Origin of the sequence: Faecalibacterium hattorii (genome assembly GCF_003287455.1) — a bacterium.
In the GTDB taxonomy this organism is placed as follows: Bacteria; Bacillota; Clostridia; order Oscillospirales; family Ruminococcaceae; genus Faecalibacterium; species Faecalibacterium hattorii.
In genome coordinates this window covers 57672-112749 of record NZ_PRLC01000007.1, presented here as the reverse complement: position 1 = coordinate 112749, position 55078 = coordinate 57672, and the positions used below count along the sequence as shown (strand labels likewise).

The 55078-nt window shown below is 59.8% G+C and carries 56 protein-coding genes and 1 tRNA gene (1 of these 57 running past the window's edge); 23 read left to right on the top strand and 34 right to left on the bottom strand.

The window, feature by feature from the left end; translation table 11 throughout:
- Positions 1–89 precede the first annotated feature (89 nt).
- Entirely contained in the window at positions 90–1529 is a 1440-nt protein-coding gene (pdxR, locus tag C4N23_RS06530; protein WP_112144916.1) for a MocR-like pyridoxine biosynthesis transcription factor PdxR, read from the top strand.
- Here the strand turns inward: pdxR and C4N23_RS06525 are convergent.
- Positions 1436–2353: a hypothetical protein gene (locus tag C4N23_RS06525; RefSeq protein ID WP_112144914.1), complete on the bottom strand. Its 918-nt coding sequence runs from the start codon at positions 2351–2353 to the stop codon at positions 1436–1438. The two genes, pdxR and C4N23_RS06525, sit on opposite strands and share 94 nt — an antisense overlap.
- A gap of 126 nt (positions 2354–2479) precedes the next feature.
- On the opposite strand from C4N23_RS06525, the gene C4N23_RS06520 reads away from it, so the two are divergent.
- Positions 2480–3943 (top strand): alanine/glycine:cation symporter family protein, encoded by a 1464-nt coding sequence (locus tag C4N23_RS06520; protein WP_112144912.1) that lies wholly within the window; start codon positions 2480–2482, stop codon positions 3941–3943.
- On the opposite strand, the gene C4N23_RS06515 is transcribed toward C4N23_RS06520, so the two are convergent.
- Positions 3858–5153, bottom strand: coding sequence for a BaiN/RdsA family NAD(P)/FAD-dependent oxidoreductase (locus C4N23_RS06515; RefSeq protein WP_112144910.1), 1296 nt, complete (start codon positions 5151–5153; stop codon positions 3858–3860). The two genes, C4N23_RS06520 and C4N23_RS06515, sit on opposite strands and share 86 nt — an antisense overlap.
- A gap of 224 nt (positions 5154–5377) precedes the next feature.
- Here C4N23_RS06515 and C4N23_RS06510 point away from each other — a divergent pair, with 224 nt between their 5' ends.
- The 6 genes from C4N23_RS06510 (at position 5378) to dnaJ (ending at position 12648) form a co-directional block, all read left to right on the top strand.
- On the top strand, positions 5378–6871 hold the full coding sequence (locus tag C4N23_RS06510) for a sensor domain-containing diguanylate cyclase (protein ID WP_112144908.1): 1494 nt from the start codon (positions 5378–5380) through the stop codon (positions 6869–6871).
- Positions 6872–6966: 95 nt separating this feature from the next.
- Positions 6967–7509 (top strand): stage V sporulation T C-terminal domain-containing protein, encoded by a 543-nt coding sequence (locus C4N23_RS06505; RefSeq protein WP_055191750.1) that lies wholly within the window; start codon positions 6967–6969, stop codon positions 7507–7509.
- 234 nt (positions 7510–7743) lie between these two features.
- Positions 7744–8817: a heat-inducible transcriptional repressor HrcA gene (gene hrcA / locus C4N23_RS06500; protein WP_112144907.1), complete on the top strand. Its 1074-nt coding sequence runs from the start codon at positions 7744–7746 to the stop codon at positions 8815–8817.
- Positions 8814–9431 (top strand): nucleotide exchange factor GrpE, encoded by a 618-nt coding sequence (locus C4N23_RS06495; protein WP_112144906.1) that lies wholly within the window; start codon positions 8814–8816, stop codon positions 9429–9431. The genes hrcA and C4N23_RS06495 overlap by 4 nt, the downstream gene beginning before the upstream one ends.
- A 95-nt stretch (positions 9432–9526) precedes the next feature.
- Positions 9527–11359: a molecular chaperone DnaK gene (dnaK, locus tag C4N23_RS06490; protein WP_055191745.1), complete on the top strand. Its 1833-nt coding sequence runs from the start codon at positions 9527–9529 to the stop codon at positions 11357–11359.
- A 116-nt stretch (positions 11360–11475) separates the two neighbouring features.
- Positions 11476–12648 carry a molecular chaperone DnaJ gene (dnaJ, locus tag C4N23_RS06485; RefSeq protein WP_112144904.1) on the top strand — a complete coding sequence of 391 codons (1173 nt, stop codon included), beginning with the start codon at positions 11476–11478 and terminating at the stop codon, positions 12646–12648.
- A gap of 66 nt (positions 12649–12714) precedes the next feature.
- Here dnaJ and C4N23_RS06480 read toward each other — a convergent pair whose 3' ends face one another.
- A complete protein-coding gene (locus C4N23_RS06480; protein WP_112144902.1) occupies positions 12715–14262 on the bottom strand; it encodes a GH25 family lysozyme in 1548 nt (515 codons plus the stop codon).
- A gap of 357 nt (positions 14263–14619) precedes the next feature.
- On the opposite strand from C4N23_RS06480, the gene C4N23_RS06475 reads away from it, so the two are divergent.
- On the top strand, positions 14620–15678 hold the full coding sequence (locus C4N23_RS06475) for a PTS sugar transporter subunit IIC (RefSeq protein ID WP_112144900.1): 1059 nt from the start codon (positions 14620–14622) through the stop codon (positions 15676–15678).
- A 52-nt stretch (positions 15679–15730) separates the two neighbouring features.
- Here C4N23_RS06475 and C4N23_RS06470 read toward each other — a convergent pair whose 3' ends face one another.
- From C4N23_RS06470 to C4N23_RS14000, 4 genes are all read right to left on the bottom strand, one after another.
- A complete protein-coding gene (locus C4N23_RS06470; RefSeq protein WP_112144898.1) occupies positions 15731–16261 on the bottom strand; it encodes an NUDIX hydrolase in 531 nt (176 codons plus the stop codon).
- Between the two features lie 75 nt (positions 16262–16336).
- Positions 16337–16924 (bottom strand): RICIN domain-containing protein, encoded by a 588-nt coding sequence (locus tag C4N23_RS06465; protein ID WP_112144896.1) that lies wholly within the window; start codon positions 16922–16924, stop codon positions 16337–16339.
- Positions 16925–17007: 83 nt separating this feature from the next.
- Positions 17008–17979 (bottom strand): hypothetical protein, encoded by a 972-nt coding sequence (locus tag C4N23_RS06460; RefSeq protein WP_112144894.1) that lies wholly within the window; start codon positions 17977–17979, stop codon positions 17008–17010.
- 48 nt (positions 17980–18027) lie between these two features.
- Positions 18028–18291: a hypothetical protein gene (locus C4N23_RS14000; protein ID WP_181567081.1), complete on the bottom strand. Its 264-nt coding sequence runs from the start codon at positions 18289–18291 to the stop codon at positions 18028–18030.
- 122 nt (positions 18292–18413) lie between these two features.
- Here C4N23_RS14000 and C4N23_RS06455 point away from each other — a divergent pair, with 122 nt between their 5' ends.
- From C4N23_RS06455 to C4N23_RS06415, 9 genes are all read left to right on the top strand, one after another.
- Positions 18414–18596: a hypothetical protein gene (locus C4N23_RS06455; protein ID WP_112144892.1), complete on the top strand. Its 183-nt coding sequence runs from the start codon at positions 18414–18416 to the stop codon at positions 18594–18596.
- A gap of 148 nt (positions 18597–18744) precedes the next feature.
- Positions 18745–19236: a GNAT family N-acetyltransferase gene (locus C4N23_RS06450; RefSeq protein WP_112144890.1), complete on the top strand. Its 492-nt coding sequence runs from the start codon at positions 18745–18747 to the stop codon at positions 19234–19236.
- Between the two features lie 105 nt (positions 19237–19341).
- Positions 19342–19641 carry a YerC/YecD family TrpR-related protein gene (locus C4N23_RS06445; protein WP_055191727.1) on the top strand — a complete coding sequence of 100 codons (300 nt, stop codon included), beginning with the start codon at positions 19342–19344 and terminating at the stop codon, positions 19639–19641.
- A gap of 80 nt (positions 19642–19721) precedes the next feature.
- Positions 19722–20273 (top strand): DJ-1 family glyoxalase III, encoded by a 552-nt coding sequence (locus C4N23_RS06440; protein ID WP_112144888.1) that lies wholly within the window; start codon positions 19722–19724, stop codon positions 20271–20273.
- Between the two features lie 14 nt (positions 20274–20287).
- Positions 20288–21172, top strand: a complete 885-nt coding sequence (locus tag C4N23_RS06435; protein ID WP_112144886.1) for a fumarylacetoacetate hydrolase family protein — start codon at positions 20288–20290, stop codon at positions 21170–21172.
- Positions 21173–21418: 246 nt separating this feature from the next.
- On the top strand, positions 21419–21952 hold the full coding sequence (gene tatB / locus C4N23_RS06430; protein WP_097839128.1) for a Sec-independent protein translocase protein TatB: 534 nt from the start codon (positions 21419–21421) through the stop codon (positions 21950–21952).
- Positions 21953–22042: 90 nt separating this feature from the next.
- Positions 22043–22249 (top strand): twin-arginine translocase TatA/TatE family subunit, encoded by a 207-nt coding sequence (gene tatA / locus C4N23_RS06425; RefSeq protein ID WP_112144884.1) that lies wholly within the window; start codon positions 22043–22045, stop codon positions 22247–22249.
- A 3-nt stretch (positions 22250–22252) separates the two neighbouring features.
- Positions 22253–23059: a twin-arginine translocase subunit TatC gene (tatC, locus tag C4N23_RS06420; RefSeq protein ID WP_055191715.1), complete on the top strand. Its 807-nt coding sequence runs from the start codon at positions 22253–22255 to the stop codon at positions 23057–23059.
- A gap of 162 nt (positions 23060–23221) precedes the next feature.
- On the top strand, positions 23222–24172 hold the full coding sequence (locus C4N23_RS06415) for an ROK family glucokinase (RefSeq protein ID WP_112144882.1): 951 nt from the start codon (positions 23222–23224) through the stop codon (positions 24170–24172).
- Positions 24173–24250: 78 nt separating this feature from the next.
- Here C4N23_RS06415 and C4N23_RS06410 read toward each other — a convergent pair whose 3' ends face one another.
- From C4N23_RS06410 to C4N23_RS06395, 4 genes are read right to left on the bottom strand one after another with little or no spacing between them, the layout of a single operon-like run.
- Positions 24251–26050 carry an ABC transporter ATP-binding protein gene (locus C4N23_RS06410; RefSeq protein WP_112144880.1) on the bottom strand — a complete coding sequence of 600 codons (1800 nt, stop codon included), beginning with the start codon at positions 26048–26050 and terminating at the stop codon, positions 24251–24253.
- A gap of 41 nt (positions 26051–26091) precedes the next feature.
- Positions 26092–26811: a YggS family pyridoxal phosphate-dependent enzyme gene (locus C4N23_RS06405; protein WP_055191709.1), complete on the bottom strand. Its 720-nt coding sequence runs from the start codon at positions 26809–26811 to the stop codon at positions 26092–26094.
- A 6-nt stretch (positions 26812–26817) separates the two neighbouring features.
- Positions 26818–27378, bottom strand: coding sequence for a TIGR01440 family protein (locus tag C4N23_RS06400; RefSeq protein WP_055191707.1), 561 nt, complete (start codon positions 27376–27378; stop codon positions 26818–26820).
- Between the two features lie 12 nt (positions 27379–27390).
- Positions 27391–28686 carry an SMP-30/gluconolactonase/LRE family protein gene (locus C4N23_RS06395; protein WP_112144878.1) on the bottom strand — a complete coding sequence of 432 codons (1296 nt, stop codon included), beginning with the start codon at positions 28684–28686 and terminating at the stop codon, positions 27391–27393.
- A 233-nt stretch (positions 28687–28919) separates the two neighbouring features.
- Between C4N23_RS06395 and C4N23_RS06390 the strand changes: the two genes are divergently transcribed.
- Both C4N23_RS06390 and C4N23_RS06385 read left to right on the top strand, forming a co-directional pair.
- A complete protein-coding gene (locus C4N23_RS06390) occupies positions 28920–29606 on the top strand; it encodes a response regulator transcription factor (RefSeq protein WP_055191703.1) in 687 nt (228 codons plus the stop codon).
- Between the two features lie 18 nt (positions 29607–29624).
- Positions 29625–31133: a sensor histidine kinase gene (locus C4N23_RS06385; protein WP_112144876.1), complete on the top strand. Its 1509-nt coding sequence runs from the start codon at positions 29625–29627 to the stop codon at positions 31131–31133.
- An 84-nt stretch (positions 31134–31217) separates the two neighbouring features.
- Here the strand turns inward: C4N23_RS06385 and C4N23_RS13995 are convergent, their stop codons facing one another.
- The 8 genes from C4N23_RS13995 to C4N23_RS06350 all read right to left on the bottom strand — a co-directional run bounded on the left by C4N23_RS13995 (position 31218) and on the right by C4N23_RS06350 (position 38945).
- A complete protein-coding gene (locus C4N23_RS13995) occupies positions 31218–31373 on the bottom strand; it encodes a hypothetical protein (RefSeq protein WP_172678652.1) in 156 nt (51 codons plus the stop codon).
- Positions 31374–31391: 18 nt separating this feature from the next.
- Positions 31392–32339 (bottom strand): pectinesterase family protein, encoded by a 948-nt coding sequence (locus tag C4N23_RS06380; protein WP_112144874.1) that lies wholly within the window; start codon positions 32337–32339, stop codon positions 31392–31394.
- A 262-nt stretch (positions 32340–32601) separates the two neighbouring features.
- Positions 32602–34887: a SpoIIE family protein phosphatase gene (locus C4N23_RS06375; RefSeq protein WP_242983743.1), complete on the bottom strand. Its 2286-nt coding sequence runs from the start codon at positions 34885–34887 to the stop codon at positions 32602–32604.
- A 119-nt stretch (positions 34888–35006) separates the two neighbouring features.
- Positions 35007–35285 carry a DUF4160 domain-containing protein gene (locus C4N23_RS06370; RefSeq protein WP_112144870.1) on the bottom strand — a complete coding sequence of 93 codons (279 nt, stop codon included), beginning with the start codon at positions 35283–35285 and terminating at the stop codon, positions 35007–35009.
- Complete coding sequence (locus C4N23_RS06365) at positions 35269–35541, bottom strand: hypothetical protein (RefSeq protein WP_112144868.1); 273 nt, start codon at positions 35539–35541, stop codon at positions 35269–35271. The genes C4N23_RS06370 and C4N23_RS06365 overlap by 17 nt, the downstream gene beginning before the upstream one ends.
- A gap of 51 nt (positions 35542–35592) precedes the next feature.
- Positions 35593–37062, bottom strand: a complete 1470-nt coding sequence (gene gltX, locus C4N23_RS06360; RefSeq protein WP_112144866.1) for a glutamate--tRNA ligase — start codon at positions 37060–37062, stop codon at positions 35593–35595.
- A 108-nt stretch (positions 37063–37170) separates the two neighbouring features.
- Positions 37171–38454 carry a glycoside hydrolase family 10-like protein gene (locus C4N23_RS06355; RefSeq protein WP_112144864.1) on the bottom strand — a complete coding sequence of 428 codons (1284 nt, stop codon included), beginning with the start codon at positions 38452–38454 and terminating at the stop codon, positions 37171–37173.
- Positions 38451–38945 (bottom strand): conjugal transfer protein TraD, encoded by a 495-nt coding sequence (locus C4N23_RS06350; protein WP_112144862.1) that lies wholly within the window; start codon positions 38943–38945, stop codon positions 38451–38453. The genes C4N23_RS06355 and C4N23_RS06350 overlap by 4 nt, the downstream gene beginning before the upstream one ends.
- Before the next feature lie 130 nt (positions 38946–39075).
- Between C4N23_RS06350 and C4N23_RS06345 the strand changes: the two genes are divergently transcribed.
- The gene (locus C4N23_RS06345; RefSeq protein ID WP_097839116.1) at positions 39076–39495 is read left to right on the top strand and encodes a hypothetical protein; all 420 of its coding nucleotides are present in this window, start codon (positions 39076–39078) and stop codon (positions 39493–39495) included.
- An 82-nt stretch (positions 39496–39577) separates the two neighbouring features.
- Positions 39578–39654: transfer RNA gene (locus C4N23_RS06340), tRNA-Ile, on the top strand.
- A gap of 40 nt (positions 39655–39694) precedes the next feature.
- Here C4N23_RS06340 and C4N23_RS06335 read toward each other — a convergent pair.
- From C4N23_RS06335 to C4N23_RS06295, 9 genes are all read right to left on the bottom strand, one after another.
- Entirely contained in the window at positions 39695–40267 is a 573-nt protein-coding gene (locus C4N23_RS06335) for a tyrosine-type recombinase/integrase (RefSeq protein WP_242983742.1), read from the bottom strand.
- 89 nt (positions 40268–40356) lie between these two features.
- Positions 40357–40524, bottom strand: coding sequence for a helix-turn-helix domain-containing protein (locus tag C4N23_RS14440; protein WP_172678651.1), 168 nt, complete (start codon positions 40522–40524; stop codon positions 40357–40359).
- A gap of 591 nt (positions 40525–41115) precedes the next feature.
- A complete protein-coding gene (gene cas6, locus C4N23_RS06325) occupies positions 41116–41871 on the bottom strand; it encodes a CRISPR system precrRNA processing endoribonuclease RAMP protein Cas6 (protein WP_112144860.1) in 756 nt (251 codons plus the stop codon).
- Positions 41868–42956: a type III-A CRISPR-associated RAMP protein Csm5 gene (gene csm5, locus C4N23_RS06320; protein WP_055191687.1), complete on the bottom strand. Its 1089-nt coding sequence runs from the start codon at positions 42954–42956 to the stop codon at positions 41868–41870. The genes cas6 and csm5 overlap by 4 nt, the downstream gene beginning before the upstream one ends.
- Entirely contained in the window at positions 42953–43918 is a 966-nt protein-coding gene (csm4, locus tag C4N23_RS06315) for a type III-A CRISPR-associated RAMP protein Csm4 (protein WP_181567080.1), read from the bottom strand. Before csm4 ends, csm5 begins: the two co-directional genes overlap by 4 nt.
- A complete protein-coding gene (gene csm3 / locus C4N23_RS06310; protein ID WP_097839112.1) occupies positions 43899–44564 on the bottom strand; it encodes a type III-A CRISPR-associated RAMP protein Csm3 in 666 nt (221 codons plus the stop codon). The genes csm4 and csm3 overlap by 20 nt, the downstream gene beginning before the upstream one ends.
- Before the next feature lie 2 nt (positions 44565–44566).
- Positions 44567–45034 (bottom strand): type III-A CRISPR-associated protein Csm2, encoded by a 468-nt coding sequence (csm2, locus tag C4N23_RS06305; RefSeq protein ID WP_181567079.1) that lies wholly within the window; start codon positions 45032–45034, stop codon positions 44567–44569.
- On the bottom strand, positions 45018–47402 hold the full coding sequence (gene cas10 / locus C4N23_RS06300; RefSeq protein WP_181567078.1) for a type III-A CRISPR-associated protein Cas10/Csm1: 2385 nt from the start codon (positions 47400–47402) through the stop codon (positions 45018–45020). The genes csm2 and cas10 overlap by 17 nt, the downstream gene beginning before the upstream one ends.
- 1002 nt (positions 47403–48404) lie before the next feature.
- The gene (locus C4N23_RS06295; protein ID WP_112144852.1) at positions 48405–48776 is read right to left on the bottom strand and encodes a CRISPR-associated protein; all 372 of its coding nucleotides are present in this window, start codon (positions 48774–48776) and stop codon (positions 48405–48407) included.
- A gap of 414 nt (positions 48777–49190) precedes the next feature.
- Between C4N23_RS06295 and C4N23_RS06290 the strand changes: the two genes are divergently transcribed.
- Positions 49191–50654 carry a TM1812 family CRISPR-associated protein gene (locus tag C4N23_RS06290; RefSeq protein ID WP_181567077.1) on the top strand — a complete coding sequence of 488 codons (1464 nt, stop codon included), beginning with the start codon at positions 49191–49193 and terminating at the stop codon, positions 50652–50654.
- 667 nt (positions 50655–51321) lie between these two features.
- On the opposite strand, the gene C4N23_RS06285 is transcribed toward C4N23_RS06290, so the two are convergent.
- The 6 genes from C4N23_RS06285 to C4N23_RS06265 form a co-directional block, all read right to left on the bottom strand.
- Complete coding sequence (locus C4N23_RS06285; protein WP_146746472.1) at positions 51322–52368, bottom strand: hypothetical protein; 1047 nt, start codon at positions 52366–52368, stop codon at positions 51322–51324.
- Positions 52369–52394: 26 nt separating this feature from the next.
- A complete protein-coding gene (locus C4N23_RS13990) occupies positions 52395–52565 on the bottom strand; it encodes a hypothetical protein (protein ID WP_155515299.1) in 171 nt (56 codons plus the stop codon).
- On the bottom strand, positions 52562–53842 hold the full coding sequence (locus C4N23_RS06280; RefSeq protein ID WP_112144846.1) for a type IV secretory system conjugative DNA transfer family protein: 1281 nt from the start codon (positions 53840–53842) through the stop codon (positions 52562–52564). Before C4N23_RS06280 ends, C4N23_RS13990 begins: the two co-directional genes overlap by 4 nt.
- Positions 53843–53853: 11 nt before the next feature.
- The gene (locus tag C4N23_RS06275; RefSeq protein ID WP_097839106.1) at positions 53854–54438 is read right to left on the bottom strand and encodes a ClpP family protease; all 585 of its coding nucleotides are present in this window, start codon (positions 54436–54438) and stop codon (positions 53854–53856) included.
- A gap of 72 nt (positions 54439–54510) precedes the next feature.
- Positions 54511–54912 carry a hypothetical protein gene (locus C4N23_RS06270; RefSeq protein WP_097839105.1) on the bottom strand — a complete coding sequence of 134 codons (402 nt, stop codon included), beginning with the start codon at positions 54910–54912 and terminating at the stop codon, positions 54511–54513.
- A protein-coding gene (locus tag C4N23_RS06265; protein ID WP_143406030.1) for a hypothetical protein crosses the window boundary here: on the bottom strand, positions 54912–55078 show its final stretch. Its footprint extends 223 nt past the window's final position; 167 of the gene's 390 nt are visible here — the last part of the coding sequence; its start codon lies beyond the right edge, outside the window; the stop codon is at positions 54912–54914. Before C4N23_RS06265 ends, C4N23_RS06270 begins: the two co-directional genes overlap by 1 nt.

Below are 55078 nucleotides of genomic sequence, written 5' to 3'. Positions count from 1 at the left end.
ATACGCAGAACTGAACCCGTGAAAATACCCAGAATAGAGTTTTTTTATGGGGTCAGTTTGGAAGACTGCCCAAAAAGAGGAGGGGTTTTGTGTTCCACTTGACAACAGCGCTGGATGCGGCCTCGGCGGTGCCGCTGTACGAACAGCTCTACGATAGCCTTGCGGAGGAAATGCGCACCGGGGCCATCCCGGCGGGCACTCGGATGCCCGGCAAGCGGCGGCTGGCGGCGGAATTGTCGGTGTCGGTCAACACGGTGGACGCCGCGTATCAGCTTCTGGCGGCGGAAGGGTATCTGGAATCGCGGGAGCGCAGCGGTTTTTATGTACAGGAGTATCTGGCCCTGCCCGTCCGGCCGGAGACCCTGCCCGCCGCCCCGGCCCCGCTGCCCCCGGCGGCCCAGCCGGAGCGGCCCGTCCGCTATGATCTCTCCACGCGGGGGGTGGACCCGGCGCTCTTCCCGTTCCGGACATGGGCGCGGCTCCAAAAGGAGCTGCTCTATTCCTCGCCGGAGCTGCTGACCCACGGCGACGCGCAGGGCGATCTCGAACTGCGGCGGGCGCTGGCCGGCTACCTCGAAGAGTACCGGGGCGTGCGGTGCAGCGCGGAACAGATCGTGGTGGGAGCCGGATTGGAATACCTGCTGGGGCTGCTGGCCCCGCTGCTGCCCGGTGCGGCGGCGGTGGAAAACCCCGGCTACCCCCGCGCCAAGCGGGTGCTGGAAAACAACGGCGTGCCCTGCTGCTGCCTTCCTGTGGACGAGGACGGCCTGTCCATCGAGGCACTGACCCGGTCGGGCGCGGCGGTCTGCTACGTCACCCCAAGCCACCAGTTCCCCACGGGGGTCACCATGCCCGCCGGGCGGCGGGCGGAGCTGCTCCATTGGGCGTCCCGCAAGCCGGGGGAGCGGTACATCATCGAGGACGACTACGACTCCGAGTTCCGGTTCGACACCCGCCCACTGCCCAGCTTGCAGGGGATGGCCGGGGCCGATGGCCCGGTGATCTATCTCTCCACCTGCTCCCGGAGCCTTGCCCCCAGCATCCGCATCGCCTATATGGTGCTGCCGGTGCAGCTCCTCCCGGCGTGGCGGGCGGCTTACCGGCTTTATTCCAGCACGGTCAGCCGGTTCGAGCAGCAGACGCTGGCCCGGTTCATCACCGAGGGGTACTTTACCCGGCATCTGGCGCGGGAGCGGGTGGCCTACAAGGCCCGGCGGGACGCGCTGACCAAGGCGCTGAACGGGGCTTTTGCCCCCGGTGAGCTGACCTTAGCCGGGCTGCACACGGGGCTGCACCTGCTGGCTGAGGTGAAACAGGCCCCGCCGGACCCGGCCCTTCGGGTGGCGGCGGCACAGCAGGGGGTGCGGCTGAGTCTGTTGAGCGATTTTGACCTGACCGGCGAAACGCCCGGCCTTGCGGGAACGTTCGTGCTGGGTTACGGCTCGCTGGCGGACGATGCCTGTTCGTCGGTGGGCGAAACGTTGAGGAAGGTCTGCACCGCCGCGCGGGAGGCTTCCGTGACCGAATAAGTGCCGCTGGCCCGGTCCCATGCGCCGGGCAAAGCGTCGGCCCGGATGGAGGCTGCGCGGTTGGCGAGGAACTCCAGAATCTCGCCGAGGCGGGCGTAGTCCTGCGCGGTGAAGTCCGTCAGCAGGGCGGAACTCTGGGCCCGGAGGGCGTCCGGCAGGGAGGCGGGGAGCAGTTCGAGATCCTGCCGGAAAAAGGCGTCCCACACTGCGGCCCGTGCCGCGGCCCGGTGGGCAGGCGGGATGCGCCCGGCTTCGTCGAGGCCGGTCAGAAAGGCGGAGGCTTCCCCCGCGCTGAGGGTCTGGACATTGCCGGTCTGGCCGAGGGCGGCCAGCTCTTCGGTGGTGAATGCCCCGGAGAACCCCACCCGCACGGCCCCGTAGCGGGACGCCAGCTTTTCCAGCACGGCGGGGGAAAGAGCCAGATAAAAGGTATCCTCCGGCAGGGCCAGCGTTTCCAGCAGGGCTTGGCGGCACCGCGCCGGACCCGCCGCCGCGTAGCAGCGGGTGAGGGACGCTTCCCCATCCCCGAAGGGAACAGTCAGCTCCCCCGGCACGGCCAAGAGGCCGCAGACGTTCTGCGGGGCGTTCAGGTAGAGGAGCAGAAAGCCCGGCTGCTCCCCGGCAGTGCAGAGCAGCACCGTCATCCGGTCGTCCTCCTTGGGCAGTGTGATGGGCACGCCCTGCTGAGGTTCGGCGGTCTGGGCAAGGAGCTGGGTGTGCAGCATCCGGCGGGTGAGCAGCACCGTGCCGCCCACAAGGGGCAGCAGCACCAGCAACGCCGCCCCCAGCGCAGCCCAGAACGGCCTCCAACCTCCCTTGTGCATCCTGCGCCCTCCTTTTTGCAAATGATACCGAAAGGATGGCCCGGCAAAGGGCGGATTATACAAAAAACGATCCCGGCGCATACAACGATCCCCTCTGCCATACAGTGTGGCAGGGGGGATCTTGCGATGTTGGAGACCATTACTGCCGTCAACGGCGCGGTCAATGGGGTCGTGTGGGGGCCGCTGGGGCTGGCACTGCTCTTCGGGGCGGGGGCGATGCTCTCGGTGCGGACGGGCTTTTTCCAGCTCGTGCACTTCCGGTACTGGATGCGGCAGACCATCGGGGCCATCTTCACCGACCGGAGCGTGACCGCCCACACGGGCACCGACGATCAGGCTATCAGCCAGTTCCAGAGCCTGTGCACCGCGCTGGCGGCCACCATCGGCACCGGCAACATCGTGGGGGTGGCAACGGCCATCCTCAGCGGCGGGCCGGGGGCGGTGTTCTGGATGTGGGTCATGGCCCTCCTCGGCATGATGACCAGCTTTTCCGAAAACGTGCTGGGCATCTTTTACCGGCACAAGAATGAGGAGGGCGCGTGGCAGGGTGGCGCGATGTACTACCTCGCCGACGGGCTGGGGCGCAAAAAAGGCTGCAAACAGCTGGGCCGGGTGCTGGCCGTGCTGTTTGCAGCCTCCTGTGTGCTGGCGTCGTTCGGCATGGGGAACATGAGCCAGATCAATTCCATCGCGGGGAACCTGCGCGCCGCCTTCGGGGTGCCGGAACTGGCCACCGGGGTGGTGCTGGCCGGATGTTCGGCGGCGGTGATCTTCGGCGGGCTCAAGCGGGTGGCGGCGGTGGCGGAGCGGGTCGTGCCGCTGATGGCCCTGTTCTACCTCGGCGGGGCGCTGGTGGTGGTGCTGGTCCACGCTTCTGCCGTCCCGGCGGCCTTCGCGGCCATCTTCCGGGGGGCCTTCGGGCTGGCCCCGGCGGGCGGTGGGGTGCTGGGCTGCGGCGTGGCCCGCGCCGTGACGTGGGGGTTCAAGCGGGGGGCCTTTTCCAACGAAGCGGGTCTCGGCGCGTCGGTCATGGTGCATTCGTCCTCCAACGTCACCGAGCCGGTGCAGCAGGGGATGTGGGGGCTGTTCGAGGTCTTTGCGGATACCCTTGTGGTCTGCACCCTGACAGCCCTTGTCATCCTGACGTCGGGTCTGGTGGATCTGGAAACAGGCCGCGCCGCCGCCGGGGTCGTGGGTTCCGCGCTGGTGGGCAAAGCCTTTTCCACCGTCTTCGGCAGCTTCGGGCCCAAGTTCATCGCGGTGTCGATCTTACTGTTCGCCTACTCCACAGTGTTGGGATGGAGCCAGTACGGCACCAAGGCGGTCAGCTACCTGTTGGGGCCGCGGGCCGGCGGGGCGTATCAGGCCGTGTTCGTGGGGATCATGGTGGTGGGCGCGGTGATGAAGCTCGACCTCGCGTGGGACCTGTCCGACACGTTCAATGGGCTGATGATGCTGCCCAACCTCGTGGGCGTGGCGGGGCTTTCCGGCACGGTGGCACGGATCACCCGGAATTACGCTGCCCGCGTTTTTTATGGGCGAGATGTCGCGCCGCTGACAGCGAGCGCACCGCGTCCCGCCCGGCGGTGATGCCGCTGCCGAAGGCCCAGTGGAGATTGAAGCCGCCGCACATTCCGGCGCAGTCCAGCGTTTCGCCCACAAAGTAGAGGCCGGGGCAGCCCTTGAATTGAAAACTGGGTTCCAGCTCTGTCAGGCTCAGACCGCCGCCGGTGGTCTGGGCCTGTTTCCATCCGCAGGGGGTCAGCCCCTCGAAGAGCCAGTGCTTTGCGGTGTTGGCCAGCACCTGCCACGCGGCATCGGGCAGGGTGTTCAGGGGCTTGTCCGGCAGATGGGCTGCGGCCCAGAGCGCCTTGCCCAGCTTCGGGTTCAGCAGACCCGTCCAGAGATCGGCGGGGGTCTTGCCGGGCAGCAGGGACACCCGCCCCGCGAACAGGGCCGTCAGGGCCGCTTCGTCCAGCGCGGGGAAGAGGTCCAGCTCCACGGCCGGGCGCTTGGGCCCGCGCTTGGGGGCCAGCAGACCGGAAAGCTGCATGATGCAGATGCCGGACAGGCCATATTCGGTGAACTGTACCTCGCCCGTCTCGGCGGCGAGGGTGGTGTGCCGGTCGAGGTCCAGCAGGGAGGCTGCGGCCTTGGCCCGGATGCCCGCAAGGGATCGGTTCGGTTTTGCCACCTGCAAGGCGGTCAGGCAGGGGTAGAGCGGCTCCAGCTTCCCGCCGCACTGGGCGGCGAACTTGGTGCCGAAGCCGTCGGTGCCGAACTGAGGGCCTGCGTTGCCGCCCAGCGCACAGATGACGGCATCGGCGTGGAGGGTCTCGTTACTGTGCTCGGCGCTGTCGAAGAGGACGGTGTAACCGTTCCGGTTCTGGCTGATGGTATTTACGGTGCAGCCGGTCCGCACCTCTACGCCGAGGCGGGCCATCTGCCCTTCCAGCAGGGCCAGCACATCGGCGGCTTGATTCGAGTAAGGGTAGACCCGCCCGGCCTCGTCGGTGCGGGTGTAAAGGCCCAGCGCCCGGAACCACTCCAGCGGGGCGCTCCGCTCCACCGCCGCCAGCAGCGGGGCCAGCGCCTTGGGGTCGGCGGTGAAATAGCACTCCGGCGCGATGCCGGTGTTGTCGAGGTTGCAGCGGCCGTTGCCGGTTGCCAGCAGCTTTTTGCCGCAGCGGGGGTTGCGGTCCAGCAGGGTGATGCGGGCCGAGCCGCCCGCCGCCTGTGCCGCTGCCAGCGCGGCCGCCATACCTGCAGCACCGCCGCCTAAAATTACGATCTGTTGCATGAAACGCTCCTTGGTTCGGGGATGTCCCGGATTCGATCCCAGTATAGCATAAACCGAAAAAAACGACCAGTCCCTTCGGGAAAACAGGAAAAATGCCATTGACAAAAATCACTGGTTTTGGTAAATTTTTATTGAAAAAACGGTAAAGAAATCTTAGCTGCCCTTCGAGAAAAAGTTGAGGCAGTAAAAAAATAAACGAAACATCGCAAAAGAAAGCGTAGAATATGAAGAGGAGCAAAGAGAAGATCACGCTGTCGATCCTGCTGGCTGCCGTGCTTGTGGTGGGCATCGTGGGGTATATGATCTATGTCCAGCACCAGTTTTACACCGAGAGCACCAAAAACCTTCTGGAGACCTATGAGCAGGTGGACAAGACCTTCACCATGTTCGCCCAGCGGAACTGGAATGTGCTGAGCGAGTGGGGCAGCAACCTGCAGGATGACGCCGACGGGGAGGCGGTCCGGGCCAGTCTGTGCCTGTTCAACCAACAGAAGCCTACATGGAAATACAGCGGCCTGTACTTGTTCAACGAAGACTGCACCTATCTGGATGCCGAGGGCGGCTATGGCTCGGCTAAGCACATCTGGGGCGCATTTTCCGAAATGTACGCCACCGGACATCCCTGTGTGGGCAGCTATACCATGAAAAACGGGGAGCGCCGGGTCGTGTTCACGGTACCCATTGAGCCGGTGGAAGTGGACGGCGAGACCTACACCTGCATCGCTGTCAGCTACGACAACGAGACGCTGGAAGAAATGATCGGCGGGCACGCCTACAACGGCCAGAGCGATTGCTACATCATCTATCCGTCGGGTGATATCATGCTCTCCGAAGAGCCGAAGAGTGAGATCGAGCCCCGGATGGAAAACCTGTTTGATTTTCTGGAGCAGAACGCACAGATCAACACCAATGCCTTGGCCAAGATGCGCGAAGACGTGCAGAACAGCGGCCGGGGCAGTGTGGCGTACCGTTATGGGGGCAAGAGCTATTATCTGGTCTATCAGCCGGTGGGTTTTCAGAGCCTGAGCATCGTCGGCATCGTGGACCGGAGCGTGGTGGACGCCGGGATGCGGAAGATCCAGACGGCGACCATCCTGCTGCTGATCGCATTGATGGCGGGCATTGTGTTCACGCTGGTGCGGTTTGTCCGGATCAACGCCCGGCAGGAAGTGGAGGAAAAGGAACACGCCCTGCGTGCGGAGGCCAGCGAGCGCAAAAAGATGGAGGGCCTTGCCAACAGCGACGGCCTGACCGGCCTGCTCAACGAGCGGTGCTTCAACAAGACCCTGAAAGAGAAGGAACAGCAGGGCGAGCCTTTTGTGCTGTTCTACCTCGACCTTGACCGGTTCAAGCCGGTGAATGATACTTACGGCCATGACGTCGGCGACCAGCTGCTCAAAGCGGTGGCGGGCCGGCTGCGGAGCTGTGTGCGGAACACGGACTACGCCTTCCGAATCGGCGGCGACGAGTTCGCCCTTATCGTCAACGGCGAAGTGGACGCAGAACGGTGTGCGCAGCGGATGGAAACCATCAAATCGATTATCCGCCAGACCTATGTGCTGGAGGGGCAGACCATCGACATCAGCACCAGCTGCGGCGTGGTCTGTTACCCGGCGGACAGCGCCGACGTGCGGGAGCTGCGCATCCTTGCCGATCAGCGGATGTATGAAGACAAACAAAAAACTGGGAGCAGCCGGAGCATCAAGCAGAAAATCTGAGATTGAATAATTCTCTTTCTCTTACCACAAAATAACCACAGAAAACGAAATCTGGGAACAAAGGAAACGCCGAACAGAGAAAGGGAGAATGTGCTATGAAAGCGACAGGCATCGTGCGCCGCATCGACGAGCTGGGGCGGGTGGTCATCCCGAAGGAGATCCGCCGCACCCAGCGCATCCGCCGGGGCGACCCGCTGGAAATTTTCACGACCGGCGAGGGAGAGGTCATCTTCAAAAAGTATTCGCCGGTGGGGGAGCTGAGCGGCGTGACGACCCAGTACGTCGATGCGCTGAGCAAGAGTTTCGCACTGACGGCCTTCGTCTGCGACCGGGACCGCATCCTCACGGCGTCCGGTGCCGGGCGGCGGGACCTCATCGACCGCAGCGTCAGTCAGCCGCTGGAAAGGCTGATGGACGGCCGCAAGCCCTACGCCAGCGAGGGCGAGGCGGAGAAGACCCTGCTGCCCTGCGAGGGGGCCCAGCGGGTGCTGCTCTGCGTCAGTCCCATCATCGCGGCGGGGGATGTGACCGGCGCGGTGGGGCTTTTGACCGAGGACAAGAGCGCCCAGCCAGACGCTGCCCAGCAAAAGGCGATAGCCGTTGCGGCGGCGTTTCTGGCCAAACAAATGGAAGAATAACATTATAAAGGAAGAAGGCCAAGCCGGAAAATCGGGTGGTGCGCCAGTTGGCGCAAACGCTGATCCGATTTTCCGGCTTGGCCGATTTTGATTTGAGAGAGATGTATAATTTGTGAATCTTTCAAAACTTTTCTGCGAACCTATTGACAGCGCCGGAAAATTGAATATAATGGTCTTAGCACTCAGGAAGATGGAGTGCTAAAGAACAAAAAGCAAACAAAGGAGGCAGGCGCTATGACGATGGATGCACGCAAGCAGCGAGTCTTGCAGGCAATCGTGGCGCTGTATGGTCTCGAAGGTGAGCCCGTGGGCAGCAGTGTGCTGGCAAACTACTTTGACATGGCGGTTTCCAGCGCGACGCTGCGCAATGAGATGGCGGCGCTGACAAAGCTGGGTCTGCTGGAGCAGCCCCACACCAGCGCGGGCCGCGTGCCCAGCGCCAAGGGCTACCGTTATTATCTGGATAATCTGCTGACCGACGATCAGCCGCTGGACCGTGTGACCGGTGCACGGGTGGATGCCGTGTTCGCCAGCCTTGACCATGAGCCTGAAAAGCTCGCGCAGGGCGCGGCGAAGGCGCTGGCCGCCATCAGCGGCTACACGGCCGCCATCAGCACCCCCTGTGCCGAGGATCTGTGCATCGCGCATTACGAAGTCGTGCAGGTGGGCCGCAGCGCGGCGGCAGTTCTGGCCGTCACCACAGCCGGTTACGTCCGCACCCGTGTGGCGCGGGTCCGCACCGGCCTCTCCCGCGAGAACGCGGCGGCGCTGGCCGCTCTGCTCAACCGGAACCTGACCTTCGTGGCTCCCGTAGATCTTTCGCCCCGGCTCCTTGCGGAGCTGTGCAGCCAGATCGGCCCGGAGCTGGTGCCGGTGGTCTCGGCGGCGGCGGCGATCTTGCAGGATTCCACCACGCCCCATGTCTATCTGGGCGGTGAGCAGTACCTGCTCGACTGGCCCCAGCTGGAAGGCAAGGTCGGCTCCATCCTCTCGCTGCTGAACGACGAGGAAGAGGCCGCCCGGCTCATCGCACCGCCTGCAGAGCGCAGGGAAAGCGTGCTGCTGGGTGAGGATATTGAGCCGCAGATCCCCGGCCTGTGCATCGTCAGCGACCGGTATCTGGTCGGCGGCGGGCTGTGGGGTTCGGTGGCACTGATCGGACCCACCCGGATGCCGTTCCAGAAGCTGATGCCGCTGCTCCACGCCTTTGCCGATCATCTGGGCGAGGGAATGAGCGGCCGACAAAAAGATACCCCGCAGGCAGCCGCACCCCGGCGGACTGTGATCTATAAGGAGGATCTCGAATGAGCGAAGAAACCAAGAAGACCCCGCAGCAGGAACAGCCCGCTGCGGAGCCCAAGACCGCAGAACAGGCCGCGCCGGAAGCGGCTGCGGAACAGACTGCTCCCGCCGCCGAGGAAAAGGACGGCAAGAAGGACGGCTGGTTCAACAAAAAGACCCATGAGCTAGAGGCCGTAAAGGCGAAGCTCGAAGCCGCCCAGCAGGAGGCGGGCCAGACGAAAGACAAGCTGCTGCGGATGGCTGCCGAGTACGACAACTACCGCAAGCGCACGGCCCGCGAGGCTGACCAGAAGTTCAACGACGGCATTTCCTTCGCGGTCAACCAGATCATCCCGATCCTCGATACGCTGGAGATGGCGGCCAACGCCCCCACCACCGACGAGAATTACAAAAAGGGCGTGACCATGACGCTGGACAAAGCCGCCAAGGCGCTGGATGCCCTCCATGTGGAGGAGATCGAAGCACTGGGCAAGGCCTTTGATCCCAACATCATGAACGCCGTGCAGCAGGTCCCCGCAGAAGAGGGCCAAGAGAGCGGTACGGTGGTCACCGTTTACCAGAAGGGCTACAAGCTGGGCGACAAGATCGTCCGCCATGCGACCGTTGTGGTGGCTGAATAAGCCAAGCCTCCCGCAGGGGAGTTTCAATAAACATCCGCTTATCCACTTTGAGCATCATATAAACAATACGTTCTGAATTGAGAGGAGCTTTTATTATGAGTAAGATCATTGGTATCGACCTTGGCACGACCAATAGCTGCGTGGCTGTCATGGAGGGCGGCGAGCCCGTCGTCATCGCAAACTCTGAGGGTGCCCGCACCACCCCGTCCGTTGTTGGCTTCACCAAGACCGGTGACCGTCTGGTCGGTCAGGTCGCAAAGCGTCAGGCCATCACCAACCCGGAGAACACCGTTTCTTCCATCAAGCGTCAGATGGGCACCGACCATAAGGTGACCCTGAACGGCAAGGAGTACACTCCCCAGCAGGTCAGCGCCATGATCCTGCAGAAGCTGAAGGCTGACGCCGAAGCTTATCTGGGCGAGCCCGTCACCGAGGCCGTCATCACCGTTCCCGCCTACTTCAACGACAGCCAGCGTCAGGCTACCAAGGACGCCGGCACCATCGCGGGCTTGAACGTCAAGCGTATCATCAACGAGCCCACTGCCGCTTCTCTGGCATACGGCATCGATAAGGAAGACGACCAGAAGATCATGGTCTACGACCTCGGCGGCGGCACCTTCGATGTCTCCATCATCGAGATGGGCGACGGCGTTACCGAAGTTCTGGCCACCAACGGCGACACCCATCTGGGCGGCGACGACTTCGACCAGCGCATCATCGACTGGATGGCGGATGCCTTCCAGACCGAAAACGGCATCGACCTGCGCAAGGACAAGATGGCCGCTCAGCGCCTGAAGGAAGCTGCCGAGAAGGCAAAGATCGAGCTGTCCAGCGCAATGAGCAGCCAGATCAACCTGCCCTTCATCACCGCCGATGCGACCGGCCCCAAGCACCTCGATATGACCCTGACCCGCGCAAAGTTCAACGAGCTGACCGCTGATCTGGTCGATCGCACCATGACTCCTGTCCGCAAGGCTCTGCAGGATGCAGGTCTGCGCGCTTCCGACCTGAAGAAGGTCCTGATGGTCGGTGGTTCCACCCGTATCCCCGCCGTCTACGACGCTGTGAAGAAGGAACTGAACTGCGAGCCCTTCAAGGGCATCAACCCCGATGAGTGTGTGGCTGTCGGTGCTGCCATTCAGGGCGGCGTCCTGCAGGGCGATGTCAAGGGTCTGCTGCTGCTGGATGTCACCCCGCTGAGCCTCGGCATTGAGACTCTGGGCGGCGTGTGCACCAAGATCATCGAGCGCAACACCACCATCCCCACCCACAAGAGTCAGGTCTTCTCCACCGCAGCGGACAATCAGCCCTCGGTCGAGATCAATGTCCTGCAGGGCGAGCGTGAGTTCGCACGCGATAACAAGAGCCTCGGCGTCTTCCATCTGGATGGCATCGCTCCGGCTCCCCGTGGTGTGCCTCAGATCGAAGTCACCTTCGATATTGATGCAAACGGCATCGTGAAGGTCAGCGCAAAGGATCTGGGCACCGGCAAGGAGCAGAACATCACCATCACTGCTTCCACCAATATGTCTAAGGACGATATCGATAAGGCCGTCAAGGAAGCCGAGCAGTTCGCTGCCGACGACAAGAAGAAGCGCGAAGAGGTCGATATCCGCAACGGTGCCGACCAGATGGTCTTCCAGACGGAGAAGATGCTGAAGGAAAACGGCGACAAGATGCCCGCCGACGTCAAGAGCGAGGCCGAGGCCAAGCTGGCCGAGCTGAAGACCGCAGTGCAGTCCGGCTCCATCGACGACATCAAGGCAAAGCAGGATGCTCTGAGCCACGTCTTCGAGAAGATGTATCAGGCAGCCGCAGCCGCTCAGCAGGCCGCCGGCGCACAGCCGGGCCCCGATGCCGGTGCGAACAACAACCAGCAGAAGCCGGGGGATGACGGCGTCGTGGATGCTGACTTCAAGGAAGTCTAATGTTTGATACAAGCGGCACACGTCCGGCCAAACCGGCGGATGTGGGCTGAGGAATAAGCAAAAGCCGCTCCGGTTTTGCCGGAGCGGCCTTTGTGGGTTTACGAGGTTAGAGGGATATGGCACAGGAAAAGCGTGATTACTACGAGGTGCTGGGGGTATCCAAAAGCGCTACCGATGCGGAGATCAAAAAAGCCTACCGCAAGCTGGCAATGAAGTACCACCCGGACTACAACCCCGGCGACAAGGATGCCGAGGAAAAATTCAAGGAAGTCAATGAAGCCAACGAGGTGCTTTCGGACCCGAAGAAGCGCCAGATGTACGACCAGTACGGCTTCGCGGGTGTTGACCCCAGCTACGCGGCCCAGAACGGCGGCGGCGCGGGCGGCTTCGGCGGCTTCGGCGGTGCCGATGGCGTCGATCTGGGCGACATCTTCGGCGATATCTTCGGCGGCGGGTTCGGCGGTTTTGGCGGCTCGTCCCGTCAGGCAAACCCCAACGCCCCCCGCAAGGGGCAGGACATCCGCGTGCGGATCACCCTGAGCTTTGACGAGGCCGTGCATGGCTGCAAGAAGAACATCACCATCACCCGCCAGCAGGAGTGCACCGAGTGCCACGGCTCCGGCTGCGCGGCGGGCTCCAGCCCGGAGACCTGCCCCGACTGCGGCGGCCGCGGCTACGTCATCCGCCAGCAGCGCACCCCCTTCGGTGTGATGCAGACCCAGCAGCCCTGCTCCCGCTGCGGCGGCAAGGGCAAGCTGGTCAAGAACCCCTGCAAGGTCTGCCACGGCTCCGGCAAAACGGCCACCAAGAAGACGCTGGAGGTGTCCATCCCCATGGGCATCGACGACGATCAGAGCTTTGCGCTCCGCGGCATGGGCGACGCCGGCACCAACGGCGGCCCTTCCGGCGATGTCATCGTGATGGTCACTGTCCGGCCCAGCGAGGTCTTCCAGCGGGATGGTTACGATGTCTGGGTCACGGTGCCCATTACCTACAGTCAGGCCGTCCTCGGCGACAGCGTCACCGTGCCGTCCATTGACGGCAAGGTGGAGTACACCGTCCCCGAAGGCACCCAGAGCGGCACCACCTTCCGGCTGCGCGGCAAGGGAATCCAGTACTTGAACGGCCGGGGCCGGGGCGATATGTACGTCAAGTGCGAGGTCGAGATCCCCAAGAAGCTGAACAAGGCCCAGCGTGACGCCCTGAAGAAATTCGAGGGCACCCTGAAAGAGGAAAACTACGAAAAGCGCAAGGGCTTCTTTAAGAAGCTGAAGGATATGTTCGCCTGATCTCAGGGCAAACGAAAATCCCGGAAACCGTTTGGTTTCCGGGATTTTTTTGCTGTCGGGAAAGGATCAGCCCATGTAGCTGATGTTCACATCGATCTGGCCGCCGTAGCCGGGGATGCGGGCGGTGCAGCTGCCCTGCCACATGTTGCAGGCGATGGGGCTGCTGGCAACGTTGTAGTGAGCGTTCCAGATGTTGTACTTGGTCAGCTGGCTCAAGTCGAGGCGCTTGCGGAACCATGTGGTCGAAGCGTAGACGCCGGGCTGGTAGCCGAGGGCCTTGACCTCCTCGCAGAAGGCGACGGCACACTTGGTGCGGTCCTCCACGCCCAGACCGTCGGCGCGGCCGGAACCGGTGCCGGTGGCCTCGGTGTCATAGTAGATGGGGTAGTCGAGCTGGCGGCCGTTCAGGACGTAGACGCACGCCTGAGCTTCCTCGCGGGCCTCGTCCTCATTGACGGCCTGTGTGAAGCAGTAGACGCCCACCCGCAGACCGGCGTTCCGCGCGTTGGTGAAGTGCTCCTCGAACTTAGGGTCCTGCACCAGCGTGCCGGAGCCGTAGCCACGGTAACCGAGGCGGATGATGACGAACTGGACCCCGGCCTCTTTGACCTTTTCAAAGTCCACGCTGGCCTGATATTTGGAGACGTCGATGCCGAAGGTGGCGTCCCGCTTGACGCCGTTGGCATCGAAGTAATAGAGCTTGTTGTCAATGGACTGGATGCCGGTCACCCGCTGGTTGGTGGTCTGGCTGTAATAATAGGTGTTGCCGTTTTCCACACGCCAGCCGGAGTAGACAGGCGCAGGGGGGGCGGGGGTGTCGTCCTTTTTGCCGAAGAGGAACTCCCACAGCCATTTCAGGAAGCCGTTCTCACTGTCAAGGCACTGGGTGTCTACGCTGCTCTCGTCCAGCGTACCGGCGTCCAGCGCGGCGCGGATCTCTTCCGGTGTCAGCAGGATGGTGCCGTCCGTGTCGGTGATCGCAGCGGCGGAAAGATCCCCGCCGTTTTCGGAGGCGGCAGGAGTCTCGGCGACTTCTGCCGAGACGTCATCTGCGGTCTCTTCCGGGGCGCGCAGCGGGTCCTCCGCGGCCAGCTCTTCCGTTTCCTGCACGAAGTGGGGGAAGGCAGCGTTTTCGTGGTCCACCTCCTCTGCCGAACCGGCCATGGGGTCGTCTTCTTCCGGTTCGGTTTCAGGGGCGGCGGGTCCCGGCTCAGCGGCCGGTTCGGAAGGGGCCGCTGGAGCGGCTGCTGCACTGGACGCAGCGGGCTCTGCGGTCGTCACGCTGGCGGCAGGGGCAGAGACGGAAGCGGCGGGCTGTTCTTGCTCGGCAGCTTCGTCCTCTGCCGCAGCCGGTTCCTCTGCTGTACTGGACGCAGCGGGCTCGGACGTGTGCTTTTTGGTGTTGTTGTGCTTGAGGGAACTGCTCTCCTCCCAATCGACGGTGACGGGCGCAACGGTCAGGCCCGCAGGCTGGGAAGCCAGCAGGATGGTGGTGCCCGCGCCGCCGATGGTCAGCGCCAAGGCCATGACGAGAGCCGCCACAGCCTGTCCCACGCCGCGGTGGGACCGCTTTGCGGATGTATCATTCGAAACAGATGAAAATTTATGTTTCATACCGTTAGCTTTTCCTCCAAAAATCATCGGGCAGCGGCCGCCCCGCGGCAAAAACGAACCCGGTTGAATCGGAACGGATCTGTAATCCTAGTTTCACTCTTCCAGTATACACCCAACCCCCGGTCCCCGTCAATCTTCTTTGCAGCGGTGCGTCGGGAAAAGCACGAACGGAAAAGAGAAAAATCGCTCCATGAAAGATACGGTTCATCCGGCGCAAAAATTGCGTCTGCCGCTAAAAAATTTGGTTCTTTTCACGAAAAGCGAGAATTTCACTTGCTGTCTTGACAGGTGTATGGTATGATGATGGACATGCAGTCCCGTTGCAGTGAGATGCCGGGAAGAAAGGCGGAAATTTCTATGTCGAACTTCAAGGAGTTTTTGAAACGAAAAGATATCGTCATTACCCCCCAGCGCTACCTGATCGAGGCGCTGGGCGCAATGGCACAGGGCCTGTTTGCCAGCTTGCTGATCGGCACCATCATTAAGACGCTGGGCCAGCAGACCGGGCTTGAGATGCTGGTGGATCTGGGCGGCTATGCCACAGCCATGAGCGGCCCGGCTATGGCGTGCGCGATCGGCTGGGCGCTCCACTGCCCGCCGCTGGTGCTGTTCAGCCTTATCACGGTGGGCTACTCGGCCAACGCCTTGGGCGGAGCGGGCGGCCCGCTGGCCGTCCTCATCATTGCCATCGTGGCAGCGGAGCTGGGCAAGGCCGTGAGCAAGGAGACCAAGGTCGATATTCTTGTGACCCCTCTGGTGACTATTTTTGTCGGCGTCGGCCTCTCCATGCTCATCGCGGCCCCCATCGGTGCGGCGGCAAGTCAGGTGGGCACCCTGATCATGTGGGCTACCGAACAGGCCCCGCTGGTCATGGGCATCCTCGTGTCGGTCATCGTGGGCGTGGCGCTGACCCTGCCCATCTCTTCGGCGGCCATCTGCGCGGCACTGGGCCTGACCGGCCTTGCGGGCGGCGCGGCGGTGGCGGGCTGCTGCGCCCAGATGGTCGGCTTCGCCGTCATGAGCTATCAGGAAAACGGCGTGGGCGGTCTGGTCAGTCAGGGTCTGGGCACCAGTATGCTCCAGATGGGCAACATCATCAAGAACCCCCGCATCTGGATCGCCCCCACGCTGGCCTCGGCCATCACCGGCCCGCTGGCCACCTGCCTGTTCCACTTTGAGATGAACGGCGCGGCGGTCTCCTCCGGCATGGGCACCTGCGGTCTGGTGGGCCAGATCGGCGTCTACACCGGCTGGGTCAACGACATCGCCGCGGGCACCAAGGCCGCCATCACCCCGATGGACTGGGCTGCCATGCTGCTGCTCTGCTTCGTCCTGCCCGCCGTGCTCAGTGTCCTCTTCTGCGAGATCGAGCGCAAGCTGGGCTGGATCAAAGAAGGAGATCTGAAGCTGAATTAAGACTCCCTCAGTCGCGGCGTTGCCGCGCCAGCTCCCTCAAAGAGGGAGCCTATTAGCCTCCCACTTTGAGGGAGGTGGCATCGCGAAGCGATGACGGAAGGAGTTCCCCATCAAGGACCGCTTCCGTTAGATCGTCCCCCTCATATTTCAGCTTGAGGGAGAAGAACGGGCGGTCCTCTTTTAATAAGCGGAAGAAAATTTTATCGCCCTCCCAGACGGGCAGGGCCTCGACTTCGCTCTTCGGCACCCATTCCAGCACCCCTTCGTTCCGGGCGGCGTCCTTCACCAGCTCGCCGGTCCAGCCGTCGGCGGTGTAGAGGAACATATACTCGGTCAGGCTGCCCAGCAAAAAGGTCACGATGCCCCGGAGGCGGTAGTTCGTCAGGGTCAGGCCCGTTTCCTCCCGCACCTCCCGCAGAAGGCAGTCTTCCGGGCTTTCAAAAGGCTCGAACTTGCCGCCCACGCCGATCCACTTGTCGTGGTTCATGTCGTTTTTCTTGGTCACGCGGTGGAGCATCAGCCACTTGCCGCCCTGCTCCAGATAGCACAGCGTCGTGTTCAGCATGGGGAATTCTGCGTTCATGGGAGTTCTCCTCTATTTTTCATTCAAAAAGGCGTCCCGCAGTCTGCCCCGCGGGACGCCTTTTGTGTTGTTTGGCTATTTGCGTGCAGCGCGGCCTTTGCCCGCGTCGTTCAGCTTCCGGACCAGATCGTTCTGGTGCTTGCGCTGGGAGGGCGTCGGCTCCGGGTCGTGGGCTTCATCGGCGCGGGCGTTGGTCTGCGCGGCGGAAGCGTCCACCCGGACGAGGTTCCACTCCTGATTGCCGCCGGAAACGTAGTTCCAGATCTGAGCCTGTGCGCCGTTCGAGGTGTTCATGGCCACAAGGTCGATGTACTTGTCGGCCAGCACGTTCCGAATGCGGGTGCGGCCGTTGCGGGTGGGTTCCAGCGCCCAGCACTGGCTCAGCCCGCTGCTGCGGCTCCACTGGTGCAGCCATGTGCCCTCTACCACGCCGCTGAGGGCGAGGTCGATGAACTTGCCGGTAAAGCGGTTCTGGATGCGCCAGCGGCCCTCGCCCGCGTCCACGAACTGCCACTGCTGCCACGGATGGCCCGCGTAATCCCAAAGCTGGATCGCAGCGCCGTTCTCGGTATTGAAGTTCTTTACCTCCAACACCTTCCCGTTCGGGGCCTTGATCAGGTAAAATTCATTTTCCATTAAAACGACCTGCGATGTTTTTGCCATAGCGCTTGTTTCTCCTTTCCGGTATCCGCCGATTGAATGATTCTATTATAGCGCATTTCCTCTCAGGCAACAAGAATTGAAAATCACAATTTTTTGTCGATTTCTTGTGCGTTTTGCTTAGAAAGACACGCTTTTCCCGCCAACTTGGGCACCGTGTACCACAGGAACAGGGCCGCAAGGCTGAGCCACCGGATCTGGGCGTTCGTCAGGTGCTCGTTCAAAAGCCAGCCGACCCCGAACGAGAGCAGGTTGGCCGTCAGGGCGTAGAGCACCGGGCGGGGCGTTTTGCCCTCCGGCCACGGCAGCCAGCGGCAGTAAACAAAGGCTTCCACGGCAAAGACGAGAACTTCCATTCCGGCGTAGAGCGCAAAGCCCGCCCAAGGGCCGAGATAGAACAGCCCGTAGTGGAGAACAAGGTTCAGTGCAAACTGCGTGGCCAGATTGACCCCGCCGATGAGGTTCTGCTGGGCTTTTTCGCGCAGACCGAACACCAGAGCACCCAGCGCTAGCTCCAGAATCAGCGTGATGAGTAACCGGGAGGTGAACAGGGAAATCTGGTCGCTGTCGGTCCGGTTGGTGTAGACGTGCATCCAGCCGTCCTCCGGGTCGAACAGCACCTGCCATTCGCTGTCGAACGCATACCGCTGGACCGGCTCTTTGCTAATGGAAAAGACCCCGGTGTCCATATTATAAAGGAGCACATAGAATTTCTGGGGCGGGTAGTACCCCCAAGTGAAGGTCTGTTCGGTGTCGCCGAAGTATTCCTCGAAGTAGCCGAGGAAGTAGTACCCCTCCGGCGCGTCGTAGTTCTTGAAGGCTTCCCACACCTCGCGGGAACCCATCCAGTCCCCGTATGCGCTGGGGGCGCTCCATGGGCCGGTGGATTCTGTATTGCCCAGCAGAGTCACGGCGTAATTCTGGTCGTTGTAGATGTAGAGCCTGAGCGTGACCGACGGTTTCGGCCCCATATCCGCGAAGGCAGGCGGCGAAACGGTCAGCAGGAGCAGGGAGGCAAGTAGAAAACCCAAGATTTTTTTGCAGAGTTTTTCCTTCATGATGGGGCCCTCCGGCTTTCGAAAACAAAAATTCCGACACGACTTTCCTTAACTTGTAAACGAGGAAGGAACAACTGTTATTGCACGGCGTTCTGCACAAACTTCAAACAGGACTTTTGTGCAGCATTTCCTGTACTTGCAAAGAAAACAAAACGCCGGTTTCCGGGGCGTTTTGACCCGAAATATGAACAAAGTGTTTCCGCGCTGCGGCCAATTCAGGGCAATGACTTCACGTTTATAAAGCAAAGCGGACTTCAACACTTTATTTCGATGAGTAAAAGAAACTTCAACAGATACTTTCGTTTGTTTCATGATTTCGTCTATTGACTTTATATAAAAACTGCGGTATAGTATGAGTGCGGAGAGCGGAAAGACGCCCCGCTGACACTTGAACTTCGGGCCATGACCCGTAGAAAAATATAGGAGGTTTGATTATGTACTATTACATTCTGGGCTGCGGTATCGCTTGTTTGGTTCTGCTTGGCATCAACAGCATGGACACGGTATGTGTCAAGCCGGCCGAGATTCTGGGCAAGGTCATTCTGTGGCCTCTCGCCCTGATGGAAGCAGTTGTTCGTTACAGCTCCACTCATCACAGCATCAAGACCGCGCTGTAAAACACACTCGTTCCAATGCAAACGGCAATCAGGCGGCTGCGCTTTTGAAAGGCGCAGCCGCCTTTTTGTTTTGCACTTTTGGGCGGGGTATGATACAATAAGAAAAACGCCGCCGCAGCGGCACAAAACCCGAAACCGAAGGAGAACTATGAAACCGGATTACAAGCTGGTCGCAAAGGCCAAATACATTCACACGACCGCCGACCTTGCCAGTGAGCTCTGGCACGAGGTCTACAAGCGCTATTACCCGGCAAAGCAGCTGGACACGCTGGTGGAGGCGCTGCAAAGCGCCGAGGCCATTGAGGAGGACATCGACAACGATGTGAACTACTTCCTCGTTTTTCTGGGCGATAAGCTCATCGGCTACTTTGCATGGAAGATGGAAAACACCGTGCTGCACCTGCTGCACCTCTACCTCAAGCCGGAGTACCGGGGCAAGGCCATCGGCCGGGACATCGTCATGTCCTGCGAGCGGCTGGCCCGCGGCGAGGGCCGGGGCCGCGTCTGCTGTGAGGTGCACACCAAGTGTCTGCCCGTGCAGCAGTTCTTCAAGGCGCGGGGCTACCGCATCCTGAAGCCGGTGGAGAATGCGGCGGCGGGCATCTCCATGCAGCTGACCGAAATGGAGAAAATGCTCTGAAATTCCCCATTGCAATTTTCCTGCGTTTGTACTACACTAAAGTAGTGTACTGAAGTGCCCCTCGCGGGCCAGACCAACCCCAAATCATGAGGGAGGAAAAACGCTATGGCAAAAGATCATCCCACCGGAGAGTCCGGCCTGTATTCCGCACTGCTGGAGCTGAAAACGCCGGAAGAGTGCTACCGCTTTTTACAGGATGTGTGCAGCTACGCCGAACTGAGCGCCATGGAGCAGCGCTACAACATCGCGGAAAAGCTCGTCAGCAAGCAGAGCTACACCAGCATCATGGGCAACATCGGGGCGTCCAGCGCCATCATCAGCCGGGTGAGCCGGGTCATCAGCAAGGATGACAGCGTGCTCCGTCGGCTGCTGGAGGAAAAGGCAGACGCCGCCACCGAGGAATAACCGCAAGACCGCGCACCGCGGGGCCGGGAAGCACCCGCCCTGCGGTGCTTTTTATCGCTTTGAAAAAGGAGTATCGCAGTATGAGCAAAGCAGTTGTCTTTTTCGCCGACGGCACCGAGGAGTGCGAGGCCCTTCTCGTCGTCGATCTTCTTCGCCGCGCCAAGGTCGAGGTCATCGTGGCGTCGGCCATGGGCCGCAAAGAGCTGGTCAGCAGCCATAAAATTCATCTGACCGCCGATGCACTGGCCGAAGAGGTGGATTATTCCCATGTGGATCTGGTCGTGCTGCCCGGCGGCATCCCCGGCACCCCGAACCTTGCCGCCAACAAGACCGTCACCGACACCTGCGCCGCCTTCGCCAAGGCGGGCAAGAAGGTGGCCGCCATCTGCGCCGCCCCCAGCATCCTTGCCTCGCTGGGGCTGCTGGAAGGCAAAAACGCCACCGCCCATGCGGGCTTCCAAGACCAGCTTGCCGGTGCGGTGGTCCACGATGAAGAGGTCGTCGTGGATGGGAACATCACCACCAGCTACGGCCTCGGCGGCGCTATCCCCTTTGCACTGGAACTCGTCCGCCAGCTTGCCGGCCCCGCCGAAGCCGACCGTATCCAGAACGCCATCGCGTATCGGCACTAAAAGGAGGACTCCCTATGCGTTTTATCACGTGCCGTTTGCCGGACGGCGTGGAAGATCCGGCGATCTTATCGGAGGACGGGCGGCAGGTCTGGCCGCTGAGCTGGCTGGGGCTGAGCTATGAGACCCTGTCCGACGCCATCCCCTTTCTGACGCCGCAGGTGCGGGCGGGACTGTCGCTGGCCGTTGCGGGCATCCCGGCCCTGCCCATTGAGGCCGTCACGCCGGAAAGCCCCATCCCGGCCCCAGCGCAGGACGTCATCTGCCTCGGTATCAACTACATGGCCCACTCGGATGAGGCGGAAAAATATTCCGCCGATGCCTTTGCGACCCAGCATCAGGACGCCATCTACTTCTCCAAGCGGGTCACACGCGCCGTGCCGGACGGCGGGGCCATCGAGGCCCACACCGACCTTGTGAAAAAGCTGGACTACGAGTGTGAGCTGGCGGTGGTGCTGGGAAAGGACGCCAAGGATGTGCCCACAGGGCAGACGCAGGACTACGTTTTCGGCTACACCATCCTGAACGATGTGTCGGCCCGCGACGTCCAGACTGCCCACAAGCAGTGGTACTTCGGCAAGAGCCTTGACGGCTTCACCCCCATCGGGCCCTGCATCGTCACGGCGGACGAGTTCGCCGACTATCCGCCCAAGCTCGGCCTCCGCAGCTTCGTCAACGGCGAGAAGCGGCAGGACTCCAACACGATGCTGCAAATTTTTGATATCGACCATGTCATTGCCGAACTTTCGCAGGGGATGACCCTGAAAGCGGGCACCATCATCGCCACCGGCACCCCGGCGGGCGTCGGCATGGGGATGGATCCGCCGCAGTTCCTCGTGCCCGGCGATGTAGTCCGGTGCGAGATCGACGGCATCGGTTCGCTGACCAATCCCGTCCGGTAATGCAAAACGGTACCGTCCAAGACGTATCCGGCTTGTAATATGACTTCGTGAGTATCCTGCACGTTATCAAAAACAAACCAAAACCCATCTTATTCATAAACTGTTCAAAATAAATTCATATACAGTTCATTGACTTTCGGTATACATAGGGCAACGAAAGGCGCACGCTGCGCCGCACCCCAGAACAGCACAGCATGGGAACTGAAAAAAGGAATGCCCGTGTTGGAGGAAAGGAATTGGAACGCTATGAAAATTGGTTTTACTGAACTGATCCTTGTCGTGATCGTTGCGTTCGTGGTCATCGGGCCGGACAAGCTGCCCGAATACGCACGCAAGTTCGGCAAGATGCTCCGGGAGCTGAAAAAGTACACCGGCGCCGCTTCGGAGGAGATCCAGAAGAACGTGGTCGAGCCGCTGAATGAGATTCAGGCTCCCATCAAGGAGGCCGTCGCCCCGCTGACCGATATCAAAAAGGATATCGACGACAGCATGAAGGACGTGACCAAGAGCTTTACCAACATTGGCAAGACCAGCAAGGAAGAGGCCAAGAAGGCCGAAGAGGCCGAGGAGGTCGCTGAGCTGGAGGATGCCGTAGAGGAGCTGCCCGAAGAGCCCGCGAAGGCCGAGGAACCCGCTGCTGAAAAGGCGGAGCCCGCTGCCGAACCGGTGAAGGCCGAGGAGCAGCCCGCCGAAAAGGCTGAGGCACCCGCCCCTGCTGCCGAAGCTGCCCCTGCGGAGGAACCCAAGGAGGCTGCCCCCGCCGAGGAAGCCAACGTCTAATTTTTGGATGCACCCGCGCCCGCGGTTGTACGATACATTGTAAATCAGCCCGCCAAAGCGGCGCGGCAAGGTAAAAAGGAGATTATTATTATGAGAATCGGACCTCAGGAGCTTATCATCGTTCTGATCATCGTTCTGGTCATCTTTGGACCCAAGAACCTGCCGAAGCTGGGCAAGATGTTCGGCAAGACCATGAAGAACTTCAAGGAAGGCATGGAAGACGTCGAGGATGACGGCGAGACCAAGAAGACCGAGGCCAAGTCTGAGGACGAGGCCGAGAAGAAGGACGAGGAGTAATTCGTGGCTACAAACGTAAAGCGCAAAAAGAAAGCCGAAGTCATGTCAGAGGACGGCAGCATGACGCTGACCGGCCACCTGAAAGAGCTGCGGAACCGGCTGATCATCTGCGCAGCGGTGTTTGTGGTGGGCGTGATCGGATTTCTGGCGATCTCCGATAAGCTGATCGACCTGCTGACGGCGATGGCAATGAACGCGAACTATACCTTCGTGTTCCTTGCCCCGCAGGAAAAACTGATGCAGTACTTCCGCGTCTCGCTGATCGCAGCCGTCATCGTAACCATCCCGGTGGCGCTGTATCAGATCTACGCCTTTGCAAAGCCCGGCCTGAAGCGGAGCGAGAGCTTTTTCTTCCGGCTCGTGCTGGTGTTTGGTCTGGCGCTGTTCTGTGTTGGTGTGCTGTTTGCCTACAAGGTCACCCTGCCCTTTATGCTGAACTTCCTCGTTACGCTGGAAGGCACCGACTACATCACGGCATCCATCAGCATCGAGAGCTACATCAACCTCTGCCTGACGATGTTCATCATCTTCGGCTGCGTCTTTGAGATGCCGCTGGTCACCATCATTCTGGCCAAGATGGGCATCGCAAACCCGGAGATCATGAAGAAGGGCCGCGGCGTTGCCATCGTCCTGATCTTCCTGATCGCAGCCATCATCACCCCGCCGGACATCGTGTCCCAGTGCTTCGTGGCAGTGCCTATGTGTCTGCTGTACTTCGTCAGCATCTTCCTGAGCGGCATTTTCTATAAGCCCAAGACGGACGAGGATGACGAGGACGACGAAGAGGAAGAGGACTCCGACGCGGAGTGAATTCCGGCTTTTTTAGGAAACTGAAAACGCGCTCTGCCTTTGCGGCGGGGCGCTTTTTTATGTGGAGGAACGGGCAGATTGCAAACACTTCGGCAATATGCTATACTGTTCACAAGGTAAAAATCAGCGGGAGACCGCTGCGAAAAAAGGGGTAAATGAATCATGAAAGAATACGCATTCGGCATCGACCTCGGCGGCACCACCGCGAAGGTCGGCTTGTTCACCACCTCCGGCGCGCTGCTGGAAAAGTGGGAGGTGCCCACCGATACCTCCAACGCCGGTGAGCACATCCTTGAAAATCTGGCCAACGCCATCCGGGGCAAGATGGCCGAAAAGGAGATCCCCGCCGAGCAGGTCGAGGGCGTGGGCATCGGTGTGCCCGGCCCCGTGCTGAACTCCAGCGTGGTGCCCATCGTCTGCGCCAACCTCGGCGGCTGGGGCGAGCGGAATGTTTCGGCCCAGCTGTCCGGTCTGCTGGACGGCCTGCGGGTCCTCGTCGGCAACGACGCCAATGTGGCGGCGCTGGGCGAGATCTGGATGGGCACGGCGAAGGGCTGCCGCAGTGCGGTCATGGTCACGCTGGGCACCGGCGTCGGCGGCGGCGTCATCGTCAACGGCAAGGTCGTTGATGGCACCCACGGTGCGGGCGGTGAGATCGGCCACATTACGGTCAATCCGCACGAGACGGCGGTCTGCGGCTGCGGTAAGCGCGGCTGTCTGGAGCAGTATTCCAGCGCCACCGGCGTTGTCCGCTGCATGAAGAAGCTGCTGGAAGAGAACCCGGACGTAGACTGCGTTCTGCGCGGCAAAGAGTTCGAGGCCAAGGATGTCTTTGATGCGGCCCGCAGCGGCGATGCTCTGGCGGCCCGCGAGGTGGAAGAGATGTCCAACACCCTCGGCATGGCGCTGGCCAACATCGCTTCCACCACCGACCCCGAAATGTTCCTCGTGGGCGGCGGCGTGGCCCGCGCAGGGGATGTCCTCTTTGACCCGCTGGTCAAGCACTTCAAGGAGTATGCCTTCCGCTCCTGCCGCGAGACGCCCATCAAGTCCGCGAGCCTCGGCAATGACGCCGGTATCTATGGTGCAGTACGCCTGATCGTGGGAGAGTAAGGCTTTATTTTCCACAAGAAAAAGCGAAGCGGTTGAAAATTCAGCCGCTTCGCTTTTTTCATGCGTTGATGTTAAGTTTTACAGCGTATCCTTGCCCGGAAGCTGGTTCCACAGGCGGTAGTAGACGCCCTGTTTTGCCAGCAGCTCGTCGTGGGTGCCGGATTCCTCGATGCCTTCGGCACCGAGGACGAGGATGCGGTCGTAATTCTTGATGGTGGTCAGGCGGTGAGCGATGGTCAGGGTAGTGCGGCCGTGGGCCAGCTTCTCAAGGCTGCGGCCCACCAAGATCTCGCTCTCGTTGTCGAGGGCGCTGGTGGCCTCGTCAAGGATGAGGATGGGCGGGTTCTTGAGGAAGACGCGGGCAATGGCGATGCGCTGCTTCTGGCCGCCGGAGAGCTTGACGCCGCGCTCGCCCACGTAGGTGTCGAAGCCGTCCTTCAGGGCCAGAATGAACCGCTCCGCGCCCGCCAGACGGGCCGCTTCAACGATCTCCTCGCGGGTGGCACCGGGCTTGCCGTAGGCGATGTTCTCCGCCACCGAGCCGCTGAAGAGGTAGACGTCCTGCTGGACGATGCCGATGTCCTGCCGCAGACTCTTGAGGGTGACGTGCTGGATGTCCTGCCCATCGATGTAGATGTGGCCGCTTGTCACATCGTAGAAGCGGGGGATTAGATTGCACAGGGTGGTCTTGCCGCCGCCGGAGGGGCCCACTAACGCCAGACGCTCGCCGGCCTTGATGTCAAGGCTGACGTGGTGCAGGACCTTGTTGTGGTCATCGGGGTACTCGAAGCTGACGTCGTCGAACCGGATGGCACCGGGGCCGGGCTGCAGGGGCTTTGCGTCGGGGGCGTCGTGGATGGGCACGGGGGTGTCCATGATCTCAGCGAAGCGCTCGATGCCGGTCATGCCGCGCTGGAACTGCTCGGCGAACTCGACGATGCGGCGGATGGTGGCGATCAGGGTGGAGACGTAGAGCACGTAGGCCACGAGGTCGCCCGCGCTGATCTTGCCGTACACCAGCGACAGGCCGCCCGCAAGAATGACGACGAGGTACATCAGGCCGTCGAACAGGCGGGTGGAGGTGTTGAAGGCGGCCATGGCGTAGTAGCCGAGGGTCTTGATCTGCTCAAAGTCCTTGTTGCCCTGCAAAAACTTTGCCCTCTCCTGCTCCTCGGCGGCAAAGGCCTTCACCACGCCCTGACCCAGCAGGCTGTCCTCGATGGTGGCGTTCAGCTCGCCGATCTGGACGCGCTGCTGGCGGAACCGGGCGCGGAGCTTCTGGTTCAGCTTGACCGAGACGATGCCCATCAGCGGCACACAGGCGAAGACTGCCAGTGTCAGCGGGAAGCTGGAACGGCAGAGGATGAGGAAGGACGCCAAGATCTTGATGAAGGCGATGAAGAATTCCTCCGGGCAGTGGTGGGCGAACTCGGTCACGTCGAACAGGTCGTTGGTGATGCGGCCCATGATGGTGCCGACCTTGGTGTTGTTGTAGTAGGTGTGGTCCAGCAGAAGCAGGTGGTCAAAGGCGTCGCGGCGCATGTCCGTCTCGATGTGGACGCCCATGATGTGACCGATGCCGGACATGAAATACTGGGCGGCACCGTCGATGATGCGGAGCACGAAATAGAGCCCGGCCAGCTTGAGCACGATGCCCACCGTCAGGGTGATGCCCACCCCCATGGCGGAGTTGGTGATGGTGCTCATGATCTTGGGCAGGATGATGTCGCAGAGCGTCGTCAGCGCGGCGCAGAACAGGTCAAAGAACAGCACGCCCTTGTACTTGGCCAGATACGGCAGGAACCGCCGGATCAGTGCGCGGCTGCTGGTGTGGTGGGCGCTGGGATCTTGGATGGGTTTGGTTTGATCGTTTGCCATGGTTTCTCCTCTTTTACTCCCTCAGTTACCTTCGGGGAGGTTTATTTTTTTGAATAATCCCGCTCCCCGTAAATGGCGGTGCCGATGCGGACGAGGGTGGCACCCTCGCGGATGGCGTTCTCGTAATCGCCGCTCATGCCCATGGAGAGGGTCTCCATCTTCACATTGGCGTAGCCGCGCTCCCCGGCTTGGACAAAGAGCTTGTGCACGGCGGCGAGATAGGCGCGGTTCTGGGCGTCATCGTCGTTGACGGGGGGGATGGCCATCAGGCCGCAGACGCGGAGGTGCTCCTGCGCAGCAGCAGCGTCCAGCAGGGGCCAGAGTTGCTCCGGCGAAACGCCGGACTTCGACTCCTCGCCGCCGATATTCACTTCCAGCAGAATGTTCTGCACAAGGCCCGCCTTGGCGGCTTCCCTCTCGATGGCGGCCAGCAGGTGCTCGCTGTCAACGCTCTGGATCAGGCTGGCGCGGCCCAGCACCTTTTTGATCTTGTTGGTCTGCAAATGCCCGATGAAATGGCTCGGCTTGCCGCAGTAGGCCCCGGCGTCATAGTTGGCGCAGAGCTCCTGCACGTGGTTCTCGCCGAACACATCGATGGGCAGGGCCGCGCTGGCGGCCACGGTCTCCGCCGTGCGGGTCTTGCAGGCGGCGCAGAGCTGTACTTCAGCGGGGGCGCGCCCGGCTTCGCGGGCGGCGGCCGCCATCTTCTCGCGGATGGCGGCAACGGCCTCCCGCATCTCTTCCAGTGTCTTTTCAGCCATAAAAACTCAGTCCTCCTCGGTATAGCGGGCGCGCTCGCCGCCGATCAGCTTCGGGCGGGTGCGGGCGCAGAGAATGTTTGCTTCGCCGATTTTGGAAAGGCTCAGCCGGACCGGCACGGCCACCCGGCGCAGGTGCATCCCGATGAGGGTGCCGCCGATATCGATGCCCGCATGGGCGCGGATCTCCTCCACGGCGATGGGGTCGCGGAACTGCTTCCAGCAGGTCGTGGCCCAGCTGCCGCCCGCATGGGGGCGGGGCACGACGCAGACTTCCTCCCAGCCGTATTTCTCGGCGGCTTCCCGCTCGATGATGATGGCGCGGTTCAGGTGCTCGCAGCACTGGGCCGCCAGCCAGATGCCCTGCTGGGCCAGCACGGGCGCGATGCCCGCGTAGACGGCTTGGGCGGCTTCCAAGCTGCTGTCCTTGCCGATGTGCCCGCCGACGATCTCGCTGGACGAGCAGCCCACCACAAAGACATCGCCCCTGCGGAGCTTGGCCTGTGCCAGCAGCTCAGTCACCGCCTGACGGGCCTCTTCTTCGATTTGCTGTTTGAATGCTTCGGTCATAGTCAGATCACCTCATATCCTTACCCAATTCAATTCTGTTTCCCCGGAAATAGCCAGATACAATCGGCTGCCCACGGGGCAGAGTGCGGTGGTGCTGCCCGCTTTTTTGCCGGAAATGGTCAGCCGCCCGCCGCCGGGGGCGGCAGCTTCGGCCCGGATGCTCCCGGCGGGCAGGGAGAACAAATTCTGCTGCATCGTCCGGCTCAGCCGGAGGGCGGCTCCCCGCAGCAGGGTGCGGTCCGCGTGGTTTTCCAGCCAGTCGGCGCGGGCCCAGCGATAGCTGATATACAGGGTGCCGTCCTCGTCCAGCGCCAGTGCACCGGGATATCCGGGCAGACCGGTCAGGGCCGTCCCGCAGTTCCTGCCCCCGGCGGTCAGGCCGCGGGCCGAGGCCTCCACGCTCCAGATGCAGCGGGTGCCGAGGTCGGAGACGTAGAGGGTGCCGTTTTCATCCAGCGCAAGGCCGGAGGCTCCGGCTGCCCCGGTCAGCACGGTCTGCACCGTGCGGGCGGCGGGGTCGTAGACGTAGACGCTGCCGGTGCCGGTGTGGGCGACCAGCTCCGTGCGCAGGGCGCTCTCCACGCCGTGCTTCGGCGAGACGGCGGCGGCATCGGTGAAGTAGACGCTCCCGTCGGCCCCCACAGCCACGGCGGTGGGGCAGGAGAGGGCGGTACCGTCGATCTGGGTCACGATCTGTTCGGAGGCGGCACCCCAGCCGTCGTACCCGGCGCGGCAGAGGGCCCCACCGCTGGCGGTGACTACGGTGTACCAGATGTCGCCGTCCGGGTCAAAATCGAAGCCGGTGATCTCGCCCTCCGCCGTCAGGATGGAAGAAAGGCCGCTGCCGTCCTCCCGCATCCGCAGCAGCGCGGCCCCGCCGGCGCGGGTGTCGGCCTGTGCGGCGAAGTAGAGCCAGCCGTCCCGCTCCCGGATGCAGGAAATATCCCGCCAGCCGGTGACGGAAAGGACGTCGCCGCTTTCGGCGGTGGGTCCGGCGTCCGGCATCGGCTGGACCTCCGGAGCCGTGTAGGGCGTAACGGTGACGTCAATGGGCCGCAGCACCAAGCCCCAGACGAGGGCAGCGGCGGCGCAGAATACAAAGACGATGCTCAGCTTCTGGAAGCGCTGGAGCACTTCCTCCCGCTCGGCGGCGCGCTGGGCCTCCTGCGCGGCCCGGCGGCGGGCGGCGGCTGCCGTGGAGCGCTGGGCGCGGCGCATCCAGCGCTCCACCCAAAGGGCGGCGCTGGGGCCGATGGACAGGGCGGCGATGAGCAGGATGAGCAGCAATTCAACAAGTCCGATCCGCATGGAAGTATGGTCCCTTTTTTCCTTAAAATGTGTGTGGTTTCGTATCGTTTCAGTATAGCACACTTGTGCGCAAAAGCGCAAGCCGCGCCCTTCTGGATTGCACCGCCGGAATGTGGTATACTGAAGGAGGGGGTTTTTCCAAACCCTTCACCCAAACTTCACAAAAATTTCCAAACTTCGCTGTATGATATCCTCAGAAAATCAGAAATTATTCCGTGAGGAGGGAGCCACTGATGGCAAAAATTCTGATCGTTGATGATGAACCCCGGATCCGGGAGCTGATCCGGGAGCACCTGCAGTATGCGGGCTATGTCTGCGAGGAAGCGGGCGACGGCTCGGCGGCACTTTCTCTGCTGAGCGGCGGCGGATACGATCTGGTGATCCTCGATCTGATGATGCCGTTCATGGACGGCATGACCTGTCTGCGGGAGATGCGCACCCGCCACATCAACACGCCGGTCATCATCCTGACGGCCCGCGGCGAGGAATACGATAAGCTGGCGGGCCTTGAAGGCGGCGCCGACGATTATGTGGTCAAGCCGTTTTCCCCGCGGGAGCTGGTGGCCCGCGTCAAGGCGGTGCTCAACCGCACCATGCCCCGGAGCGAAAGCGCCGACGGAACCATGACCTTTGGCGAATTGACCATCGACACGGCCAGCCACACCGTCCGGGTGAGCGGCGAGGAAGTCAGCCTGACGCCTAAGGAGTTCGACCTGCTGGTCTTTCTGGCATCCAACAAGGGCATCGCCCTCAGCCGCGAGAAAATTTTGCAAAAAGTGTGGAACTACGATTATTTCGGCGAGGACCGCACCGTGGATACCCACGTCAAAATGCTGCGCGGCCATCTGGGCAAGTGCCGGGGCTACATCGCAACGGTGTGGGGCATCGGTTATAAGTTCGACCCGGACGCGGCGCGGTAAAACGGAGGAACGCAGTTGATGCGGCAACAGGAAAAAAAACGGCGCTCCATCGGCATCCGGGGGCAGTTGATGTGGTTTCTGTGCCTGATCTGCCTTTTGCTGCTGGGGATGTTCTGGTTCCTGAGCACGCAGCTGCTGGAGCCGCTGTACACCAAGCACATCCAGAAACAACTGACCGAGGAAGCCGACCTCATCGTGACCAAGATGGACGAAGCCATTGCGTCGGGCACAACCCTTTCCTACTGGGCGTTCGGCGGCATCAAAGTCACGAACGAGGAGTTCTTCAGCCAGCTCGGCAGCGAGATCTATTCCGGCGGGGAGCTGAGCAGCTTCTGCGTCGATATCTCGGACGCCACCCTCCGAACCATCAAAAAATACGAGAACCTGTCCTATTGCAGTCTGCATCAGAAATCCTTCCCGGATACGCTGGACGACGACGCGTTCTATTCGACGGCCCGTCAGGTGCGCCAGTACTGCCGCGAGAACGGGGAGTTTGCCCGCGTGCTCCCGGCGGCCAAGCCCTCGGCCTATAATCAGCTCGTTGTGGGGCGGATGACGTCGGACGGGGCCTATACCGTCCTCGTCAGCACCACCCTGATGCACGTTTCCGAGGCGGGCACGGTGCTGAGCACGGTGCTGCCGCTGGCGGCGGCGCTGATCTTCGCGTTCTCCATGAGCGCGGCGTGGCTGTTCAGTGAGTGGTTCACAAAGCCGCTGCGCCAGCTTTCCGGCGCGGCGCGGCAGGTGGCGCAGGGCAACTACGCCGTCCATGTGGAAACACGGCGGAACGACGAGCTGGGCGACCTTGCTGAGGACTTCAACCATATGGCGAAAGAGGTCCAGCGTGCCTCCCAGATGCAGCGGGACCTGCTGGCCAACGTCTCCCACGACCTGCGCACTCCGCTGACCCTCATCAAGGGCTACGCGGAAACGGTGCGGGACATTACCGGCGACGACAAGGCCCACCGCGACGAACAGATGAACATCATCGTGGACGAGGCCGACCGGCTGACGGCCCTTGTTTCCAGCGTCATGGAGCTGAGCAAGGTGACCAGCGGCGCGGAAAAGTGCGAGAAGGTCCACTTCGATATGGCCCAGCTCTGCGACGAGGTCAGCGAGCGGTACGATGCCATCTGCACCCAGAACGGCTGGCAGCTCCGGCTGGAACTGCCGGAGGAGGAACTGCCCGTTTACGCTGACCCCAACATGATGCAGCGGGCTTTGCACAACCTGCTGGGCAACGCCATGCACCACATCGGGGCCGACGGCGTCTTCGTGCTGCGGGCGGAAAAATGCGCCGAGGGCGTCCGGGTCGAGGTGGAAGACCACGGCCCCGGCATCGCGGCGGATGACCTGCCCTATATCTTTGACCGGTATTACCGCTCCCGCTCCGACGCGGGCAGGCAGGGCACCGGCCTCGGCCTGTCCATCACCAAGGCCATTTTCCAGCAGCACGGCTTCCGCTTCGGTGTCCAGAGCACTGTGGGCAAAGGCACGACGTTCTGGTTCCTTATGACAAGCAGATAAACGAAAAGACTGCTGCACACTCCCTCCGTCACGGCTTCGCCGGGAAGAGAAGTTTGCAGCAGTCTCTTTTTTATTGGATCAAATTCAAGCGTCGGCAGAGCGGTAAACGCCGAGGCTGTTGTCGGGCTCCGGCATCTTGACGCGGGAGGCGCGGTCATTGACCGCGACCAGCATCCAGCCCATGAGGGCCAGCACCACCACGATGATGAGCCATTTGACAGCATTGGGAAGTTTTTTCATGTTGACGTTCCTTTTTCGTTAAAGTTCCGGACGGCAGCGCTTGCGGGCGCGGGCCAGCAGGGCGGCGGCATCCGCAGCGGAAGGAGCGTGGACCCACGCGGGGCGGGGCGCGGCCCCCTCACCGGAGCTGCCCGCCTCCACGAACTGCGCTAAATCGGTATCGGTGCGGTCGTTCCAGCCGATGAAGCCCTCCGGCGAAATATGGGCCCCCAGCCGGCAGTCCAGCACGGCGGTCTTGCCGGTGGGCCGCCACGGACGGCCTAAGTAGATGGTGCCCGCCGGGCAGTCCGAGACGAAATCGCAGTCCCAGAAGACGAAGCCGAGGCCGTCGGCCGGGCCGGAGGGGGCGGTGATGTAGCTGTGGGGGATGTGGTTGTCCACCGTGCGCAGAGTGCACTGCTCAAACAGCGCGTCCGCCCCGCCGAAGATGAAATCGATGTCGCCCGCGATCTCGCAGTTCTGGTAATACTGGGCGGTGGCGCGGCGGGGCGCAAAGGTGCGGGGGCCGAGGAAGCCGTCCTTTTCCCGCTCTTTTTCGGGCAGCGGGGCGCAGAACAGGGTGTCCTGATTGCCCAGCAGCTTCACCCGGCGGAAGACGGCCCGTGCGCTGTCCACATAGGCGGCCACGGCCTGTCCTACGGCGCTGCCCGGCCCGGCGTCGTTCTCAATGGTCAGATCCTCCACGGTGAGCTGTTCCCCGCTGAAAAAGGCGGTGTAGCTGCGGAAGGTGTGGGTGGAGCGGCCATCCGGGTGGGGCAGTCTGCCGCCGTCGCCCCAGACAAGGCGGGTGGCGTCGGCTCCGGCTCCCCGCAGGGTGATGCGGCGCTTTTCGCAGACCAATTTTTCCCGGTAAACGCCGGGGCCGATGGTGATCTCGGCTTCCAGCTCATACGGCACGGCCAGCACAGCTTCGGAAATGGAAGCGTAGTCGCCGCTGCCGTCCTGCGCGACGGTGAGGTTTAACATAGAAAAGGCCCTCCAAAGATAAGGATTTGTCTTTGTACAACCTCTCAGTCTCGCTGCCGCTCAACAGTCGTCCCCTTCTGGCGTTTACACGCCACCTCCCCCGGCCGGGGGAGTCTTTCCTAGTAGGGGAGCCTCTGGCGAAACCGGGAACTTTGCGAGGACTGCCAAAGCCTCCCCTACAAGGGGAGGTGGCATTGCGAAGCAATGACGGAGAGGTTGTACAGAGCAGATGCTATCATTATAGGCCCCGTTTATGAACAAATCAACGTCCACAGCTTTCCAGCCGCAGGACGGCGGCGGTGATATCGTCGGGGCGGCCCGTTGCTTCGGCGCGGGTGCGGGCAGTTTCTACCAGCGCTTTGGCCAGCTGTTCGGGCGGGTCGGCAGCGGCAGCGGAGAGTTCCAGCTGCTTGAGCACCCAGCCTGTGCCGTCCACGAGGAGCCCATCCGACACGAGCACCGCATAATCCCCGGCGGCGAGGTGCACCACCCGGCTCTGGCCGTTTACCCCGCCCAGAATGCCGATGGGGAGGCTGGCGTCCCCCACGGGCCGCGCCCGCCCGCCGTGGACGAGGAAGCCCGGTGCGGCCCCGGCCTTGAACAGCCGGGCGGTGCCGGTGTAGAGGTCCACGCTGATGAGGTCCAGCGTCGCGCCGCTCTCCTCGTCGCTCTTGAGGGCCAGCGCCACATTGACCAGCCGCGCCGCCAGTTCCGCTGTGAACCCGGCCTTCAGCAGCCGGGCCGTCAATTCGGCGGCAAGGTTGCCGTCCACAGCGGCGGGGCGGCCGGTGCCCATCCCGTCACAGAGGATCATCTGAGCCGCCGCCGGGCTGCAGAACTGCTGAACTGCGTCGCCGGAGATCGTCCCCCGCGCGGCGCTGGCCGCAAAGCCGAAGACGGCCCGCAGCGCGGGCTTTTCGGAGAAGAGCAGGGTGGTCATTCCCTTGCAGGAGAGGACCTGCGGCGGCTCGAAGGTGCGGCGGCAGAGCCGCCCGACCTCCTGCGCCAAGGCCGAAAGCTCGGCGGCAGCAAAGCGGGTGCGGGGCAGGGTGACCGCCGCCCGCGTCCGGCCGAGGTCGTCCAGCGAGACGGCGCATTCCAGCGGCGGGGTGCCGAGGCTCGAAAAGAAGTCCGCCACCCGCCCGGATTTGTAGGGCTCCGGATTGCCGGGGCGGCCAAGCTGCTCGCTGAGCACCCCCAGCGCATCGGCCACGGCGCTGTACTGCTCCGTTAAGGCGGTGCGCATGGCTTCGGCGTGGACGCGGGCCTCCTTCCGGCTGCGGTAAAGCGCGAAGGACTTGTTCGCCGCCGCGCAAAGAGCCGCCGGGTGGATGCAGCGGGACAGCGCACCGGGCAGGTCGCTGGTTTCCAGATGTCCGTTCTGTTCCAGAATGGGACGCAGTGCGTTCATCCCGTCCAGCGTGGCGGCGTATTCCTGTTTCCAGCAGCATTCCCGCCGCCCACAGTTGAAACAAAGGCTGTCGTGGGTGTTGTCGATGACCCAGCGGAAGCTTTCGCACCGGTGGGGCAGGGCGTCGTAGACCTCGTTGACCGTCTCCGCCAGCGAGGACAGGCTTTCCGCCACCGCTTCCAGCCGGGTAGCCGCCGCCGAAAAGCGGGGCCGCTCCTCCGGGGCAGCAGCCTCTGGGGCGGGCACCGGGGCCAGCCAGTCCTTCGGCAGAAGTGCCGCCGCTGCCAGCCCGGCCCCGGCACTGAGCAGCAGGGAAAAGGCATTTCCGGGCGGCTGAACGCAGAGCACCCCGGCCACGCACCCGCCTGCGTAGGCGGCGAAGGCTTCGATGCGTCGGCCCGGTGCCAGCAGGGCCCCGGCGGCACTGGCGCAGGAAAGCCCGGCTGCTGCCGGGCCGAGGGAAGGGTCTGCGGCACAGAGGGCAGCCCCGGTCACAGCGCAGTACGCGAGGGCGGCGGTGGGCTGGCCCCGGCAGCAGAGGGCAAGCTCGACGGCGGCACAGACCGCCACGCCAAGGCAGAGCAGCCCCAGCGAAACGCTGCCCAGCGCTGCCGCTGCCCCGGCCGCGACCAGCAGCATCCCAACGCCGGGCGTTTCGGGCGGGAACCGCCGCAGCGCGAAGCCCAGCGCCGCCGCCAGCAGAGCATCCGCTCCGCAGGTCAGCAGGAGATCGACCCCGCCGCCCGTGGGGCCGAAGGCAAAGCAGACGGCTCCCAGCCCCAGCGCCCCGCAGCCCGCCAGCGCGGCAGGGCGGAACCGGCCCGGCCAGAGCCACCGCGCAGCCACGGCGGCCCCCACCGCACAGAGCAGACAGAGACTGTCCAGCGACAGCGCCCCGAACCCGTGGAGCAGGAGGCCCAGCAGGGCCCCTGCCGCACCGGCGGCGAAGCAGTCCTCCGCGAACCCCAGCGTCAGCCCCAAGCCGAAGGGCATCAGCGCGCCGTACAGCACGGCCCACCCGCCGAGGAACCCGGCTAGAAATGCCGACCCCTGCCGCAGCGCCGGGCGGACGGCGGCCCGCGGCATCAGCGCCGCCGCAAAGGGGTGAGAAACATCCGTTTTCAGAACTTTGAGCATGAAAAATCCCCGCTTTCCGGCGGGGATCTTTTGTCGTTGTTCTGTTTCCCGCGCCGCTTGCATATACTGTAGCGCGGCCGCAGGGCGTTTTTTGGGGGCGTGCGGGGAAGTTTGCTAAATCAGCAGAAATACCGCACCTCACCAAAGAAGTTCTTCCATTTGGCAATGACTTCTTCGCTTCGGGCTTCAATGATCGCCATGATGTTCCGCAGCACACGCGGCGGAATGCCTGAATTGTTGTGGCATAGATAACATTTTCCGGCCCGTGTGATCCAGATCTTCGTGGCATTGCTGCTGGGGGCTCCCTGCGATACATGCACATGAATGGGTTCTAGCGGGTCGTTTTCGTTGGCCCAGAAATAGACCCAGTAGGAGCCGATCTTAAAAACCTGCGGCATTCTCTACGCCTCCTTCTTTGGAGAACTGCAAAATAAGATGTGCCGTGGTCTCAAGGAATTTCTGGTAGCGCCCGATCTCTTCGGGGGTGAAGCCGCTGATATCCGTCCATGTATAGTCGGGCAGATAGCAGACAGCAGAATGAAAACAATCCTTCGCGTCCGGTTTTTCAAAGTAGACCTTTACACGCTGGTCCGGAAGCATTTCCGAATGAACGATCTCGGTGTTGTCGTCCAATGTCATAAACGGATACATCATGAAAAATCCCTCCCGGTATTGTTTTCTTAAAAATGGGGAAGCAACAAAAACTTACCCGTTCAGCTTCTCGATGGCGGCCTTCACGCGGGCGAGGATGGTCTCGCGGCCCATCATGCAGGCGAGGTCGGTGCCGCCGCCGGGGGTGCGCTGCTTGCCGGAGAGGGCGATGCCCAGCGGGTAGAGCAGCCAGCCGTTCTTCTTGCCCAGCTCCTCGGCCTTGGCCTTGCAGGCGTCGAAGACGGCGTCGCGGTTCGTGAAGTCCAGAGCCTCGTCGCTCAGCACGGGCAGCAGGGCCTCCAGCGCCTCCTTAGCGGATTCGGGGGTGGTTTTCTGCTTTTTGTTGGCGTACAGGCTCACATCGTACTCCGGCATGGCGTCGAAGAAGTCCAGCTGCTCCGGGATCTCGCCCAGCACTTCGCACCGGGGCTGGAGGTTCGCACAGAGGAGCTTCTTGTCGATGGGGGTGTGCACGGCCTGATCGATCCACGGCTCGGCGGCGGCGAGGAAGTCCTCCGGGCTCAGGCGGCGGATGTACTCCGCGTTGATGGCCCGCAGCTTGAGGGGGTCAAAGATGGCGGGGGATTTGGAGATGCCGTCCGGACTCCAGACCTTGCGCAGCTCGTCGAGGGAGAAGATCTCCTGCTCGGCGTACTCGCCCTTGGGGCTCCAGCCCAGCAGACAGATATAGTTCAGGATGGCGGCGCTCAGGTAGCCCTTGGCGCGCAGATCCTGATAGCTGGCATCGCCGTTGCGCTTGGACAGCTTGTTCTGGGCATCCTTCATGACCGGCGGGCAGTGGATGTAGGTGGGGATCTCCCAGCCGAAGGCCTGATACAGCAGATTGTACTTGGGGGTGGAGGACAGATACTCACTGCCGCGGATGACGTGGGTGATGCCCATCAGGTGATCGTCCACGACGTTGGCGAAGTTGTAGGTGGGCATGCCGTCGGTCTTAATGAGGATCTGGTCGTCCATCTCGCTGTTCTCGACCTCGATGTGGCCGTAGACCACATCATCGAAGCCGGTGATGCCGGTGCGGGGGATCTTCTGGCGGATGACATAAGGCTCCCCGGCAGCCAGACGCTTCTTGACCTCCTCTTCGGGCAGGTCGCGGCAGCAGCCGTCGTAGTGGGTCATCTCGCCGCGGGCGCGCTGCTCGGCGTGGAGGGCTTCCAGCCGCTCCTCGGTGCAGAAGCAGTAGTAGGCTTTGCCCTCGGCGACGAGCTGCTCGGCATACTGCTTGAACATGCCCATCCGTTCGCTCTGGACATAGGGGCCCACCGGGCCGCCGATGTCCGGGCCTTCGTCCCAGTTCAGGCCCGCTTCGCGCAGGGTGTTATAGATGACGTCCACGGCGCCTTCCACATAGCGGCCCTGATCGGTATCCTCGATGCGGAGGATGAAGGTGCCGTCCTCGTGCTTGGCCATTAGGTAGGTGTACAGCGCGGTGCGCAGGTTGCCAACGTGCATATAGCCGGTGGGCGAGGGGGCAAAACGGGTGCGGACTTTGTTGCTCGGCATAAAAACGCTCCTTATCTATATCGACAAATCAATTTGCGAATCGCTACCCCTTAGTTTAACTGTTCAGCGCAGTTTTGTCAACGAAAAGGGAAAGACAGGATCGACCCATCAGCCGTTTCCCTCCGCCAGCGCTGCCCGCTCGGCGGCGGCAAGGTCGTTCTGCGCCGGGCCGAAGAGGGAATCGTACCGGTAAAGTGCCCAGCCCTGTGCGCCCCAGCGGCGCAGGTCGGCCACCTGCCGGGCCAAGGCGCTGCCGGTGGCCCACTGGCTCGTGCTGTCCTCGTTGGCGCCGCCGTCGCCCACGCCGACCCGGTAGGCTCCAAGGCCGAAATAAAGCGCCACATTCGCCGCGCGGGCCATGCCCAGCCACTCCGGCACGATATTCTCAAAGGCAAAGCGGGTGCTGCCCGACTGCAATTGGTAGCCGTAGCCCCAGTAAATTTGGGGGCAGAGATAGTCCACCACGGCCTCTTCGCCGGAGGCCGCCAGCCAGCCGTAAACATCGCTGTACTGGGTGGCAAGGTCGTTGTCCGGGTTGCCCTGCGGGCTGATGCCGAAGCGCAGGGTCGGGTCAGCAGCCTTCACGGCGTCGCGGGCCGCTTTGACAAGGGCCGTCACGTTCGCCCGCCGCCAATCGGCGAGGTCGGCCTCTCCGCTGGCCGCGAACTGGGCCGCGTCAAGGGAGGCGTCCGTGGTGGGGTAAAAATAGTCGTCGAAGTGGATGCCGTCCACGGCGTACTTTTCCACCAGTTCGGCCACGCCTTGCACCACATAGGCCGCCGCTTCCGGGACGGCGGGGTTCAGGTAGACCCCGTCTCCCACGGTGCAGCACCACTCCGGGTGGGTGTTCATCAGGTTCGTGTCCGCAATGCTGGGCGGCATGGCGGCGGAACTCTTCAGCCGGTAGGGGTTCACCCACGCTTCCAGCGAAAGCCCCCGCCCGTGGGCCTCCGTCACCAGCACATCCAGCGGGTCAAAGCCGGGGCCCTGCCCCTGCGTCCCGGTGCAGAGATGGCTCCACGGGAACAGGCTGCTCTCGTACAGCGCATCCCCAAAGGGCCGCACCTGCGCGATGACCGTGTTCAGCCCCAGCGCGGCGCAGTTGTCCAGCAGCTCCGCAGCGGCGGTGCGGAAGGCCTCCTCGGAGGAAAAGTCCATCCGCGCCCATTCCAGATAGCTCACCCAGACGGCCCGCCACTCGCCGGAGGGCAGGGCCGGGTTCGGTTCCGGTGCCGCTTCCGGGGCGGTCGGAGACTTCGACTCGGTTCCATTTTGGATAGAATGGTGCACAATATACGCTCCGGCGGCAAGTGCGGCCCCGCCGAGCCCTGCCAGAAACACCCGCCGCCGGATCTTTTTCCGGCGGCGTGGAGCTCTCCGCCGCTGGGTCATGCGTCCTCCTGCATCTTATACAGGCTCAGCGCGGCCCAGCCGCGGGCACAGGCCAGCAGCACCCAGAGCAGGTTGGCCCAGAAGCTCAGATTCGTCATGCCGCCGTAGACCGTCAGCAGTACGAACATCAGGTGGAGCACTTCCGCCGCGCCCACGAGCTGCAGCTGCCGCTGGATGGGCTTGCCCTTCTGGTATTCCAGCCCCAGCAGGGCAGGCCAGACCAGCGCCGAGCAGATGTACGCCGCCCAGCCGTTGACCACATAGCTGAGCATCAGCACCACGAAGACGCAGAAATAATTCCGCTTCTCCTTGGCCGGGCTGCCCTTTTCCGCCGCCAGAAACAGGACGGTGATGCCCGTGATGCAGAATGCGATCATCTCCAAGAAGGAGAAGTCCATCCCGCCCAGCACCGCAAAGCCGTTCAGCATCGAAGCCGCCGCCGCGCACAGCAGGAAAAAGTACCATGTCTTGTGGGTGAATTTCAATTTCATGAGGAACCTCCCGCCCGTGAGACCGGCACGGGCCGCCGTAAAATTTGGAATTTTTCAAATATTATAACACAATTTCCCGCGTGTTGTGTTACAATAAGGAAAACTCTCATCAAAAACTCAGGAGGGCGACATGAACGCTGTCTTTTCCATCATTCTGCTGGCGGTGGCGCTGGGGGCCATCGTCCTGCTGCTCACCCGGCGGGAGAACACCCGCCGTAGCCAGTACGGCCCCACCGGCCTGAGCGAGTTCCGCACCGACCTGCCGCTGGACGACTGCTTTGACCGCCTCGACGAACATAAGGACACCGACGAGTTCGTGTACGAGTGCCGCCGCGAGAACGACGGCGGCTTCCTGCTCCACCTGACGCTCCACCAGCCCACCCAGCAGCCGCTGGATACCCTGTACACCCTCCGGCTCGACCCCGGCCGCCAGACCGTCGTCACCCTCATCTTCATCCGGGAGGCCTTCGGTTACAAGGAGCCGCTCTTCCCGCAGGAAATGCTGGACCGCTTCCTGATGCAGAAGCTGGATGCCCACCGCACCAAATAATTTTGCAAAAATCGCTTTTCATTTCCCGTCTTTTTTGTTATACTATCCTGTAGCACTCCGCCCGGATGCGGCGGCGCTCTGCGGGTCAGTAGCTCAGTTGGTCAGAGCTGGCGGCTCATAACCGCTTGGTCGCGGGTTCAAGTCCTGCCTGACCCACCAAAATAGCACGAAGGTTCCGGCCTTCGTGCTTCTTTTTTGCTCATTCGTACAGTTCCTTGCTCATTTGGCTGCGAATTTCTTTGCGCCGCTTGTCATAGACCTGCGTATAGATCGCAAGGGTCGTACTGGGCTGTGCGTGTCCGGTTTCTGCGGCCACCGTTGCCACGCCGATCTCCGGGTTGGACAAGAGGATGCTCACAAAAGTGTGCCGAAACATATGAGGATGCAGCCCTTCAATGCCTGCCCGCTGTTCGATCCTGCGAACCAGTGCGCCGTAGCTGTCCGGGTTGATAGGAAATCCGTGGTCGTTGCAGATCACGAAGTCCGTTCCCCGAAGGGCAAGGAGCGAGGGCGCATACTGGGAACTTTTCTTATCAAGGCTTTTCTGCCAACTTCCTCCCATCAATTTTTTCTGGGACTTCCAATACTTATAATATTCTTTGAGGAAGTCCATGTACTCTGGAGCAACGTCCACATCCCGGATGTTGCTTTCCTTTGTAGTAGTCAACTGGTAGCCGTAATCTTTGAATACCAGAAGCGATTTGGAAATATGTATGGTACATTCAGTAAATTCAAAACAGCTTCCTGCTGGTCGGGACGCAGCACCGGCCACCGATCAATAATCTGCATTTGCTGAGACGTAAGTACCACCGGGGTAGACTCACTTCCCTCTGCCTTAGCAAAAAACTCAGAAAGTGTAATCTAAAAGGCATCGCAGATCTTTACAAGCGAAGGAATGGACGGGGTCGCACTGTTGTTATACCATGTGGAAATGGTGATCGATTTCATCCCCGCATGAGTTGCCAAATCGTAAAGCGACCATTTGCGTTCTTTACGGTAGGCGGTTATAGTGTTCAGAATGTTGTCCACCGCCACTCCTCACTTTCGTACAGTAAACTTTTGCCTATTATACCGTACTACGCAGAAAATTATAATCCTTTTCGCCGTATAAAAAGTACGAAGCTTGGGAGTGCTAAAATCGTGGATTAACCGTCCGCATGGAACGGTTTATATGCTAAAACAAAAGCCGCCCGAAGGCAGCACGGGAATTTTATTGGACGGAAAACAGTGCTTGGTATCAAAATTTTTTGTGCGGCATCTACTGCCCACTTAACGAGAAACCGGGTCGGCGGCATCGTAAAGAGCTTGTGCCATGCGGCTGGCATCCTCCGGGGTCATCAGGTCCTGCACCACGTTGTGGATGGCGGTGCCCACCGCAAACTCGTATTTGGGGACGGAGAACTGGTCCAGCTTTTCACACTACGCTGTCCCAGACCAAAGCTCCCCTTGGAGCTGTTCACAATGCCACCACTCAGCAGGGGCTTGCGTGGTATTGTGATTATCAGTTGATAGACCGACTCTCATGGCTCCTTAAGCAGCTGTTTTAATATTACGCTATTCCAGGGCTCTGACCGGTGGTTACGGTACATGCCATTCCTAGACGATTACCTAAATTTACAATCAGGTACAGAAGTTTCTCTTTTGAAAAGCTGTAGTTGTTCCACCCATGCCGAGCGTGGTTTTGATGCCGATTCCACCATACGGTGCAAAAGAGAGCAATGTATTCCACAATTCCAGAAGTGGTGGTGCAAGGTGAGCTTCAACCGTTACATTTCCGAGAAAGGACGGGATTCGTGTTTCTTTTAGCAGGTAACGTGTCGTATGGAGATTGTAATCCACAATGTGAAGTCCCTGCTGTAAAGCTTGTAGCGCATCAGAATCTGTAAGTGCGTATTCTGGGAACGTTGTATTCCAATGTGTAATCAAACTTTGCAGGATCAGGTTTTCCTGTGGGTAAATAGCATAACGACCGGCCTGCTTGAAGGCACATGGCGACTGGAAAATCAATTTCGTGCGGTTTTCGCTGCAGGAACGCCCGGCACGAATGATTTCCGCAGCAGAAACCGCTGAAGAGACATGGACCTCTGAAACAGATAACACCAATTCATGCAGAGGGATTTCCTTTGCAGATTCCAAAACGGGAAAAACTACCTGTCGAGCAGCGTCATTCAGCAGGTTGACCGTCCAGATCAAAGACTGTTTTTCCGGCGAAAAACATAGAAAATGCGCAATGGGGTGTTCCCCTTGCAGATGCATCTGCTCTCCAAATTCAGAAGAAATCTGTGACATCAGCCAACCATACAGACGATAGGCCCACGACTGGGGAATCCGCACATCATTGGGGGGAGATAAAACCAGTTGAATCTGCTGGATCATAAGATACTCACCCCGCAATGTCCATAGGGATAAAGCCGACCACGAAAGCGAGCATATTTCATGGTGTGCGGGGAAATGCCATTTTCGGCATCACGCTCATGCTTATGTTTACGGAACATCTGCGCCATTTGCTCTGCTGTCCAGCGCAAACCTTCTTTTTCGCCCAGATAGAGATATGCTAGCGACTTGGCAAAGAACCCGGAGCCGCCGCCCAGGATCAGATAGGGCTGCTGCGGCAGGTTGACGGCACCGCGCGGCAGGGTAAAATGCCGAGCGTAGGTCTGCTGATAGGATGCATCGAACTGTTGGATGGATTCCAGCAGAGAGTCTTTTGTAATGCGGCCCTTCAGAACAGACTGATCCAGGGTCAGCTTGAACCGGATGGCTGTGCCCGGTGCGACGCATTCCCGGCAGAGGTTGATGCTGTGGGTTCCGCCATCTGTGGCGGAGTCTGTTTTTCCGGCCAGCATCATGCAGTTGTCCGGGATTGAGAGACTGTCCGAGATCTGAATGCCGCGGAAAATGCTGTTGACAGCGTCCGAAGCGATGCTTCCATCTTTCAGAGTGCGCAGGTGCAGCTGGTTGACATATTTCTCTTCCGGAAAGGTGGCCCGGCGGTTTGGTGCAAGGCTGTGTCCGGTACTGCGGTCAGCCAATACCGCACTCAGCAGCCATGCAGTACGCAGCGCACCCTTGATGCTGCTGCCGGGAATGTAGGCGTGCCCTTGTGCATCACGCTGGAAAGCATGGATTCCTTTCAGTGAATGCTTGGCATCCAGAGCATCACCTGCCACAATCTGATAACGAGTCAGTGTTTTCAGTTCCACATCGGAAATGCCGCAGTCTTTGGTCAGGAACGCCCAAAGATTGGACTGGTCACTAAGCATAAACTGCTCATACTTGTCCACCAGATCGCGTTCGACCAGAAAGCTGAAAAATTTTTGCTCGTCCAGAAAGGAGACTTTGCCATTGCGGGTGTTGTACATGTACTCTTTTTTGGTACAGCTGCTGCCATTGCCAACAAACAGAGGTGCCCATACATTCAGAGTAAGGTCGAAGATCTGCAGATGATCCTGCTGAATCATAATGTCACCCCCATAAAGATCGGTTTGGAATAGCGGTATACCGGATGCACATCCGACAAGCCAACATCATACAAAGCACCCTGATAACGATTTTGCAGGACAGATCCTGCCGAAAGGGCATACTGCGTTTTTTTCTTCAGTGGCGTTTCCACACGATCAGATGCCATGAAGCCGCTGCGGCGTACGAGCTGGAAAGAGGCGTCTTTCAGCGCGCTGTCCAGTTCATCTGTCTGCGGCAGGCTGGTGCTCAGCAGCAGATAAGGTGCATGCTCGGCAGAAAGAGCGTGATACATCCACTCTGTCTGTTCGTCAAAAGGTTCGTTCAGATAAATCTTGGCCACGACATGGAACTTTCCATAACCAGAGCTGACTTTGCCGCCGATGCCGGTAGCGCCCAGCTGATTCAGCAAATACTCCAGATCTTCATCCTGACCGTCTTCGGTAAATCCGCAGATGGAATACAGTCCGCAGTCCGGCGCAAAACAAAACAGTCCAACCTGATACGGCATGGTATCCCCCTGCATGGGAACGGCTGCCTTGGTTTGCTCATAGTGGGTGCCAAAGCTTTCCGGTTGCTCGTCAGGGGTAAAATGACCTTCATGTAGGCTTCTGGCGTAGCGGTCAAATTCCAACACAGGGATCCAGGCTAGTTTTTTTACCTTTTTGCGCAGGGTGGTTTCCACTTCCTCAGCGGATTCTGACGCGGCAATGGGTTTTGGCAGGTAAAACGTTTCGCCATACCAGGGCATTGTATCGCTGAGCAGGAATTTTCCCTGCTGGACCTGCGCACAAAGTTGTTCCAGAGCTTCTTCTCCATGCTGGACGAGGGTCTCATGGCAGAGGGCAGAAAACAGGGTATCTGCCCGCAGGGTTTCTTCGGAGGTATAAAGTGACAATGCAGAGTCGGCTCCTCCGAAATGAACAGCTGTGTCAAACTGAAGCTTAAACAGAAAATAGTTCATAACTATCCACCTCATCAAAGAGGGATTTCAGGTGGCTGAGATCCACCTGCGCGCCATAGCCTTCCAGCGCAAAGTTTTTCAGGCTGACACGGCCGCTGCCGCGGGAACCATGGCCGCCCAGATAATCCATCTGCAGCAGCTTCATGCCTTTGGCCAGAAGAGAAAGATCTTCCTCGACCTGTGCCGGGTCGGTCACATCGTAAACGATGCTGACACCGAACTTTGCACCGGCGATCACACGTTCGATCTGGCGAGGATTGGCCACAGAGTTGGCACGGGAAATTGCGTTCTCGGTCTTGACCTCGGTCACACCCACGTTGGAAAGCTCTTTTGCATTGGACAAAAAGGCATCCGCAAACTGCAGGCGGGAACGGCGCACCGGCTCCGAGGAACCGAACAGGCGCAGAATGCGCTCGTCGTCCTTGTCAAAAACAGGCATGTGTTCGATATCCTGACAGATGCTGCGGGCCAGCAGGGTACGCAGTTTGCCTTTCAGACTGCTGCCGGGTACGATGGGATAACTGGTATAAGGGTCACGCACCACCGGGCTGTCCACAGCACCAATGGCAGAAAAGGCAGAGGAACCGCCGATGTGCATACCGGTGCGCACTTCCAGATCGCACCGGATCAGAATTTTTCCATACATAATTACCCCTCCTTGCCGCCAAAGTAGCGGTGGAAAGCGACCAGCGCTTCCATGTAGTGTGCAAAGCGGATCAGATCCGCACGGTCGGTGGAAATGCCCTTGAGGTATTCTAGCAGATGTGATTGTGAAATAAAGTCTTTCATGGGATAAGCTTTATCTTTACCGACACTTTCTCCGGTATCGCGACCATATTCATAGGCTACCCGAACTCGCATCAGATTAATCTTTACAACACTTTCGGGCAAAAGTGCTTCTTCGGTGCGGAGATTTTCAACGTTAAAAATCTCTGTTACAAGACTCAGCAGGCCACGGATCTTGCTAGTGGTCACTTTTTTGGGCTGACTCATCAGGTTGCTCATAATACGCTCGGCTTCGTCTACATAATCTTCCGGCACCTTTTTCGGCGTGATCTCCGGCGGCAGCTCTTTCTGCTGTCCATAGCTGTGGCCATTATCATTCCATCCTGCCATCTGTGTCGCCACCCTTTCTGTTCTGATAGACATAAATATAAATTGCGGTGATGAGCTGGTGACGCTGTACGGCATCCAATGCCCAATCCATCATGTTGTGAGAGAATTGCTCGTAAAGTTTATAATCTGGTGCATTCTTTTTTGGGGAAAGCCGCGCCAGCAGGTAAGCGTACCGTGCAAGGTTGATGCGGTCGTTTTCTGCTTCCCGCAGCAGTGCCAGAAGATTGTAGAGCATGGTGTTTCCATGCTCGGCGTCATCCTTGCCGAAGAAGCTTTGCAGGCAGCCGACCTTTTCGGTCAGGACCTTTGTACGGAATACATCCCACGCATAGATATGTCCCTGCTCCGGCTGCACCAGCAGATTGCCCTTTGCATCCCGTACTGCTTTGCGCTCCGGCGTAAACAGTGCCACTGCATTTTTGCCGGGCAGATGCTTGGCGGCTTCTTCCAGCGCGGCAGTTTCCTCGGCGGAAAGCCGGATGGGGTAATGGTCATCAAAGATGCCGATGCCTGCGCTGAGGGTCAGTGCACCGCAGGAAAATGCAGTGAAATTGCTCTGGATGCGCTGTGCTGCTTCCAGCACAGCGTTCCATGCGCCCACAAGGAACACATCATCGCCGCCGGCATAAACAATGCTCACTTGCAGCCCTTCGAGAATGCCGTTGATGTAGCACTTGAAAAACAGTGACATCTGCCGGGAGAACGCCGAGGTGCGGGACAGGGTAACATAGTGCATCCGTTTGACAGGGTCTTTCTCGTTTTCCTGCTCGAAACCGGAGATAAATGCGTGCCCGAGGTTGTCCACATCCATACGGCAGACTGCAATACGGCGCACGCCCTGGGACTGCCCGGCCAGTTCTTCCATGCTGTTGCTGGCGGCATAGTCGCCCACGTACAGATTGGTGCTGTACGTCAGACTGGTGAACGGTGCATTTTTGGTATACACCCGCACGATAGGTTCGTCAGAGTTCAGGCGCTTGCGGGCGGAAGCCGGATCGGTGAGGGAAAGATATTCGCTGCCGCCGTCCAGTGCAGGCAGCGTGCAGTCATCGGCTGCCGAGGGCTGACGGCTTACCACCAGCACGCTCTTGTGCTGAATTTTGTAGGAAAACTCCACAAACAGCCTGCACCACGGGCAAAGCTCGTCCGCAAGGTTGGCACTGGTGCCGCACACCTTGCATTCCCGGCCATCCGGGTAAGCGGCGGTACTGTTCAGCTGCCGCAGATCCTCTGCGGTATAGCGGTGGAATTTGTGCTGTTCCAGCAGCCGGTTCATCCGGCGGAACAGCTCTTTGTAGGGGCTTTTTTCAGCGGGGGTATTGGTCAGGTCGCTGCCGGAGCAGGGTGTCCATGCGTTGGCCAGAAACAGCTGGGTGCCGAACTGCTGCAGCAGCCAGCGGTTGAACTGCCGGTTCCACCGGGTCAGGGTATCGGCCACAGCGGCAGTGTTGGGCAGCAGCACATAGCAGTGTCCGCCGCCGCTGTAGATCAGGTTGGCGCGGGACACGCCGCACCCGGCCAGAAGCTCGTCCAGATAGTGCTCCATGAGCAGCTCCAGAAAGAACGACCGGCTGCGCAGGGAGCGCAGGGCTTTTTCGGTATGGACAGTATAAAGGAACTTCTGGATGCGGGAAAAATCAGCGGTATAGAGCAGAAAGGCGTCCTTCTGGCAAAAATCCTTCTCCTGCTCAAAAAGCGCCTTGCGCAGGTCGGTGATGTTGTTTGCCTGCACATATTCGCTGATACACGCCGCAATGGCTGCGGTGGTCTTGGCGTGATCAAACAGGGAAACATCCGGGCTTTCGCCGGTAAAGGTGCTGGACGGAAAACAACTGAACTGCGTTTCCAGCAGACCCAGCAACGAGTTGATCCACTCCGGCTGCGGCTGCAGATCCGGCAGGCACTCGCTCAGCTTGCGCACGGCATCTGCATAGACGGAAGCGGAAAGCGGCTGCTGCTGCCGTGGCAGCTTCAGGCTGCCGTCCTGCGGCTGCGCAGGCATCATCCAGCCGGGGTGCGTACCGTTCAGGTGGGTGAACACCGAGTCTAGCGGAAGGTCCCGCCGGAAGGAACTGCTTTCACCTTCGATCTCCCGGCGGTCCGCCGTGGCGGAAAGGGTGTCGGCCAGATAAACGATATAAGCGGGGGAGTCCTTGGGCAGTGTGTTCTGCACGCTTTCCAGCTCGGATGCATGGTGATAGCGTACACAATCCAGAATGGGTTTCCAGTCTGCGCCGGTCAGCATCTCGCACAGGAATTGATAGCCCTGTGCACTGTGGCTGCTACGCTGCCCGCCTGCACGGTACACGGCTTTACCGGTGTCGTGCAGCAGCCCGCCAAAGGTGGACTGCAGGGTAAGAAGATCCAAAATATCATCTCCTTTACAAACAATGAAATAACTGCGCAAAAATCCGGAAATAAAATTGGCAATTTTGTTTCAAACGTCACCATTTTGCTTTATTATAGCACATCCTGCCGGAATGCAAAAGATGCGAGGGAAAATATTTGAGCGGTTCCGGCTGGTCCTCTCGATTCTATACAGACCACCGCACAGGCAAGGTTAAGGCTGAACAAAAGAAAAACTCCGCATCAAAAAAGGTGCGGAGTTTTTTGCCCCCTTGCGGGGATAAGTTGCAATGGACTTGACCGACAGCAGATGACCGCAGCCATCAAGTTATCGTCCCCTTGCGGGGATAAGTTGCAATTGTAGATGAAGAGGCTATTTTGACACCTAAGTGGGTTATCGTCCCCTTGCGGGGATAAGTTGCAATTTGTAACATTTTCTTTGATGTGCCAGATATTCTGTTATCGTCCCCTTGTGGGGATCACATTATCAAACATTGAGAATTAGACCGATTAATTCGGGTTTTCGCCCCCTTACGGGGATAAGTTGCAATGATGTCTTGTATGTTGCCCAGTACAATGGAACGAGATTATCGTCCCCTTACGGGGATAAGTTGCAATTCTGTGTTAGACGATGCCTTGTATGGCTTATTTAAGGTTATCGTCCCCTTGCGGGGATAAGTTGCAATCCGTAAATTTAGATACACTATTTGCAACAGAAGCGTTATCGTCCCCTTGCGGGGATAAGTTGCAATTTTTACATCAAATTATAAAAGGAGTATTGAAAAATGTTAAATGTTTTCGCCCCCTTACGGGGATAATATGTGAAACGGCATATCATGAGGTCGGACATTTATTTCCGCCCCCTTACGGGGATCATATACTAAATATATCACAACCCATCGAAAAAAGGAAGAGCCAGAAGGTTGGAAAATGTTTGCTTTACTGTAATGCAGTAAATCTGCATAAAAAAGAACAAATGCAGACTCTCCGATTATAAACGCCGCAGTTGGTAAAAAGTCCCTTTTCAGGACGGCGAACCATACCGTCGGAACCGGGTAAACACGAAAACGCTCTGCTTCAGAGTGCTGCCGTCCGGAGAGATGGTCTCCTGACTCTTACGGAAAGAGCAGGCAGAAAATACCGGGATGCCTGCTCCTTCCAGCCGCAGGACAACCCGGTAGACAAAGGTAAACTCGCCCTGACAGAGTACAGCGTCCGGTTTCATGTGCAGGATGCGGGCGGCATATGCGGATGCCAGCGAGTCCAGTGCCGCCTCATCCGCAGCAGGGTCGATGGCAGGAAAGGCAAGGTCGATCACTTCGCCGTAAGCCTGCGCTGCTGCCTTCTGTTCGGCGCTCCACTGGGCAGACGGATGGTTGGTAAAGTTAATGAACATAATACACTCCCTTGTTACTGCAAAGAAAAAAGCTCACAAGTTGCAGATAGTTAAGCAAGAAGTTCTAAATTATTCTTCCTGAAAATGATGTTCATTACAGCCGGCGCAACGAGATACATAAAAAGCGTGTACATAGAATAACCGCGTCTTTCTTTTTGGTGCTGCTTGGTGTTGCCCCCTTGCGGGGATCATACGCTAAATATAGCACAAAATATCGAAAGAATAAAGGTCTGAAAAAACTTTATTTTATCTTGCATGCAGAACGGCTTCATGATATGATGCAGATAAAAGAAACCGCCCAGGATAAAACTGTAGCAGAATTTCCCGGTGCGAACAAAGTGACCGTATCACAGCGGCATGAGACCTGGTAGCAGAAGCTGCTGCGGATGCGGACAGAACAGGAGGATGTGTAAGATGGAACGCAATGTATTGCTTTTGTATATGAGTCCGTTCGGCAGAAATCCGAATATCCATACCCAAACCAACGAAGCGGCCGTTCAGGAACTAAGAAAGCACAAAGAAGGCCCGGACTACATTCTGGCGCTGTGCAGTGAGTTGGTGCGCACCAAACCTACCGTGCATCTGCCGGACGGAAAAACCTGCACCACTGTAGAGTATTTCCGGGATGTGTTCCTGCCTTCAGTGGACATTCCGGCAGAGCGGCTTGTGGTGATCCCGGTGCCGGACAGCATGGATGATCAAGCGCAGTTCCGGGCGATCTCTTTGCTGCTGGGTAAAATCGAAGCAGAAGATACCCTTTCCATCGACCTTTCTGGTGGTATGCGGGACACTGCCATGCTGCTGGTAACAGCTGCCCGGTGTATGCGGGACCTGCGAGGCGTGGAGACCCGCAGAGTGATCTATTCTGAGCTGTGCCCGGACGGGACTTCCCGCATCCACGACAGCAGTATGCTGTACAATTTATTCGACCTGATCACAGCAATGGACGAATTCTTTTCTACCGGAACGGCACAAAAGCTGAAAAATTACTTGCAGAGCGAAGGCGAAAACGACCCGGTTCTGCACATGCTGCTGACCTGCATCAATCGATTCTCGGATGATCTGGCTTTGTGCCGGGTGCAGGCACTGAATGAGGATCTGCGTCAGATCGCACAGGCATTACAGACACCGCCTAAAGAGAGCAAAACCCTGATCAGCCTGTTTTTTCATCTGTTGAATGATCGTTTCCGTATGGAATTCGAAGGTCTGCTGGCATCACAGGAAAATAACCGGAGGGCTTTGGATAAGCTGCCGGAACTGGTGAGCTGGTGTGCAAAGCATGGGTTATATCAGCAGGCGCTGACATTGTTGTGTGAGCAGATGCCGGAGTATATTTGCAGCCATATTTTTTTACAGCCTACGGAAAGCGGGCTCAAATATTTGGAAACACGGAAAGAGAACAAAGGGAAACCATGGGTGTATCCATTGTTTCATTTCCATTTCTGCCGGATGGCGCTGCTGCAGCAAAAACTTCACTATACGGCAGATTTGCGCTTGAACAGAAACAGAGAAAATGAAGACGGCAATATATTGTTTGGCGTGGCAAGTGCAGAAGAGGTCCACGACTATGTGAAGGAGGCAATTGATTTTGGACAGCTGGTCATAGACCATAAGGTACAGCGACAGGTCGAAGGAGCGGCAATGCTTTATCAAAGGGTGATACATTACCGCAATCAGGTCAACCATGCAAACGATAACTCTTTTGGCTTGCAGAGCGACCGCATTCTCCCGCTGGACATTGCTCATATTGAGCAGCTCCTGCAGGATGTGACGGACTACCTGCAGGAGCTCCGTCCCATGAGGCCAAATGTTCCTCAGGGTGCCAAAGCGCTTCCTGTTACAATGACCATTTCCGCAGGCATGGCGCTTGCCCTGTAACCTGTAAATAGAATAAGGATAACACAAAGCACCTCCGCTGCTGGCAAAACGCCAGTGGCGGAGGTGCTTTGTTGTCCCCTCGCGGGGATAAGTTGTAATCGGTATGTATATCACGATCGCCGACAAGAAGATGGGGTTTCCGTCCCCTAGCGGGGATAAGTCGTAAGCCCAATAAATCTCTAGACCGCCTTGCGGCTTTTGCTTTCGTCCCCTTGCGAGGTAAGCTGTAATCTCAGAGCGTTATTGAAAGGCATGATAAGCTGAATTTGCTTTCGTCCCCTTACGGGGGTAAGTTGTAATGTTGGGGGCAAGGGTCATCAGTAAGAATTCATGGGTTTCCGTCCCCTTGCGGGGATAAGTTGTAATGGCAAACTTCTCTAAAAAACATCGAAAAAGGTCTGTCGAAGCTGAGCAAATATACATTACACTCGTATTATACATTGAGTTGCATGAAAAGAAAAGTGCATTTGGGGCAAAATACTGTTTTTCTGTGGTGCGAACCGGAGGTTTTCAGGATGGCAGAGGCTTGTGCCGTGAGGAGGTTCGCACTGCCCTATGAAAGGAAAAGCACAAAGGCGACGTTTCAAGAACGCAACACGCTCATGTTTCCCAGTACAGTGCCTCCAGAAAAAGTCAACGGTTCTGTTCCGCATTTGCTGTTGTAACATCAGTTCTGCGCCATATAGACCGCGATGCGGTGGTAGTATTCCTGCACACCGGCAGCGGCATAAGCGCGGCTGTCCGTTTCCAGTGCCTGCGCGGCATAGGCGTTGTAGTCTTCTTCCGGGTCCACCGGCTGCGCCACCTCATTGGCATAATCGGCTGCATCGCGGAAAAGCCGCAGCCGCTGCAGTTCCGGGTCTGCGGAGGTGTACACCTCTGCAAGGCGATGTTCGTAACAATGGTAGATCTCGTGCAGCAGGGTGTCCAGCACTTCTTCCACCGGGTCATTTTCCAGATGTTCGATGCTGATGCTGATGGCCCGGCTGCTGTCATCGTAACTGCCCAGCGTGTTTTCCGGAAGGTTCGCACCGCTCACCGTGACCGCACAGGGCAGGCCCAGATAATACACCTCGATGTTGCAGATCGTCTGCATCGTGTCGATGCGCTGGGCCGTGGTAAGGTCCTGCCAGACCTCGGGCTGCAGCTTCAGCACCTCACTGATGTTCGAGGCAATGGTCTGCGCCTGCGTTTCATCCACGGCCGATGCCTGTGCTTTTACTGCGGCGGGAAACAGCTCCCCTTCCAGAAACGCATGCCACCCTACACTGCCGATTAGGCAGACACTGGCCGAGACTGCCGTACACACCATCAGGTACTTCCAGCGGGAGACCCTTGCCCGGAAACGGCGGCGCGAGAGCCGCCTGCCCCAGAACATCACGGCGGTAAGGCCCATTGCCAGCACAGCCGCCAGCATCAAAATCAGCAGAATGCGTGTGCGGAAGGTGTTTGCGTAAGCCAGCACCGTGTACAGCCCAAACGGCAGAAAGATGCAGGCTGAAGAGATCCACCCGTTTTTTCTGCGGCGGAAGCCAAGGCTGAGCGCAAGTACCGCAGCCGCCGTCAGCCACAAAAGAATGTGCAGCGATGCTTTGCGTTCAAGCCCCGCCAGCGGGCGGAACAGCAGGCTGCGGTACCATACATAGCCCACCACGAATTTCCAGAAAACGCTGTACAGGTATCCCCCCAGCGTCATCGTCGAACGATCCTGCATTGCTCCACATCCCCTTCTTTCCTTTTTCAGTCCTCTTCCCCCGGGCCAAAAAGCTCGTCGAATTTTTTTTCTAGCATCTGACCAAGGTCATCTTCCCGGGCGGTGCCCGGCTTACAGCCTGCGGCACTGCGGGTCTCGTACCGTTCCACCGGGGCACGCAGTTCCAGCACGAACTTTTTGTGTGCGGACATTCTCATAGCTCATCACCTCCAAAGCGTCTGCGGCCGGTGCGGTCATTGCTGCAACTGAGATACTCCTGGTATTCCCGGCTGTTCAGGGTGTCGTAGCGGGGCAGGCATGCCGGCCGACACCCTGACCTCATTACGAACACCTTACCCATCGGTGCATAGAGCACCTCGTCGTATGGCAGATCCATCCGTTTGGAGACGATCTCACAGGAGCGGTTATCGAACCCGCCGGGGAAGTAAGCGTATACTGCACAGTTCTGCCGAATGACGGCAGCTTCTTCTTTGTACATAGCTTCCAGCTGTTGCTCCGACTGCAGCAGCAGAATGGCCGAAAGCCCTGCCGAGCGGAACAGGCTGATGTCGCTGGCAAAGCCCTGAATAGGGGCCGTGCAGGCGAAATCATCAAAGATGTAGCGCACTTCCCGAGGCAGCTCACCGCCGGGACAGCTGGCCGCATATCGGAGCAGTTGCTGCTCCGTGCTGCGGTAGAACAGGTTCGCATAGTATTGCTGTGCGGTGTCTGCCGCCGAGGTGATCACCAGCAATGCTTCCTTGCGGCTTGCAAAACGCACAGTGTCGAACTGCGGTTTTTCTCGCATCATGCGGCGGATGGACTCCGGGAATACGGTGCTCAAAGCACCCGCCAGAGTATCCCGCACGCAGGATGCCGTGCGTTCTGGCAAGCTGCGCCAGCTGTTAAACTCCCGCACCGCAAAGCACCCCGGCGAGGCCTTTTCCAGCCGCTGGAACATCCCATACAGCTCCGGCTCAACGCCATAGGCATTTTCGCAAGGAATGGTCTTGTCGAACAGTGCCAGCACATCGGCCATGCCGGGCATACGGCTGCCTTTGGAGGTCATGAAGCAGCCAGCGATCAGGCCCGAGAGCAGCTGCTTTGCCTTGACCTGCCAGTAATCATCCACGCTCTTGCGGATGGACATATCCACGATGGCTGCCGACAGTGCCTCGATGTCCGCATAACTCTCGATGGAAGCAATGGGGTCGTAGCTGAGGGTGCTCTTCTTGGGGTGTGCCGCATTCAGGATGTGCACCATGTAGTTTTTGCGCTTGAGGTACTCTGCCATAAGGTAGGCGTCCCGCTCTTTTGCATAGCTCAGGATCGGGTTGCTGCAGTGCATCCGGGCCACTGTGGGCAGGATCACGCTAGTACTTTTGCCGCAGCCGGTGGTGCCCACGATCAGCGCATTTGCGTTGGGGCGAGTGCGGCCCACCTCGTCACCGGACAGCACACAGCCTTCCGCCACAACAAGAGAATCTCGTTTCATCGTACTCTCCTTTACACTCGGTCCACAATACGGTCGCAGATTCCAAAGGCCACAGCCTCGTCCGCTTTCATGAAGTTGTCGTAACCAATGGCCGCTTCGATCTCTTCCACCCGGTGGCCGGTGTCCCGTGCCAGCAGGCCGGTCAGTTCTCGCTTGGTGGTCAAAATGGATTCTGCCGTTTTCTGGATGGAGGATGCACTGCCGCATACCCCGCCCGAAGCGGAAGCAATCTGCGGTTCATGGATCATGACCATGCTGTGCCGCAGGATAAAGCGGTGGCCACGTCTTCCACCGGCCAAAATCACCGCCGCCATGCTGGCCGCCAACTCCACACAGTACAGGTCGATGGGCACAGTCATGCCCTTCAGCTGGTCGTAAAGGGCAAGGCCCGCCTGCACGGTGCCGCCGGGCGAGGTGATGATAAGCTTGATGGGGGCTGTGGCATCTGCGCTTTCCAGAAACAGAAGCTGCTGGATGATGGCGTTGACCGTGCTGGTGTTGATCTCACCGGTCAGGAACACCGTCCGCTGCGCCAGAAGCATGGCATCCAGCGGAAAGCTCTGGGTGCCGCTGCTGCTTTTTTGAATCACTTGCATGGTAATTCACTCCTTTGTTTTTTCTGGTTCCAGTATACCAGCTCTGCCGTGCAATGTGTATCACCCAGCAGTTTACAGCCCCAGGTGCTGCATTTCCGGTGCGCTGATCAGCTCCGCATACCCACGCAGCAATTTCAGGATTTTCTTCTCCGGGTCTGGCTCTTCCGGATCGATGTGCTGCTCGGCATAGATGCGGAGCGTACCTTCCCCTGTGGGTTCCACCCCCACAGCGGGCCCGTTCCGAGAAGGGTCACGGCATTCCATGCGGCGGTCTTTCTCCCACCTGGAGCCATCTACCAGCCGCCAGCACTGCAGCGTGCCGTCTAAACCGGCGTACAGATCAAATCTCAGCCCGCTGGGCAGGGTGCAGAAATACAGGGTACCCTGTGCCTGGCGCAGTTGCCGCAGGGTGATCTGCAGCTGCCGGGCAGCTTCTTCCACGGCCCACGCCGGGAACTCTGGTGCCGCGGCCATCAGACGAAACTCCCTGCGATGCGGGCCTGCTCTTCGGTGGGCACATAGCGTTCCCCCAGCCCTGCACGGTACAGTTCGGCCAGCGCTTCGCGCAGCAGGACAGCACGCTCCGGTTTGAGCACGCCGCCTGCGTGGGCTTGCTCGATTCGCAGCTGCACCACAAGGC

Bases quoted from the DNA above. Each gene is read 5' to 3' on its own strand.
- C4N23_RS06445 (WP_055191727.1), top strand. From the start codon at position 19,342: ATGGCAAAAGATCATCCCACCGGAGAGTCCGGCCTGTATTCCGCACTG.
- C4N23_RS06405 (WP_055191709.1), bottom strand. From the start codon at position 26,811: ATGGCTGAAAAGACACTGGAAGAGATGCGGGAGGCCGTTGCCGCCATC.
- C4N23_RS06285 (WP_146746472.1), bottom strand. From the start codon at position 52,368: ATGCAGGATCGTTCGACGATGACGCTGGGGGGATACCTGTACAGCGTT.
- C4N23_RS14000 (WP_181567081.1), bottom strand. From the start codon at position 18,291: ATGAAACAAACGAAAGTATCTGTTGAAGTTTCTTTTACTCATCGAAAT.
- C4N23_RS06345 (WP_097839116.1), top strand. From the start codon at position 39,076: ATGAACGCTGTCTTTTCCATCATTCTGCTGGCGGTGGCGCTGGGGGCC.
- C4N23_RS06350 (WP_112144862.1), bottom strand. From the start codon at position 38,945: ATGAAATTGAAATTCACCCACAAGACATGGTACTTTTTCCTGCTGTGC.
- C4N23_RS06295 (WP_112144852.1), bottom strand. From the start codon at position 48,776: ATGTTCATTAACTTTACCAACCATCCGTCTGCCCAGTGGAGCGCCGAA.
- C4N23_RS06525 (WP_112144914.1), bottom strand. From the start codon at position 2,353: ATGCACAAGGGAGGTTGGAGGCCGTTCTGGGCTGCGCTGGGGGCGGCG.
- csm2 (WP_181567079.1), bottom strand. From the start codon at position 45,034: ATGGCAGGATGGAATGATAATGGCCACAGCTATGGACAGCAGAAAGAG.
- cas6 (WP_112144860.1), bottom strand. From the start codon at position 41,871: ATGATCCAGCAGATTCAACTGGTTTTATCTCCCCCCAATGATGTGCGG.
- C4N23_RS06355 (WP_112144864.1), bottom strand. From the start codon at position 38,454: ATGACCCAGCGGCGGAGAGCTCCACGCCGCCGGAAAAAGATCCGGCGG.
- csm3 (WP_097839112.1), bottom strand. From the start codon at position 44,564: ATGTATGGAAAAATTCTGATCCGGTGCGATCTGGAAGTGCGCACCGGT.
- C4N23_RS06465 (WP_112144896.1), bottom strand. From the start codon at position 16,924: ATGGCAAAAACATCGCAGGTCGTTTTAATGGAAAATGAATTTTACCTG.
- C4N23_RS06435 (WP_112144886.1), top strand. From the start codon at position 20,288: ATGCGTTTTATCACGTGCCGTTTGCCGGACGGCGTGGAAGATCCGGCG.
- C4N23_RS06380 (WP_112144874.1), bottom strand. From the start codon at position 32,339: ATGTTAAACCTCACCGTCGCGCAGGACGGCAGCGGCGACTACGCTTCC.
- C4N23_RS06505 (WP_055191750.1), top strand. From the start codon at position 6,967: ATGAAAGCGACAGGCATCGTGCGCCGCATCGACGAGCTGGGGCGGGTG.
- C4N23_RS06510 (WP_112144908.1), top strand. From the start codon at position 5,378: ATGAAGAGGAGCAAAGAGAAGATCACGCTGTCGATCCTGCTGGCTGCC.
- gltX (WP_112144866.1), bottom strand. From the start codon at position 37,062: ATGCCGAGCAACAAAGTCCGCACCCGTTTTGCCCCCTCGCCCACCGGC.
- C4N23_RS06375 (WP_242983743.1), bottom strand. From the start codon at position 34,887: ATGCTCAAAGTTCTGAAAACGGATGTTTCTCACCCCTTTGCGGCGGCG.
- tatA (WP_112144884.1), top strand. From the start codon at position 22,043: ATGAGAATCGGACCTCAGGAGCTTATCATCGTTCTGATCATCGTTCTG.
- C4N23_RS06460 (WP_112144894.1), bottom strand. From the start codon at position 17,979: ATGAAGGAAAAACTCTGCAAAAAAATCTTGGGTTTTCTACTTGCCTCC.
- C4N23_RS13990 (WP_155515299.1), bottom strand. From the start codon at position 52,565: ATGAGAATGTCCGCACACAAAAAGTTCGTGCTGGAACTGCGTGCCCCG.
- C4N23_RS06495 (WP_112144906.1), top strand. From the start codon at position 8,814: ATGAGCGAAGAAACCAAGAAGACCCCGCAGCAGGAACAGCCCGCTGCG.
- C4N23_RS06470 (WP_112144898.1), bottom strand. From the start codon at position 16,261: ATGAACGCAGAATTCCCCATGCTGAACACGACGCTGTGCTATCTGGAG.
- C4N23_RS06395 (WP_112144878.1), bottom strand. From the start codon at position 28,686: ATGCGGATCGGACTTGTTGAATTGCTGCTCATCCTGCTCATCGCCGCC.
- C4N23_RS06450 (WP_112144890.1), top strand. From the start codon at position 18,745: ATGAAACCGGATTACAAGCTGGTCGCAAAGGCCAAATACATTCACACG.
- C4N23_RS06275 (WP_097839106.1), bottom strand. From the start codon at position 54,438: ATGCAAGTGATTCAAAAAAGCAGCAGCGGCACCCAGAGCTTTCCGCTG.
- C4N23_RS06410 (WP_112144880.1), bottom strand. From the start codon at position 26,050: ATGGCAAACGATCAAACCAAACCCATCCAAGATCCCAGCGCCCACCAC.
- C4N23_RS06480 (WP_112144902.1), bottom strand. From the start codon at position 14,262: ATGAAACATAAATTTTCATCTGTTTCGAATGATACATCCGCAAAGCGG.
- csm4 (WP_181567080.1), bottom strand. From the start codon at position 43,918: ATGAACTATTTTCTGTTTAAGCTTCAGTTTGACACAGCTGTTCATTTC.
- C4N23_RS06290 (WP_181567077.1), top strand. From the start codon at position 49,191: ATGGAACGCAATGTATTGCTTTTGTATATGAGTCCGTTCGGCAGAAAT.
- dnaK (WP_055191745.1), top strand. From the start codon at position 9,527: ATGAGTAAGATCATTGGTATCGACCTTGGCACGACCAATAGCTGCGTG.
- C4N23_RS06270 (WP_097839105.1), bottom strand. From the start codon at position 54,912: ATGGCCGCGGCACCAGAGTTCCCGGCGTGGGCCGTGGAAGAAGCTGCC.
- C4N23_RS06365 (WP_112144868.1), bottom strand. From the start codon at position 35,541: ATGATGTATCCGTTTATGACATTGGACGACAACACCGAGATCGTTCAT.
- C4N23_RS06390 (WP_055191703.1), top strand. From the start codon at position 28,920: ATGGCAAAAATTCTGATCGTTGATGATGAACCCCGGATCCGGGAGCTG.
- hrcA (WP_112144907.1), top strand. From the start codon at position 7,744: ATGACGATGGATGCACGCAAGCAGCGAGTCTTGCAGGCAATCGTGGCG.
- C4N23_RS06280 (WP_112144846.1), bottom strand. From the start codon at position 53,842: ATGAAACGAGATTCTCTTGTTGTGGCGGAAGGCTGTGTGCTGTCCGGT.
- C4N23_RS13995 (WP_172678652.1), bottom strand. From the start codon at position 31,373: ATGAAAAAACTTCCCAATGCTGTCAAATGGCTCATCATCGTGGTGGTG.
- csm5 (WP_055191687.1), bottom strand. From the start codon at position 42,956: ATGATTCAGCAGGATCATCTGCAGATCTTCGACCTTACTCTGAATGTA.
- C4N23_RS06370 (WP_112144870.1), bottom strand. From the start codon at position 35,285: ATGCCGCAGGTTTTTAAGATCGGCTCCTACTGGGTCTATTTCTGGGCC.
- C4N23_RS06415 (WP_112144882.1), top strand. From the start codon at position 23,222: ATGAAAGAATACGCATTCGGCATCGACCTCGGCGGCACCACCGCGAAG.
- C4N23_RS06515 (WP_112144910.1), bottom strand. From the start codon at position 5,153: ATGCAACAGATCGTAATTTTAGGCGGCGGTGCTGCAGGTATGGCGGCC.
- dnaJ (WP_112144904.1), top strand. From the start codon at position 11,476: ATGGCACAGGAAAAGCGTGATTACTACGAGGTGCTGGGGGTATCCAAA.
- C4N23_RS06520 (WP_112144912.1), top strand. From the start codon at position 2,480: ATGTTGGAGACCATTACTGCCGTCAACGGCGCGGTCAATGGGGTCGTG.
- C4N23_RS06385 (WP_112144876.1), top strand. From the start codon at position 29,625: ATGCGGCAACAGGAAAAAAAACGGCGCTCCATCGGCATCCGGGGGCAG.
- C4N23_RS06440 (WP_112144888.1), top strand. From the start codon at position 19,722: ATGAGCAAAGCAGTTGTCTTTTTCGCCGACGGCACCGAGGAGTGCGAG.
- C4N23_RS06455 (WP_112144892.1), top strand. From the start codon at position 18,414: ATGTACTATTACATTCTGGGCTGCGGTATCGCTTGTTTGGTTCTGCTT.
- tatB (WP_097839128.1), top strand. From the start codon at position 21,419: ATGAAAATTGGTTTTACTGAACTGATCCTTGTCGTGATCGTTGCGTTC.
- C4N23_RS06475 (WP_112144900.1), top strand. From the start codon at position 14,620: ATGTCGAACTTCAAGGAGTTTTTGAAACGAAAAGATATCGTCATTACC.
- C4N23_RS06400 (WP_055191707.1), bottom strand. From the start codon at position 27,378: ATGACCGAAGCATTCAAACAGCAAATCGAAGAAGAGGCCCGTCAGGCG.